This is a genomic window from Hydrogenophilus islandicus, assembly GCF_054657095.1.
Map to the genome: position 1 here is coordinate 1 of NZ_BAAHXE010000009.1, position 54,771 is coordinate 54,771.

General features: G+C 66.4%; 56 protein-coding genes and 1 riboswitch (1 of these 57 only partly in view). Of the genes, 20 read left to right on the forward strand and 36 right to left on the reverse strand.

Annotated elements, in window-relative coordinates; translation table 11 throughout:
- The coding region (locus ACYQ6T_RS04405; protein ID WP_459828153.1) for a M10 family metallopeptidase C-terminal domain-containing protein at window positions 1–915 on the forward strand (915 nt) is incomplete at its 5' end.
- Here the strand turns inward: ACYQ6T_RS04405 and ACYQ6T_RS04410 are convergent.
- Entirely contained in the window at window positions 887–2,008 is a 1,122-nt protein-coding gene (locus ACYQ6T_RS04410) for a glycosyltransferase (protein WP_459828155.1), read from the reverse strand. The two genes, ACYQ6T_RS04405 and ACYQ6T_RS04410, sit on opposite strands and share 29 nt — an antisense overlap.
- Window positions 2,009–2,021: 13 nt before the next feature.
- On the opposite strand from ACYQ6T_RS04410, the gene ACYQ6T_RS04415 reads away from it, so the two are divergent.
- Window positions 2,022–3,110 carry an MraY family glycosyltransferase gene (locus tag ACYQ6T_RS04415; protein WP_459828157.1) on the forward strand — a complete coding sequence of 363 codons (1,089 nt, stop codon included), beginning with the start codon at window positions 2,022–2,024 and terminating at the stop codon, window positions 3,108–3,110.
- Between the two features lie 23 nt (window positions 3,111–3,133).
- Here the strand turns inward: ACYQ6T_RS04415 and ACYQ6T_RS04420 are convergent, their stop codons facing one another.
- From ACYQ6T_RS04420 to ACYQ6T_RS04450, 7 genes are all read right to left on the reverse strand, one after another.
- A complete protein-coding gene (locus tag ACYQ6T_RS04420; RefSeq protein WP_459828160.1) occupies window positions 3,134–3,445 on the reverse strand; it encodes a nucleotidyltransferase domain-containing protein in 312 nt (103 codons plus the stop codon).
- A gap of 2 nt (window positions 3,446–3,447) precedes the next feature.
- Window positions 3,448–3,879 (reverse strand): nucleotidyltransferase substrate binding protein, encoded by a 432-nt coding sequence (locus ACYQ6T_RS04425; RefSeq protein ID WP_459828163.1) that lies wholly within the window; start codon window positions 3,877–3,879, stop codon window positions 3,448–3,450.
- A gap of 26 nt (window positions 3,880–3,905) precedes the next feature.
- Window positions 3,906–5,474 (reverse strand): nitrogen regulation protein NR(I), encoded by a 1,569-nt coding sequence (ntrC, locus tag ACYQ6T_RS04430; protein ID WP_459828166.1) that lies wholly within the window; start codon window positions 5,472–5,474, stop codon window positions 3,906–3,908.
- A complete protein-coding gene (gene glnL, locus ACYQ6T_RS04435) occupies window positions 5,471–6,544 on the reverse strand; it encodes a nitrogen regulation protein NR(II) (protein WP_459828167.1) in 1,074 nt (357 codons plus the stop codon). Before glnL ends, ntrC begins: the two co-directional genes overlap by 4 nt.
- Window positions 6,522–6,956 (reverse strand): hypothetical protein, encoded by a 435-nt coding sequence (locus tag ACYQ6T_RS04440; RefSeq protein WP_459828169.1) that lies wholly within the window; start codon window positions 6,954–6,956, stop codon window positions 6,522–6,524. Before ACYQ6T_RS04440 ends, glnL begins: the two co-directional genes overlap by 23 nt.
- The gene (glnA, locus tag ACYQ6T_RS04445; RefSeq protein ID WP_459828172.1) at window positions 6,953–8,362 is read right to left on the reverse strand and encodes a type I glutamate--ammonia ligase; all 1,410 of its coding nucleotides are present in this window, start codon (window positions 8,360–8,362) and stop codon (window positions 6,953–6,955) included. The genes ACYQ6T_RS04440 and glnA overlap by 4 nt, the downstream gene beginning before the upstream one ends.
- Before the next feature lie 127 nt (window positions 8,363–8,489).
- Window positions 8,490–9,719 (reverse strand): cation diffusion facilitator family transporter, encoded by a 1,230-nt coding sequence (locus tag ACYQ6T_RS04450; protein WP_459828175.1) that lies wholly within the window; start codon window positions 9,717–9,719, stop codon window positions 8,490–8,492.
- 15 nt (window positions 9,720–9,734) lie between these two features.
- Between ACYQ6T_RS04450 and ACYQ6T_RS04455 the strand changes: the two genes are divergently transcribed.
- Genes ACYQ6T_RS04455 through rlmD form a run of 7 tightly spaced genes read left to right on the forward strand, consistent with a single transcriptional unit; the run spans window position 9,735 to window position 16,809 of the window.
- Window positions 9,735–10,187, forward strand: coding sequence for a rhodanese-like domain-containing protein (locus ACYQ6T_RS04455; RefSeq protein WP_459828177.1), 453 nt, complete (start codon window positions 9,735–9,737; stop codon window positions 10,185–10,187).
- A 16-nt stretch (window positions 10,188–10,203) separates the two neighbouring features.
- Window positions 10,204–11,331, forward strand: coding sequence for a quinolinate synthase NadA (gene nadA / locus ACYQ6T_RS04460; protein WP_459828180.1), 1,128 nt, complete (start codon window positions 10,204–10,206; stop codon window positions 11,329–11,331).
- Window positions 11,332–11,346: 15 nt separating this feature from the next.
- Window positions 11,347–12,093: an endonuclease/exonuclease/phosphatase family protein gene (locus ACYQ6T_RS04465; RefSeq protein WP_459828183.1), complete on the forward strand. Its 747-nt coding sequence runs from the start codon at window positions 11,347–11,349 to the stop codon at window positions 12,091–12,093.
- A 6-nt stretch (window positions 12,094–12,099) separates the two neighbouring features.
- A complete protein-coding gene (clsB, locus tag ACYQ6T_RS04470) occupies window positions 12,100–13,287 on the forward strand; it encodes a cardiolipin synthase ClsB (protein WP_459828185.1) in 1,188 nt (395 codons plus the stop codon).
- 46 nt (window positions 13,288–13,333) lie between these two features.
- Complete coding sequence (dapA, locus tag ACYQ6T_RS04475) at window positions 13,334–14,224, forward strand: 4-hydroxy-tetrahydrodipicolinate synthase (protein ID WP_459828341.1); 891 nt, start codon at window positions 13,334–13,336, stop codon at window positions 14,222–14,224.
- 12 nt (window positions 14,225–14,236) lie between these two features.
- The gene (gene bamC / locus ACYQ6T_RS04480) at window positions 14,237–15,496 is read left to right on the forward strand and encodes an NlpB/DapX family lipoprotein (RefSeq protein WP_459828188.1); all 1,260 of its coding nucleotides are present in this window, start codon (window positions 14,237–14,239) and stop codon (window positions 15,494–15,496) included.
- Window positions 15,496–16,809 (forward strand): 23S rRNA (uracil(1939)-C(5))-methyltransferase RlmD, encoded by a 1,314-nt coding sequence (gene rlmD / locus ACYQ6T_RS04485; protein ID WP_459828191.1) that lies wholly within the window; start codon window positions 15,496–15,498, stop codon window positions 16,807–16,809. Before bamC ends, rlmD begins: the two co-directional genes overlap by 1 nt.
- A gap of 15 nt (window positions 16,810–16,824) precedes the next feature.
- Here the strand turns inward: rlmD and ACYQ6T_RS04490 are convergent, their stop codons facing one another.
- Genes ACYQ6T_RS04490 through polA form a run of 4 tightly spaced genes read right to left on the reverse strand, consistent with a single transcriptional unit; the run spans window position 16,825 to window position 23,013 of the window.
- Window positions 16,825–17,904: an ELM1/GtrOC1 family putative glycosyltransferase gene (locus tag ACYQ6T_RS04490; RefSeq protein WP_459828194.1), complete on the reverse strand. Its 1,080-nt coding sequence runs from the start codon at window positions 17,902–17,904 to the stop codon at window positions 16,825–16,827.
- Window positions 17,905–17,922: 18 nt separating this feature from the next.
- Window positions 17,923–18,360: a CCDC90 family protein gene (locus tag ACYQ6T_RS04495; protein WP_459828197.1), complete on the reverse strand. Its 438-nt coding sequence runs from the start codon at window positions 18,358–18,360 to the stop codon at window positions 17,923–17,925.
- Window positions 18,361–18,391: 31 nt separating this feature from the next.
- Window positions 18,392–20,170, reverse strand: coding sequence for an ABC transporter ATP-binding protein (locus ACYQ6T_RS04500; RefSeq protein WP_459828200.1), 1,779 nt, complete (start codon window positions 20,168–20,170; stop codon window positions 18,392–18,394).
- Window positions 20,167–23,013: a DNA polymerase I gene (gene polA / locus ACYQ6T_RS04505; RefSeq protein ID WP_459828202.1), complete on the reverse strand. Its 2,847-nt coding sequence runs from the start codon at window positions 23,011–23,013 to the stop codon at window positions 20,167–20,169. The genes ACYQ6T_RS04500 and polA overlap by 4 nt, the downstream gene beginning before the upstream one ends.
- 76 nt (window positions 23,014–23,089) lie before the next feature.
- Here polA and ACYQ6T_RS04510 point away from each other — a divergent pair, with 76 nt between their 5' ends.
- The 3 genes from ACYQ6T_RS04510 to ACYQ6T_RS04520 are packed head-to-tail and all read left to right on the forward strand — an operon-like array spanning window position 23,090 to window position 25,482.
- A complete protein-coding gene (locus ACYQ6T_RS04510; RefSeq protein WP_459828205.1) occupies window positions 23,090–23,815 on the forward strand; it encodes an LOG family protein in 726 nt (241 codons plus the stop codon).
- A gap of 10 nt (window positions 23,816–23,825) precedes the next feature.
- Entirely contained in the window at window positions 23,826–24,209 is a 384-nt protein-coding gene (locus ACYQ6T_RS04515) for a DUF2782 domain-containing protein (protein ID WP_459828208.1), read from the forward strand.
- 7 nt (window positions 24,210–24,216) lie between these two features.
- A complete protein-coding gene (locus ACYQ6T_RS04520; RefSeq protein ID WP_459828211.1) occupies window positions 24,217–25,482 on the forward strand; it encodes an O-antigen ligase family protein in 1,266 nt (421 codons plus the stop codon).
- Here the strand turns inward: ACYQ6T_RS04520 and ACYQ6T_RS04525 are convergent.
- The 22 genes from ACYQ6T_RS04525 to ACYQ6T_RS04630 all read right to left on the reverse strand — a co-directional run bounded on the left by ACYQ6T_RS04525 (window position 25,439) and on the right by ACYQ6T_RS04630 (window position 47,247).
- Window positions 25,439–26,515, reverse strand: a complete 1,077-nt coding sequence (locus tag ACYQ6T_RS04525) for a glycosyltransferase (RefSeq protein WP_459828214.1) — start codon at window positions 26,513–26,515, stop codon at window positions 25,439–25,441. The genes ACYQ6T_RS04520 and ACYQ6T_RS04525 overlap by 44 nt on opposite strands.
- A complete protein-coding gene (locus ACYQ6T_RS04530) occupies window positions 26,512–27,357 on the reverse strand; it encodes a glycosyltransferase family 2 protein (RefSeq protein WP_459828216.1) in 846 nt (281 codons plus the stop codon). The genes ACYQ6T_RS04525 and ACYQ6T_RS04530 overlap by 4 nt, the downstream gene beginning before the upstream one ends.
- 91 nt (window positions 27,358–27,448) lie before the next feature.
- Window positions 27,449–28,177: an FkbM family methyltransferase gene (locus tag ACYQ6T_RS04535; RefSeq protein ID WP_459828219.1), complete on the reverse strand. Its 729-nt coding sequence runs from the start codon at window positions 28,175–28,177 to the stop codon at window positions 27,449–27,451.
- 133 nt (window positions 28,178–28,310) lie between these two features.
- Window positions 28,311–29,462, reverse strand: coding sequence for a glycosyltransferase (locus tag ACYQ6T_RS04540; protein ID WP_459828222.1), 1,152 nt, complete (start codon window positions 29,460–29,462; stop codon window positions 28,311–28,313).
- Complete coding sequence (locus tag ACYQ6T_RS04545) at window positions 29,447–30,004, reverse strand: histidine phosphatase family protein (RefSeq protein WP_459828225.1); 558 nt, start codon at window positions 30,002–30,004, stop codon at window positions 29,447–29,449. The genes ACYQ6T_RS04540 and ACYQ6T_RS04545 overlap by 16 nt, the downstream gene beginning before the upstream one ends.
- A complete protein-coding gene (locus ACYQ6T_RS04550) occupies window positions 29,989–30,786 on the reverse strand; it encodes an adenosylcobinamide-GDP ribazoletransferase (RefSeq protein WP_459828228.1) in 798 nt (265 codons plus the stop codon). The genes ACYQ6T_RS04545 and ACYQ6T_RS04550 overlap by 16 nt, the downstream gene beginning before the upstream one ends.
- Complete coding sequence (cobT, locus tag ACYQ6T_RS04555; RefSeq protein ID WP_459828231.1) at window positions 30,783–31,838, reverse strand: nicotinate-nucleotide--dimethylbenzimidazole phosphoribosyltransferase; 1,056 nt, start codon at window positions 31,836–31,838, stop codon at window positions 30,783–30,785. The genes ACYQ6T_RS04550 and cobT overlap by 4 nt, the downstream gene beginning before the upstream one ends.
- Before the next feature lie 9 nt (window positions 31,839–31,847).
- Window positions 31,848–32,447: a bifunctional adenosylcobinamide kinase/adenosylcobinamide-phosphate guanylyltransferase gene (gene cobU / locus ACYQ6T_RS04560; protein WP_459828344.1), complete on the reverse strand. Its 600-nt coding sequence runs from the start codon at window positions 32,445–32,447 to the stop codon at window positions 31,848–31,850.
- Between the two features lie 105 nt (window positions 32,448–32,552).
- Entirely contained in the window at window positions 32,553–33,563 is a 1,011-nt protein-coding gene (gene bluB / locus ACYQ6T_RS04565; protein ID WP_459828234.1) for a 5,6-dimethylbenzimidazole synthase, read from the reverse strand.
- Window positions 33,544–34,515, reverse strand: a complete 972-nt coding sequence (gene cobJ, locus ACYQ6T_RS04570) for a precorrin-3B C(17)-methyltransferase (protein WP_459828237.1) — start codon at window positions 34,513–34,515, stop codon at window positions 33,544–33,546. Before cobJ ends, bluB begins: the two co-directional genes overlap by 20 nt.
- Entirely contained in the window at window positions 34,512–35,816 is a 1,305-nt protein-coding gene (locus ACYQ6T_RS04575) for a cobalt-precorrin 5A hydrolase (RefSeq protein ID WP_459828240.1), read from the reverse strand. The genes cobJ and ACYQ6T_RS04575 overlap by 4 nt, the downstream gene beginning before the upstream one ends.
- The gene (cobI, locus tag ACYQ6T_RS04580; protein WP_459828243.1) at window positions 35,813–36,631 is read right to left on the reverse strand and encodes a precorrin-2 C(20)-methyltransferase; all 819 of its coding nucleotides are present in this window, start codon (window positions 36,629–36,631) and stop codon (window positions 35,813–35,815) included. The genes ACYQ6T_RS04575 and cobI overlap by 4 nt, the downstream gene beginning before the upstream one ends.
- Window positions 36,628–37,986, reverse strand: coding sequence for a precorrin-6y C5,15-methyltransferase (decarboxylating) subunit CbiE (gene cbiE, locus ACYQ6T_RS04585; RefSeq protein ID WP_459828245.1), 1,359 nt, complete (start codon window positions 37,984–37,986; stop codon window positions 36,628–36,630). Before cbiE ends, cobI begins: the two co-directional genes overlap by 4 nt.
- On the reverse strand, window positions 37,983–39,227 hold the full coding sequence (locus ACYQ6T_RS04590) for a cobalt-precorrin-5B (C(1))-methyltransferase (RefSeq protein ID WP_459828248.1): 1,245 nt from the start codon (window positions 39,225–39,227) through the stop codon (window positions 37,983–37,985). Before ACYQ6T_RS04590 ends, cbiE begins: the two co-directional genes overlap by 4 nt.
- 22 nt (window positions 39,228–39,249) lie before the next feature.
- On the reverse strand, window positions 39,250–39,912 hold the full coding sequence (locus tag ACYQ6T_RS04595) for a precorrin-8X methylmutase (RefSeq protein ID WP_459828250.1): 663 nt from the start codon (window positions 39,910–39,912) through the stop codon (window positions 39,250–39,252).
- On the reverse strand, window positions 39,909–40,925 hold the full coding sequence (locus ACYQ6T_RS04600) for a sirohydrochlorin chelatase (protein ID WP_459828253.1): 1,017 nt from the start codon (window positions 40,923–40,925) through the stop codon (window positions 39,909–39,911). The genes ACYQ6T_RS04595 and ACYQ6T_RS04600 overlap by 4 nt, the downstream gene beginning before the upstream one ends.
- The gene (gene cobM / locus ACYQ6T_RS04605) at window positions 40,925–41,761 is read right to left on the reverse strand and encodes a precorrin-4 C(11)-methyltransferase (RefSeq protein WP_459828256.1); all 837 of its coding nucleotides are present in this window, start codon (window positions 41,759–41,761) and stop codon (window positions 40,925–40,927) included. Before cobM ends, ACYQ6T_RS04600 begins: the two co-directional genes overlap by 1 nt.
- Before the next feature lie 19 nt (window positions 41,762–41,780).
- Window positions 41,781–42,485: an energy-coupling factor ABC transporter permease gene (locus ACYQ6T_RS04610; protein WP_459828258.1), complete on the reverse strand. Its 705-nt coding sequence runs from the start codon at window positions 42,483–42,485 to the stop codon at window positions 41,781–41,783.
- Window positions 42,486–42,611: 126 nt separating this feature from the next.
- A riboswitch (cobalamin riboswitch) is annotated at window positions 42,612–42,802 on the reverse strand.
- Between the two features lie 15 nt (window positions 42,803–42,817).
- Window positions 42,818–43,243, reverse strand: coding sequence for an ExbD/TolR family protein (locus tag ACYQ6T_RS04615; protein WP_459828261.1), 426 nt, complete (start codon window positions 43,241–43,243; stop codon window positions 42,818–42,820).
- 5 nt (window positions 43,244–43,248) lie between these two features.
- Window positions 43,249–43,950 (reverse strand): MotA/TolQ/ExbB proton channel family protein, encoded by a 702-nt coding sequence (locus tag ACYQ6T_RS04620; RefSeq protein ID WP_459828264.1) that lies wholly within the window; start codon window positions 43,948–43,950, stop codon window positions 43,249–43,251.
- 30 nt (window positions 43,951–43,980) lie between these two features.
- Window positions 43,981–44,862, reverse strand: a complete 882-nt coding sequence (locus ACYQ6T_RS04625; RefSeq protein WP_459828267.1) for an energy transducer TonB — start codon at window positions 44,860–44,862, stop codon at window positions 43,981–43,983.
- Window positions 44,863–44,946: 84 nt separating this feature from the next.
- Window positions 44,947–47,247: a TonB-dependent receptor plug domain-containing protein gene (locus tag ACYQ6T_RS04630; RefSeq protein ID WP_459828270.1), complete on the reverse strand. Its 2,301-nt coding sequence runs from the start codon at window positions 47,245–47,247 to the stop codon at window positions 44,947–44,949.
- Window positions 47,248–47,408: 161 nt separating this feature from the next.
- Between ACYQ6T_RS04630 and ACYQ6T_RS04635 the strand changes: the two genes are divergently transcribed.
- The 8 genes from ACYQ6T_RS04635 to ACYQ6T_RS04670 all read left to right on the forward strand — a co-directional run bounded on the left by ACYQ6T_RS04635 (window position 47,409) and on the right by ACYQ6T_RS04670 (window position 53,177).
- On the forward strand, window positions 47,409–47,774 hold the full coding sequence (locus tag ACYQ6T_RS04635) for a DUF2946 family protein (protein ID WP_459828273.1): 366 nt from the start codon (window positions 47,409–47,411) through the stop codon (window positions 47,772–47,774).
- 42 nt (window positions 47,775–47,816) lie between these two features.
- Window positions 47,817–48,422, forward strand: coding sequence for an SCO family protein (locus ACYQ6T_RS04640; RefSeq protein WP_459828276.1), 606 nt, complete (start codon window positions 47,817–47,819; stop codon window positions 48,420–48,422).
- 100 nt (window positions 48,423–48,522) lie between these two features.
- Entirely contained in the window at window positions 48,523–49,041 is a 519-nt protein-coding gene (locus ACYQ6T_RS04645; RefSeq protein WP_459828279.1) for a copper chaperone PCu(A)C, read from the forward strand.
- On the forward strand, window positions 49,025–49,603 hold the full coding sequence (locus tag ACYQ6T_RS04650; protein WP_459828281.1) for a Crp/Fnr family transcriptional regulator: 579 nt from the start codon (window positions 49,025–49,027) through the stop codon (window positions 49,601–49,603). Before ACYQ6T_RS04645 ends, ACYQ6T_RS04650 begins: the two co-directional genes overlap by 17 nt.
- A 13-nt stretch (window positions 49,604–49,616) precedes the next feature.
- The gene (gene cobO / locus ACYQ6T_RS04655) at window positions 49,617–50,261 is read left to right on the forward strand and encodes a cob(I)yrinic acid a,c-diamide adenosyltransferase (RefSeq protein ID WP_459828284.1); all 645 of its coding nucleotides are present in this window, start codon (window positions 49,617–49,619) and stop codon (window positions 50,259–50,261) included.
- Window positions 50,204–51,559: a cobyrinic acid a,c-diamide synthase CobB gene (locus ACYQ6T_RS04660; RefSeq protein WP_459828287.1), complete on the forward strand. Its 1,356-nt coding sequence runs from the start codon at window positions 50,204–50,206 to the stop codon at window positions 51,557–51,559. Before cobO ends, ACYQ6T_RS04660 begins: the two co-directional genes overlap by 58 nt.
- 11 nt (window positions 51,560–51,570) lie before the next feature.
- Window positions 51,571–52,140, forward strand: a complete 570-nt coding sequence (gene ampD, locus ACYQ6T_RS04665; RefSeq protein ID WP_459828290.1) for a 1,6-anhydro-N-acetylmuramyl-L-alanine amidase AmpD — start codon at window positions 51,571–51,573, stop codon at window positions 52,138–52,140.
- 206 nt (window positions 52,141–52,346) lie between these two features.
- Complete coding sequence (locus ACYQ6T_RS04670) at window positions 52,347–53,177, forward strand: transglycosylase SLT domain-containing protein (RefSeq protein ID WP_459828293.1); 831 nt, start codon at window positions 52,347–52,349, stop codon at window positions 53,175–53,177.
- Here ACYQ6T_RS04670 and ACYQ6T_RS04675 read toward each other — a convergent pair.
- Complete coding sequence (locus ACYQ6T_RS04675) at window positions 53,154–54,212, reverse strand: ABC transporter ATP-binding protein (RefSeq protein ID WP_459828296.1); 1,059 nt, start codon at window positions 54,210–54,212, stop codon at window positions 53,154–53,156. The two genes, ACYQ6T_RS04670 and ACYQ6T_RS04675, sit on opposite strands and share 24 nt — an antisense overlap.
- Window positions 54,206–54,771, reverse strand: partial view of an ABC transporter permease gene (locus ACYQ6T_RS04680; protein ID WP_459828300.1) — the 3' portion only. It continues 1,108 nt past the right edge of the window; 566 of the gene's 1,674 nt are visible here — the last part of the coding sequence; the start codon falls outside the window, past its right edge; the stop codon is at window positions 54,206–54,208. The genes ACYQ6T_RS04675 and ACYQ6T_RS04680 overlap by 7 nt, the downstream gene beginning before the upstream one ends.

A 54,771-nucleotide genomic window follows, 5' to 3' on the forward strand; every position in this document is an offset into this window, starting at 1 on the left:
ACTTCAACCAACACTTCTCCAGATTATTTGGGTGACGGCGGTTATGGCAAAAACACAATTGTCCACGAGATGGGGCACGCTCTTGGCCTCAAGCACCCATTCGAAGGGGGAACAGTTCTACCGGCCGATAAGGACAACAGAGTTAATACGGTTATGTCGTACACAGATTTCAAATATCTTGTTCCGGTTTTCACGGGAAGTAGATCTTCTCATGGAATAGGCGATGTCAGAGTTACCTATTCACAAATTTTTTCCGATGGCTTTATGGTCTACGACATTGCTGCGCTGCAGCGCATCTATGGCGCCAATACCACTTCGCATACCGGTAACGACGTTTACCGATTCGATGAAAAACCGTTTTACCACACGATTTACGATGCCGGCGGGGTCGATACGCTAGATTTAAGCCAAACAACTCATCCTAATGTCATTCGACTCACACCGGGAAGTTATAGTGATATCAACTACCGCAGCGTTGATGCGCAAATCAGAGAACAGCAAGAAAAATATCAAAAAGAGCTGGGGACTAATAATTATGACAGTTGGGTTGATGAAGTGTTTAACAGTTACAAGGATGGAATATATACAGGGCAAAACGCGTTGGGTATTGCCTACGGCACGGTGATCGAGAATGCCATTGGTGGTAGTGGCGATGATATCTTTTATGACAACAGTGTCGATAACACCCTAACAGGCAACGGCGGTAACGACACGTTTTACCTCGGGGCGGGGGGGTTTGATACCGTCGATGGGGGAGCAGGGGTCGACAGAGTGGTGGTTGCTGCGCCACAAGCCCAATTTCAGATCGGGAAGATGGGTGACGGCGCGACGTTGCTGGTTGGCGACCAGTTTGCAGCACGCTTGATCGGGGTGGAGCAAATCGCGTTCAGTGATCAGCTTTATACCGTGGCGTAAGGGCAGCGCGGTAGTGGTCGTAGTAGGCGGTGGCGATTGTTTCAGGGGCGTAGTGGGTGGCGACGCGGTGGTAGGCGGCCTTGCCCATCGCGGCGCGCTGCGGGTAGGGGAGCGCCCAGAGGGTGGTCATCGCTTGGGCGAGCCTTGGGGGGTTGTTGGGGGGGATAACGTAGCCGGTGGTGCCGTGCTCGACGATTTCACTTGTGCCGGTGCCGAGTTCCGTGGTGATCGCCGGGCGGGCAAAGGCAGCGGCTTCGAGGAGCACGAGGCCAAAGGCTTCGCTGCGGTGGTTCGAGGGGAGGATGAGGGCGGTTGCGCCGGCAAGGAGCTCTTGTTTGGTCGCTTCGCTGACCGCGCCGTGCCAGGTGATCGGGGCGGCGAGGCGCTGCGCGAGCTGCTGCCAGCGGGGGCGTTCTGGGCCGTCGCCGGCGACGTGGACGGGAAGTTGAACAAGCGCCGCGGCTTCGATGAGGGTGGCGAGCCCTTTGTAGTAGCGCGGGGCGCCGAGGAAGAGGAAGTAGGTGGGGCGGGGCGGGGCGGCGGTGTAGGTGAGGGGGACGGGCGGGGGGAGCGGGGTGATGTGGGTGCGGGTGGGGTAGCGGGTGAGGATGGGGCTTGTTGCGGCGAGGCGGCCGCTGGTGGCGATGATGCGCGCAGCACGGCTCATGAGCCAGTGGCGCAGGGGGGCGTAGAGTTTGTCGAGCAGGGTCTGTTTGACGATGTCGCTGTGGTAGGTGATGAGAAGCGGCGGAAGCGGGGTGCGGTAGCGGGTGGCGAGCAGAAAGAGGAGGGCGTCGGCGAAGGGGTAGGGGTAGTGGAGGTGGATGAGGTCGCTTTGGCGCACTAGGGGTTCGAGCGCAGCAAGGGCGGTGAGGGCGATCGGGGTGGAGCGAAGTTCGGCGGTTTTGCGGTGGCAGTAGGTGGTGAGGTGGGGCTCGATGTGGCAGCTTTCGTGCGGGGCGAGGGCAAAGAGGGTATGGCGCACCGGGACGCCCAGTTGGTGCTGGGCGCGGGCGAGGGTGTCGATGAAGATTTCGATGCCGCCGAGGGTGTGGTGGCGGGAGGTTTTGAAGAGGTGGAGGATGCGCAGCATGTAGAATAGCGTTATGGAGACGATGTTGGTGGCCGCTTGGGTGAGTTGGTTGGTGGCGCTTGTGATGATTCGCTGGCAGCATGCGCACGCCCATTTTACCCGAGATGAGGATCGTGGGGTGCAGAAGTTTCACGAGTGGGCGGCGATCCGGGTCGGCGGGGTGGGGGTGGCGGCGGGGCTTGCGGCGCTTGCGGGGTGGTTGTGGTGGCGCTCTGCGCCTGAGGTGGCGGGGGTTTTTAGTCGGTTGGTCGGGGCAGCGGTGCCAGTTTTTTTGGCGGGGCTTGGGGAGGATGTGACGCGGCGGGTGGCGCCGCGCTGGCGGTTGTTGGCGGCATTCCTCTCGGCGGGGCTTGCGTGGGGGTGGGTAAACGCCGCGGTGGTGCGGGTGGGGTGGAGCTGGGCCGATGGGTGGCTCCAGGTGGGGTGGGTGTCGCTGCTCTTTACCTCGTTAGCGGTGGCGGCGGTGACCCATGCGTTCAATATCGTCGATGGGTTCAATGGCCTTGCGAGCCTCTGCGCGGTGTTGATTTTGGGGGCGGTGGGGTACGTGGCGCACCAGGTGGGCGATTGGACGGTGCTCACGTTGGCGTTGGGGGGGGCGGGGGCGCTTTTGGGTTTCTGGTTTTGGAATTGGCCGCGGGGGCTCCTCTTTTTGGGGGATGGCGGGGCCTATTTGACCGGTTTTTGGGTGGCTGAGGCGGTGGTGCTGTTGGTCGCGCGCAATGAGGCGGTTTCGCCGTGGTTTGCGGTGATGGTGTTGGCCTATCCGGTGACGGAGCTGCTTTTTTCGATTTGGCGGAAGCGGCGGCGGGGGGTGTCGCCGCTGCAGCCGGATGGGGTCCATCTCCATATGCTCGTTTTTCGCCGGTTGGTGCGGTGGGGAACCGCGGGGCATGGGGAGCGCGTCTGGTGGCGCAACGCGATGACGTCGCCCTATCTGTGGGCGCTTACCGCTTTTTCGTTGGTGCCGGCGATGTTGTGGTGGCGCTCCTCCGCAGTGCTGATGGGGTGTGTGCTTCTTTTTGTGGCCGGGTATGTGGCGATGTACCGTTCGATTGTCCGATTCCGCGGCCAGCGTTGGGTGCGGTGGTGGCGGGGGTAGAGAGGACGGTTCAAGGGGCGCGTTCAGGGGTTGCGGCGGTAGAACTCTTTGCCGACCCGCTCGATGTGGGCGATGAGCTGCGGGTTGGCGAGCTTTTCAAAGTGGCAGAGGTCGAAGGTGTAGGGGAGATCGAGCGCGTCGAGGCGGGCGGCGAGACTTACGATTTCGCGTTCGGTGAGGGCGGGGCCGCAGAGGGCAAGGTCGATGTCCGAGCCGGGTTTGGCGGTGCCTTTGGCGCGTGAGCCGAAGAGGATCGCCCGCTCGATTGAGGGGAACTGCGCGAGCACCGCGGTGATGCGCGCGATCGTCTCTTCTGGTAACCCGTACTTTTCCACCTTTATCCTTTTTGCTCAAGAAACGCCGCCATCCGCTGTTCAAAAGCAGTGAAGAGGGGGAGGTAGCGGTCGATGATAAGCGACGCAAGGGCGTTGGCGGTCTTTTCGTCGTAGGTGTGGACGGAGCGGTTGCGGCTTTGGATCGTCTCGATCCACCCGTCGCCGTCTGCGATGAGCCCGAGGCGGAAGGCGGCGCGGATCGCGTCACGCGAGCCGGTGATGTCTGTGTGGCCCTGGTATTCCAAGTAGTCTTTCATCACTTTCCAGGCAAGTTCTTGGGTGTATTCGAACGCCTGGATGAGTCCTTGCTGTTCGAGCCGACTCAAGGGGCGCGTCCGAGCGAGCGCTACGGCGTCGGCGAGCTGTTGCAGCGCTCGGCGGTAGTTGGCGAAGCGTTGTTGCCAGCGGATGTCGGGGTCGTGAGAAGATGTCATCAGTGGTGCGCAAGGGGCAGTTCGGGTCATTTTACCAACTTGCGGCGAAAGAGGTTGCGGCTGACGCCGAGGAGCTTCGCGGCGCGCTGTTTGTGGCCGTGGGTGTAGGCAAGCGTCGTTTCCAGGAGGCAGGCTTCGAACTCGTCGCGCAGGGTGTCGAAGAGGGTGGGAGAGGCGGCGGCTGGGTGGGGTGCCGAGGGGTCAGCGGGATGCGGGGCGGTGAGGAGTTGTTCCCGTTCGGCGAGGCGGGCGACGAGGTGGGCGGCAAGCGGGGTGCGCCAGTCGTGGGGGTCGGAGGGGGTGGAGGCGGTGTTTGCTATGGGCGAAGCGGCGGGGGTGGGGTTGGGCGAGGGGGTAGAAGGGGCGGCTGTGGAGCGCGTGGCGAGGGTGTCGGTGGGCGGTTGCGGGGTGCGGTATTCGGGGGGGAGGTCGGTAGGGGTGATGGTGGCGGCGGGGGCCATGACGGTGAGCCAGTGGCAGAGGTTTTCGAGTTCGCGGACGTTGCCGGGGAAGGGGTGGGTGAGGAGGAGCGCGAGCGCCTCACTGCTTAAGCGCTTTGGTTCGACGCCGAGTTGCTGGGCGGCGCGGCGCAGGAAGTGGTCGGCGAGTAGAGGAATATCTTCGCGCCGTTCGCGCAGCGGCGGCAACGTCAAGCGGATGACGTTCAAGCGGTGGTAGAGGTCTTCGCGGAAGGTGTGGTCGGCGACTTTGGCGGCGAGGTTCTGGTGGGTGGCGGCGATGATGCGGACGTCGACGCGCTTCAGTTCCCGGCCGCCGAGGCGGTGGAATTCGCCGAGGGCGAGGACGCGCAGGAGCCGCGTTTGGAGCTCCAGGGGCATGTCGCCGATTTCGTCGAGAAAGAGAGTACCGCCGTGCGCCTCTTCAAAGCGTCCGGGGCGGGAGGCGGTGGCGCCGGTGTAGGCGCCTTTTTCGACGCCGAAGAGTTCGGCTTCGAGAAGGTCGCGCGGGATCGCGGCGGTGTTGAGCGCGACGAACTGCCCAGCGGCGCGGGGGCTGTGGCGGTGGAGCGCGCGGGCGATGAGCTCTTTGCCGGTGCCGGTTTCGCCGATGATGAGGACCGTGGCGCTTGAGGTGGAGAGGCGGCCAATCGCGCGAAAGAGGTTTTGCATCGCGGGGGAGTGGCCGATGAGTTCGGGGGTGTGGGGCGCGGTGCCGGGGCCGCTCGCAGGCGGGGGTGATGGCGGGGTGGCGGCACTTGTGGGGTGGGCGGTTTGCCAGGCGCGGGTGATGAGGGCGACCGCTTCGGGGAGGTCGAAGGGTTTGGGGAGGTATTCGAAGGCGCCGACCTGGAAGGCGTGGACGGCGGCGTCGAGGTCGGAGTAGGCGGTCATGATGAGGGCGACGAGCGCGGGGTTGCGCTTTTTGAGTTCGGTGACGAGGGTAAAGCCGTCGATGCCGGGCATGCGTACGTCGGTGACAAGCACCGCGGGGGGGTGTTCGCGGGCGGCGGCGAGTACCGCTTGCGGGTCGCGAAAGAGGCGGTGGGGGAGGTGGGCGCGTTCGAGGGCTTTGCCGAGGACCCAGCGGATGGCGTCGTCGTCGTCGACGATCCAGATTTCGTCGGTGGCGTTCATCGGGTCGAGTTCCGTGGGGGTTCGGGGATGGGGAGCAGCAGGGTGAAGGTAGTGCCGCGGGGGGAGGTGGTGAATTCGAGCGCGCCGCCGTGTTCGGTGGCGATCTCGAGCGCAATGGTGAGGCCGAGGCCGCTGCCGCCGGGACGGTTGCTGACGAGCGGATAGAAGAGGTGGTCGCGAAGCTCGGCGGGAATGCCGGGGCCGGTGTCGGTGATGTCGACGCGGGCGGCGAGCGGCCACCGTTTTTTGCCGAGGGTGATCTGGCGGGCGACGCGGGTTTTGAGGGTGATGGTGCCGCGCCCCTCCATCGCTTGGGCGGCGTTTTTGAGGAGGTTGAGGAAGAGTTGGACGAGCCGTTCGGGGTCGATGAGGAGAGGCGGGAGGCTGACGTCGTAGTCGCGCTTCAGGGTCAGTTGCGGGTATTCGGCGGCAATGAGGCAGCGCGCCTGCTCAAGCGGCAGATGGAGGTCGTTGGGGGCGAGGTGGGGGTGTTGGTGGGCGGCGGTGAGGCGGGTGAGGAGCGCGTGCAGCCGGTCGGCTTCGCGGACGATGACGGCAGCGGTTTCGGCGTGGGGGGTGCCGGCGAGTTCGAGCGCGAGGAGCTGGGCGGCCCCTTTGATGCCGCCGAGGGGGTTTTTGATTTCGTGGGCGATGGTGCGCGCCATCTCTTGGACGGCGTGTTGCAGCCGCTGCCGTTGTTCGGTTTCGGTGGCCGCGCGGTGGCGGTCGACCGCTTTGAGTTCGACGAGGTAGCCGCCTGGGGGGTTGGGGCGAGGGCTGACGGTGAGGTCGGCGCGCCAGGGGTCGCCGTCGGGGTGGGTGAGGGGGGTTTCGCTCGCGGTGTAGAACCAGCCGGAGCGGGCGGCGGCGGCGAGCGCTTGGGTGAGGCCGGGGCTGTTCCCCAGAATCGCGGTGATCTCTTTCCCAGCGAGTTGGGTGCGGCTGCGGTTGAGGAGGTGTTCGGCGGCGGCGTTGGCGTAGGTGACGCTGGCGGTGCGGTCGAGCACGAGGAGCGCGGTCGCAAGTTCGTCGAGGGTGGGGAGGGGGTTAGCGGAGGCGCTGGAGTTCACGGGCGATCGCTTCGAGGTTTTTGCGGTGGCGGTTGAGGCGCTCAGTGAGGGTGGCGCGGGCGTCGGGTGGGGCGGAGGCGAGCTGTGCTTCGAGTTCGGCGATTGCGGCTGCCTCTTGTTGGTGTTCGTGGGTGAGGATTTGGCGGCGCAGGTCGTCGCGAGGAAGCGCGGTTCTTGGAGTGGTGCTGGGTGCGGTGGCCGAGGGTTTGCCCTGTCGCGGGGGTGTCGCGGTGGCGCTTGGGAGGGCGAGCGCTTCACACCGTTTTCCTTGGGTGGTGCGCGGGTCGTTGGTGTAGATGACGCCGTCGCGGCTTTGGCACTTCCAGAGGGCCGCGTCGGCGCCGGAGGTGATGAGGAGCGCGGCAAGCGCCGCGACTCCTCGGGTGTGGCGAGCGTGCCCCCCTGCGGTCACAGGCTGTAGTACATGTCGAATTCGACCGGATGGGTGGTCATGCGCAGACGCTGCACCTCTTCCATCTTGAGGTCGATGTAGGCGTCGATGAAGTCGTTGGAGAAGACGCCACCGCGGGTGAGGAATTCACGGTCTGCGTCGAGCGCTTCGAGCGCCTGGTCGAGGCTGTGGCAGACGGTGGGGATCTTCGCGTCTTCTTCCGGCGGCAGGTCGTAGAGGTTCTTGTCCGCCGGGTCGCCCGGGTGGATCTTGTTCTGCACGCCGTCGAGCCCGGCCATCAGGAGCGCCGCGAACGCCAGGTAGGGGTTCGCCGCCGGGTCGGGGAAGCGGGTTTCAATACGACGCGCTTTCGGGTTGGCGACGTAGGGGATGCGGATCGACGCCGAGCGGTTGCGCGCCGAGTAGGCGAGTTTGACCGGCGCTTCGAAGTGGGGCACCAACCGCTTGTAGGAGTTGGTGGCGGGGTTGGTGATCGCGTTCAGCGCCCGGGCGTGCTTGATGATGCCGCCGATGTAGTAGAGGGCGAATTCGGAAAGCCCGGCGTAGCCGTTGCCGGCGAAGAGGTTCTGCCCGTCTTTCCAGACCGACTGGTGGACGTGCATGCCGCTGCCGTTGTCGCCGACGATCGGTTTGGGCATGAAGGTGGCGGTTTTGCCGTATTGGTGTGCGGTGTTGTGGACGACGTATTTGAGGGTTTGCGTCCAGTCGGCACGGCGGGTGAGGGTGTTGAACTTGGTGCCGATTTCGCACTGCCCCGCGGTGGCCACTTCGTGGTGGAAGACTTCGACCGGAATGCCGATCGCTTCGAGGGTGAGCACCATCGCAGCGCGCAGGTCGTGGAGGCTGTCGACTGGCGGGACCGGGAAGTAGCCACCTTTGACGCGCGGGCGGTGTCCTTTGTTGCCGCCTTCGAATTTTTCCGCGGTTGCCCACGCCGCCTCTTCGGAGAAGATTTTGACGTAGCTGCCGGACATGTCTACGGACCATTCGACCGAGTCGAAGATGAAGAATTCGGGTTCGGGGCCGAAGTAGGCGGTGTCCCCGAGACCGGTCGATTTGAGGTAGGCTTCGGCGCGTTTCGCGATCGAACGGGGGTCGCGGTCGTACCCTTTGCCGTCGGCGGGTTCGATCACGTCGCAGGTGAGGACCAGCGTGGTCTCTTCATAGAACGGGTCGATGTAGGCCGTGGAGGGATCCGGCAAGAGGAGCATGTCGGAGGCTTGGATCCCTTTCCAACCGGCGATCGACGAGCCGTCGAACGGTTGGCCGCGCTCGAAGATCTCTTCTTCGAATGCTGAAATGGGGAGCGTGGTGTGTTGTTCTTTGCCGCGGATGTCGGTAAAGCGGAGGTCGACAAAGCGGACGTCGTTTTCTGAGATGAGCCGCATCACGTCTTCGGTGTTCATCGGTAAAGCTCCTTAGGGTGAGAGAAAAACGGTAAGTTCGTGAGCAAAATTCGTGCCAGGTGTTCGATTGTGCCTCATGCCGGGAACGGGCAGGGCATCGGGTGCGGTGTTTTTTGCTGATGCACGGTTAGGGTGCATTGTCGCACGATTCTGGTGCAAGGGCAACAAACCAGCGCACGGTTTTGATGCAGGGGAGGCGCGCGCGCAGGGTTTGGGTTACGCGATGGCGCGCTGCGGGGTCCTCAAGGAGTGGGCGCAGCGCTTCGGGAACTGCGGCGGGAAGGTGCAGATCGAGTTCGCACTTCCCGTCAAGGTAGTGGATCTGGAGCCACTCGGAGGGGAAGGCGGGGTAAGCGAGCGCGTCGCGCACTGCGGTGAGCATTTCGGCGCGGTCGGCGAGGGGGCGGTGGGCGGGGGCGTTGGGGGCCTGGTCGGGTTCATGGTCGATGTGGATGGTCACGTCGCCGACAGAGAGCTGGTGGCGGGCGGCGAACTCCCCTTTGAGGCGGGTGATCACTTGGTCGGCAATCCGGTGTCCTTCCGAGACGGTGAGGCGCGGAGCGACCTGGACGTGGGCGTCGATGAGCACCTGGTGGCCCATGCGGCGGGTGCGCAGTTCATGGAGATCGACGACGCCCGGGGTGGTGCGGATCGCATCAGAAATCGCGGCGACCGTTTCGGGGTCGAGACCGGTGTCGACGAGTTCCGCAAGGGCTCGGTAGGCGAAGCGGATGCCCATCGAGGCGATGAGGAAGCCGACGATCGCGGCGGCGATCGGTTCGAGGGCTGGAAAGCCGAGGAGGCTTGCGGTCACGCCAATCGCGACGACGAGCGACGAGGCAGCGTCAGAGCGGGCGTGCCACGCGGCGGCGACGAGCACTGGGGCGGTGAGGCGCGTGCCGGTGCGTTTGAGCCAGTGGTAGAGGAGCTCTTTCGCGGCGAGAACCAGGAGGGCGACAATGAGTGCCGGGTAGGCGACCGGTTGGAGGTTCGCGCTGGCGGTGAGGCGCTCGGCGGCTGCCCAGACAAAGCCGCTGCCGACGGCGACGAGGACGACGCCGAGGGCGAGGCTTGCGACCGTCTCCAACCGGCCGTGGCCGTAGGGGTGGTCTTCGTCTGGGGGGGCACCGGCGCGGCGGCTTGCCCAGGCGATGAGCCCGTCGGTGGCGAGGTCGGCAAGGGTATGCATCGCGTCGGCGACGAGGCTAAAGGCGTTCGCGAGGAGCCCGACGATGATCTGCAGCAGCGCGAGGAGAGCGTTCGCGGCCATCGCGAGGAGGCTCGCGCGGGCGACGTCGCGGCTGCGCGGCAGCGCTTCTCCCGCGGGGGCGTTTGGCGGTATGATCGAGTGGGTCATGACAGGAGCGTTGTGATGGGACAGATTCATGACATTTTAGCAGCAGCGGGGGCAAGGGCTCAGGCGCTGGGGCTCCCCTACGCCGGGGCGCTGACGCCCCCTGAGGCGTACGCGGTGTGGCAGGAACTTCCCGGTGCGGTGCTGGTCGATTGCCGCACGCGCGCCGAGTGGGATTGGGTGGGGCGGGTCCCGGGGGCGGTGGAGATCGAGTGGATGACCTACCCGGAGATGGCCCAGAACCCCCACTTTCTGGCAGCGCTGCGTCGCCAGGTCGATCCCGAGGCGGTGGTGCTCTTTCTCTGCCGCTCGGGGGCGCGTTCCCACCATGCGGCAGCGGCTGCGGCGGCGGCCGGGTACACGAGTGCGTACAATATCCTGGAAGGGTTTGAAGGCGACAAGGATGCCGAGGGGCATCGCGGTACCGTGGGGGGGTGGAAGTTCCACGGGTTGCCGTGGGTGTCGCCGTGAGCGGGCAGGGTGAGCGATGAGTGAAGCGATAACCATAGGTGCGGGGCAGAAGGCGATTCCGTTTGCCGAGTTTGCCGGGTTGAGCGACGAGGCGTGCGAGCGGGAGATTGTTGCGGCGCGCCAGAAGCTGGGCGACGAGGCGGTGATTTTGTGCCACCACTACCAGCGGGCCGACGTCTATCGCCATGCGGACCTTACGGGCGACTCGTTGAAGCTCGCGCGCCTGGCGGCCCAAACCAACGCGCGCTACATCGTCTTTTGCGGCGTCCATTTCATGGCCGAGGTGGCCGATATTCTGAGCAAACCGGAGCAGATCGCGATTCTTCCCGACCTTTCTGCCGGCTGCTCGATGGCCGATATGGCCGATTTGGCGAAGGTGACGCGGGCGTGGCGGGAGCTTGCGGAGGTGTTGGGCGAGGAGCCCGAGCGCATTTACACGCCGGTGACCTACATCAATTCGGCGGCCGATTTGAAGGCCTTTTGTGGCGAGCGGGGCGGGATCGTCTGCACGTCGACCAATGCACCGAAAATCGTCGATTGGGCGTTGCGGCAGCGGCCGAAGCTGCTCTTCTTCCCCGACCAGCATTTGGGGCGGTGGACCGGCTACAAGCGGGGGATTGCGCTCGAGCGGATGAAGGTGTGGGATCCCGATCTCCCGTTGGGGGGGCTTTCGCCTGAGGAGATCCAAGAGGCCGAGATTCTGTTGTGGAAGGGGCACTGTTCGGTCCATCAGATGTTCACCCCTCAGCAGATCGACAGGTGGAAGGCGAAGTATCCTGATGGCTTCGTGATTGCGCATCCGGAGTGTTCGCTCGAGGTCTGCCTCAAGGCCGATTACGTGGGGAGCACCGAGTATATCCAGACGACGATCCGCAACGCGCCGCCGGGGACGAAGTGGCTGGTGGGGACCGAGCTCAACCTGGTGAGCCGGTTGGCCGAGGAGATGGCGGCGCAGGGGAAGGTGGTCCATTTCATGGGGGGGGTGGTCTGCATGTGTTCGACGATGCAGCGGATCGACCCGCAGCACTTGGCTTGGACGCTGGCGAATCTTGCTGCCGGGGTGGTGGTGAACCGCATCCATGTGCCCGAGCCGACGGCCCACTGGGCGCGGATGGCGCTCGACCGGATGCTTGCGGTCTCTTGAGGGGGTGGCCGCGGCGTGACGGGCACGATGCTCTCGCTCTTGACCTACAACATTCACAAGGGGTGGGGGCCGTGGCGCGCGCGGTTGACGATTGCAGCGATGCGGGCGGCGCTGGAGGAGGTGCTGCCCGATTTTGTGTTGCTGCAAGAGGTGCAGGGGGCGCTTCCCGACGAGGCGTTGGCGAGCGTGGTGCATGCGCCGCAGCACGCTTTTTTGGCGGAGCGGTGCTGGCCTTTTACCGCGTACGGGGCGAACCGTTTCTATCGGACCGGTCACCACGGCAATGCGGTTCTTTCGCGTTATCCGATTGTGGCGCAGCGTAACCACGATCTCTCCGCTGCGCCGCGGTGGGAGTCGCGCGGGGCGCTGGAGGTGGAGGTCGAGGTGGGGGCGGTGCGGGTTCATCTCTTTTCGGTCCATCTCGGGTTGCGTCGCCGCTGGCGGCAGTGGCAGTTGGCGCGCCTGCGTGAGTTGATCGCTGCCGTGCCGCCAGGGCGTCCGGTGATCGTGGGGGGTGATTTCAACGATTGGGAGGGGGTGGCCTGCCGCGATTTTGCCGCGCCGTTGGGGTTGGTGCGGGTTGAGGGGAAGGGGGGACGCCTTCGCCGCACCTATCCCGCGCGCGGGGTTCGGGTGGGGGCGCTCGATCGCCTCTATCTCCGCGGCATGACCGTGGTCGAGAGCGCTGTGCTTGCCCGGCGCCCGTGGTCACGCCTCTCCGACCATCTGCCGCTCTGGGCGCGAGTGGTCCTCTCCGGTTAGGGTGCGATGAGCGGGCCGATCGTCCCCTTTCTTCCTGGTCACCAGGTGGTGCTCCTCGAGAATGGGGCGGAGTTCTTCCCGGCGCTGATTGCGGCGATCGACCAGGCGCGCTTCGAATTTTGGCTCGAGACCTACATTTTTGACGCCGACGAGGCGGGCACCGCGGTGATCGCGGCGCTCGTGCGCGCCGCGCAGCGGGGCGTTGCGGTGCGGGTGCTGGTCGATGGGTTTGGGAGCTTCGAATTCATCCGCGACCATGCCGAGCGGCTGCGCGCCGCGGGGGTGGCGGTGCAGGTCTACCGGCCGGTGGCGGGAAGAGGGGGGCTCCTTCGCCCGACGCGGATGCGGCGGTTGCACCGCAAGCTCGCGTGCTGCGACGGGGTGGTGGCGTTTGTCGGGGGGATCAACATCGTTTCTGACTTTCGCCGCCAGCCGGAAGCAAACCCCCGCTTTCCCCGCTGGGACTACGCATTGCAGCTCGAGGGGCCGGTGGCGGCAGAGGTGCGCGCGACGATGGCACGGCTGTGGCGGCTGGTGGCGTGGGCAACGCGGCGCGGCCGGGTTGCGGTGCCGCGGGAGGCGCCGTTGTTCTCCGGGCGTGCTGGCCCTTTTCGCGCGGCGTTGGTGTTGCGCGATTCTTTTCGCCATCGCCGGGAGATCGAAGCGAGTTACCTCCGGGCGCTTGCCGGGGCCAAGGAGGAGGTGTGGATCGTCTGCGCCTACTTTTTTCCTGGGCGGCGCTTTCGCCATGCCCTTGAGGCGTGCGCGCGGCGGGGGGTGCGGGTGCGGTTGGTGCTCCAGGGGCTTTCGGACCATCCGATTCTCCACTACGCGACCCGTTCGCTCTATCCGTGGCTCCTCGAGAACGGGATTGAGCTCTTCGAATATACCCGCGCGATGATGCACGCGAAGGTGGCGGTGGTTGATCGCCGCTTTGTTACCGTGGGGTCGAGCAACATCGACCCTTTTAGCCTCTTTTTGGCGCGTGAGGCGAACGCCTGGGTGGATGATCGGGCGCTTGCGACAGAGTTGGTGCAGCGGATCGAACGGCAGGTGGCGGAGGGGGGCGAGCCGCTCACCTGCGAGCGGGTGCGGCGCTTGCCGTGGCACCGGCGGGTGATGAGTTGGGTGGTGCTTTTTGCGGTGCGGGTGGCGATCGGCTGGGCCGGGATCCGCCACGAGATGGAAGGGTGATTGGGGTACAATCAGCACGACGCTAGGATTCTGAGAGGGGATGGTTATGTTTGCACTCACGGGTTCGATCGTGGCGATCGTCACGCCGATGTTGCCCGACGGGGCGATCGATTGGCCGCGGTTTGACGCGCTCATCGACTGGCATGTTGCCGAGGGGACCGACGGGATCGTGGTGGTGGGAACGACGGGGGAGTCGCCCACCGTCTCGTTCGACGAACATGTGCTGTTGATCGAGCGGGCGGTGAAGCACGCCGCGGGGCGGATTCCGATCATCGCTGGGACGGGGGCAAACAGTACCGAAGAGGCGATCTTTTTGGCCCGTGCGGCGAAACAGGCGGGGGCTGACGCGCACCTTTCCGTCGTACCCTACTACAATAAGCCGACGCAGGAGGGGCTCTACCGCCACTTCCGCGCGATTGCCGAGGCGGTCGATCTGCCGCTCATCCTCTACAACGTTCCGGGGCGGACGGTGGCGGACCTCACGAACGACACGGTGGTACGGCTTGCCGAGATTCCCAATATCGTCGGGATCAAGGACGCCACCGGCAACATCGACCGGGCGTATGACCTCTTTGAGCGGGTGCCGTCGGGCTTCCTCTGCTACACCGGGGACGATCTCACCGCGTTGCCCTTTATGCTCCTTGGGGGCAAAGGGGTGATTTCTGTGACGGCGAACGTCGCGCCGCGCGCGATGCACGAGCTCTGTGTCGCGGCGCTCGCGGGTAATGTTGCCGAGGCGGTGGCGATCAACCAGAAGCTCTTGGGGCTGCATCGAGCGCTCTTCTGCGAGGCGAATCCGATCCCGGTGAAGTGGGCGCTCTTCAGGATGGGGCGGATTGCCGATGGGATTCGGTTGCCCTTGACGCCGCTTGCGCGGGAGAACCACGACCGGGTGCTCGCGGCGTTGGCGCGCGCCGGCATTACCGTGAGCGGATAAGGGGGCGAAGTGATGCGGGTTTTTGGCGAAAATGGGGCGGCGGTGCCGGGTGGGGATGACGAGATGGTGCAGGTGGTCAGCATTGCGGCGGGGTTGGCCCCGCGGGCCATGGGGGTGGGTGAAACGCGGCACCGGGCAAGGAGAAGGGTGACGCATTGCTGGGTGTTGGGGATTGCGCTCGTGACGCTTGCCGGCTGCTCGTCATTCTCCCCCAACGAGTGGTTGGAGAAGAAGAGCGAGATCGACTACAAGAGCGAGCGGCGGTTGGATCGGCCGCTCGAGGTGCCGCCCGATCTCATCAACCCGTCACAAGGGGAGCGGTTTGCGCTGCCGACGCGGCGCGGGGCGACGTCGCTCTTGGCTTACCAGAGCGAGCGCGCGGCGCCCAACGCGGGCGAGCAGGCGGTCCTTGCCGAGCAGCCGGGGATGCGGATCGAGCGGGCAGGGGAGACGCGGTGGCTGGTAGTGAAGGCAACCCCCGAGCAACTGTGGCCGAAATTGAAGGCGTTCTGGCAGCAGCTCGGGTTTACGCTTGCGATCGAGCGGCCCGATATCGGGGTGATCGAGACTGACTGGGCTGAGAACCGGGCGAAGATTCCCGACGACCTCATCCGGCGGACGATCGGGAAGGTGCTCGACGCGCTCTATTCGACCGGCGAGCGCGACAAGTTCCGGACGCGCCTCGAACCGGGCAAGAACCCCGGCGAGGTCGAGATCTATATTGCCCACCGCGGCATGGTGGAGGTCTATACCTCCTCACAGCATGAGCGGACGGTGTGGCAGCCGCGCCCGGCCGATCCCGAGCTTGAGGCGGAGATGTTGCGGCGGCTGATGGTCTTCCTGGGTGCCGAGGAGCAGAAGGCGAAAGAGATGGTCGCGAACGCCGCGACCCAAGAGCGGGCAGTGCTCCACAAGGGGAGCGACCGCAACGAGCTCGAGGTGCGCGACGGCTTGGAGCGGGCGTGGCGGCGCGTGGGGCTTGCGCTCGACCGCTTGGGCTTCTCGGTGTTGGAGCGCAACCGATCTGCCGGGGAGTACCGCGTCCGGTACGACGATCCGGCGGGCGTCGCGGAAGAGGAGCGCCGCAGTTTCTGGTCGCGCTTGGCCTTCTGGAAGAGTGACGAGAAGCCGAAGGTGGGGAGCGAATACCGCATCCAGGTCCAGAGCGCGGGGAGCGTGAGCCGTGTGGTGGTCGTGGATGAAGCCGGTAAGCCGGATGCGAGCGCGACGGCGAACCAGATTCTGGAGATGCTCTACGAAGAGTTGCGCTGATGCGGCAGGAGGAGCGTGGCGCGATCGCGTCGCTCGATCTCGAAGGGCGGGGGGTGACCCGCGTCGCGGGGAAGGCGGTCTTCGTCGCCGGGGCGCTACCGGGAGAGGTGGTGCGCTTTATCCGCACCCGCGACCGGGCGAGTTACGCGCAGGCTGAACTGGTTGCGGTCGAGAAGCCGTCGCCGTGGCGGGTGACGCCGCGCTGCCCCCACTTCGGGGTGTGCGGCGGCTGCGCGATGCAGCACTTCGACGCCGCGGCGCAGGTGGCGGCGAAGCAGCTGGTGCTCGAGGAGACGCTGTGGCACACGGCGCGGGTGCGGCCGCACCAGGTGTTGCCGCCGCTCTATGGCCCTTTTTGGGGGTACCGTCACCGCGCGCGGCTCGGGGCGCGGCTGGTGCCGAAGAAAGGGGGGGTGCTGGTGGGCTTTCGCGAGCGGCGGTCGAGCTATGTCGCGAAACTGGAAGAGTGTCCGGTGCTCCATCCCCGCGTCTCCGCGCTCATCCCGGAGCTTGCGAGCGTCGTCGGGCGCCTCTCGTGCTCTGATCGGGTGCCGCAGATCGAGGTAGCGGTAGGGGACGACGACACGGTGGTGCTGGTCTTTCGCCACCTGGTGCCGCTCACCGCCGGGGACGAGGCGGCGTTGGCGGCATTCGCCGACCGCGCTGGGGTCGCGGTGTGGGTGCAGCCGGGCGGACCGGAGACGATGGCGCCGCTTCGCCCCTGCGACGATCGGCTGCTCGCCTATCGCCACCCCGAGTTTGGGGTGACGTTGGCGTTTCGCCCGAGCGACTTTACCCAGGTGAATCCCGCAATGAACCGGGTGCTGGTGCGCCGGGCGCTCACCTGGCTCGCGCCGCAGCCGGGGGAGCGGATCGCCGATTGGTTTAGCGGCTTGGGGAACTTTACGCTACCGATTGCGCGCTGTGGCGCCGAGGTGGTGGGGGTCGAAGGGTCGGCGGCGATGACCGAGCGGGCGAAGGCGTTGGCGGCAGCGCACGGGTTGGCGGAGCGGACGCAATTTTACGCGGCGAACCTCTTTGAGATGAGCGAGTCGGTGCTTGCGGCGTTCGGGCGCTTCGCGAAGTGGCTGCTCGACCCTCCGCGCGATGGGGCGGTGGCGCTGGTGAAAGCGATCACGCCGGCGATTGCCCCGGAGCGGATCGTCTATGTCTCATGCCATCCAGCGACGCTTGCGCGCGACGCGGCGATTCTCGTTCATGAGAAGGGGTATCGTCTTCGCGCCGCCGGGGTGGCGAATATGTTTCCCCATACCGGCCACGTCGAGTCGCTTGCGGTGTTTGAACGGGGGTAAGCGGTTTTTCACCGGCTACGCGCCGCGGTCCCAGAGGGCGTGGAAGCGTTGGAGCCGCGGGCGGTAGTCGCCCACCGCGAGCCGCACGCTCGTTCCCGGCGCTGCGACCGTTTCTGAAAGCATCGAGAGCGAATCGCTCGTCACCGCTCGCGCGTCAGTGAGCGCCAAAATCGCGAGGTAGGGGTTCTCACCCGTTCCGGTAAACGGCGGCGGGCTTTCGGGCAGCCTTTCGGCGATGGCCGCGGCGAGCCACGCGCGGGTCGCTGCTGGCGTGCGGCGGGAAGTGCTGGCGAAGAGCGTCGCACCTGCCTTTTGGGCCTCAAAGAGCCACGCGGTGATCGCGGCGCGGGCGAGCGTTTCGTCCCACGCCACAGAGCGGCTCGGGCCGCCGACAATCAATCCCCACCACGGTTTCGGGTAGTGCGCCCAGCGGGGCTGCCACGCCTGCGCCGCTTGCGCGAGCCGTTCCGGGGTGATCCGGTGGAGAACGAGCGGGGTATTGACGACCTGCTTGCCGCGGATTGGGTCGTGCGCTGGCGCGACGATGAGGTCGAAGTGGGCGGTGAGTGTCCGGGGGTCTTGGACGTAGATCACTTGGGGGCGGGGCTTGAGGAGGTGCTTGAGCCAGAGGACGGGCGCGATCACCCGCCGTCCGCAGGCGATGATGAGCTGAGGCGGCGCGGGCAGAGGGTCGTGCCAAGGGAGAAGAGGGAGGTTGAGGGCGGCAGGGGCGGCCGCTGCGGCGTGGAGGAGCGGCTGATGTAGTCGTTCTCTGAGGGTGTCGGGCAGGAAGCGGCGTGGGGTGAGGCGGTCAGCGAGTCGCCAGAGGTTGAGTGTGAGCGCCGCGGGCAATGTTCGCCACGGCTCAGCGAGGGTCCACGCCCACTCGTGATCGGGCGCGGTGGGGGCGAGCGCTTCCGCCAAAGCGAGCGCTTGCGCGCGCATTCCCGCTTCGCCGCTTGTCACGACCCAGATGGGGGCGAGGTTGCGGAATGGGGCGAGCGCGGCGGTCACGAGCGGGTCGCTCGCGGCGCGGTAGCCTTGCCAGCGGGGGTGGGCGGGGGTGATCAGGGAGGCAGTTCGCGCGGTGGGCACGAAGGAGATTGTACAGGCTCAGTGAGCGGGCCAGAGGCGCCAGAGGAGCATCATCACCGCGCCGAATTGGCTGATCCAGAAGAGGAAGCTCCACTTGATGATGCCGGAGCGGGTCGCTTCGATCTCTTTCGAGAGTTCCGCGCGGAGTTGCAAGATCTCTTTAGTGAGTTTGAGCTCGGTCTCTTTGAGTTCGGCACGGACTGCTTCGGTTTGGAGGCGAACCGCTTCGATTTCTTTAGTAAGCTTGAACTCGGTCTCTTTGAGCTCGGCACGGACCGCCTCGATCTCTTTGGTGAGTTTGAGCTCGGTCTCCGAGAGGTCACGGGTGGTGACGAGGTATTGGAGATGGGGGTAGCGGTTTTCGAGCGCCTCGAACGCTTCGGCGATGACGCGGGCGCGGACGTTTTCGTCGGGCGCAAGGCGCAGTTTGTCGTAGAGATCGATCACCGAGTTCATAAGTGTTTGGAAAGTGGCATCGTTGCGTCAATTATAGCGGTGCAATTCGACTTGCGGCAAGGAGCTCGGCGTAGCGGCCGGGTTGAGTGGCGAGACTCGTGGGGCTCCCTTGTTCGATGATGCGCCCCGCTTCCAGCACGACGACGGTGTCGGCGCGTTCGATCGTGGTGAGCCGATGGGCGATCACCAGCAGCGTAGTGGTCGGGCGAAGCCGCTCGAGCGCCGCTTGGACCGCCGCTTCGGTTTCGCTGTCGAGTGCCGAGGTCGCTTCGTCGAGGATGAGGAGCGGGGCCCGTTTGATAAGCGCGCGCGCAAGCGCCACCCGCTGCCGTTGGCCGCCCGAGAGTTGCGCGCCGTTTTCGCCGATCGGGGTGTCGATCCCCAAGGGAAGGTGCGCGACGAACTCCCACGCGTGCGCGGCAACGAGCGCCGCTTCGATCTCGGCGCGCGTCACCTGCCGAGTTCCGGCACCCAACGCGACGTTTTCGGCGATCGTGCCCGAAAGGAGCACCGGGTGTTGCGGGACAAAGGCGATCTGGTCGCGGAGCGCCGCGCGCTGCCACGCGGGGAGCGGCACGCCGTTGAGGCGAATTTCGCCCGAATCGGGGTCGGCGAAACGTAAGAGGAGCTGGACGAGGGTCGATTTACCGCTTCCTGAGCGGCCGATGAGCGCGGTGAAGGTGCAGGGTTCGAGCGTCAAGGTGACGTCGGTGAGCGCGGGCCGCACCCCTTGGGGGTGGCGGTAGGTGACGCGGTCGAGTTCAACGCGTGCGCGGCGCGGAGGAGCAGTGGGAACGAAGTGGCCGGTCTCGGGTTCCGGAGGGGTGTCGAGGAGGTGGAACGCGCTCTCCGCCCCGGCAAGCCCTTGGGCGAAGCGGTTGCCGACTTCCGAGAGTTGACGGAGCGGCTTCGGGAGGAGCCCCGCGGCGGAGACGTAGGCGACGAGTTCGCCGACAGTGGCGTCGCCGCGCAGTTGCAGGACGAGCCAGAGGACGACCCCCATCGCCGCGAAGGTAAGGAGCTGCGTCACCACCGTCTGGCGTGCCGCAACTCGGGCGAGGCGCTGTTGGCGGTTGCGCTCGGCGTCATTCGCCTGCGCGAACTGCGCTTCGACGACTGCCTCCGCGCCGCAGGCGCGCAGGTCGGCGATCGCGCGGACAGTCTCGGTGACGCGCCCGGTGATCGCCCCGATCGCCTCTTGGAGTTGCCGCGCCGCAGCGCGCAGCCGCTTTTGGGTGTGGCGAACGACGAGGGCTAGGAGCGGCAAGACGATGAGGAGCGCCACCGTGAGCCGCCAGTTCGACCAGAGGAGGTAGAGGAGGAGCGCGACCACGGTGAGCCCTTCACGGATCACGACGCGTACGGCATCGGTGACCGCGGTGGTGGTCATCGTGACGTCGTGGGTGAGGCGCGAGACGGTCCTGCCGCTGTCGTTGGCGTGAAAATAGTGCTGCGGGAGGTGGAGGAGATGGTGGTAGAGGTCGCGGCGCAGGTCATGAACGACGCCGGTGGCAACCTTGGCCATGCCGTACTGTCCAAGCAAGGTGCCGAGCCCCTGCCAGAGGGCGACCGCGACAAGGAGCGCCGGGATCCACGGCAGGAGCTCGACAGTTCCCACCCACGGGAGGGTGACGTGGGCGAGCGCCGGGTCGGTGAGGCCGTCGACGAAGTATTTGAGGGCCACTGCCAACATCGGTTGCCCCGAGGCGAAGAGGGCAAACCCGACGAGCGCAACCAACCATGCCACGGTGTAGGGGCGGACGTAGCGCCAGAGGCGGCGGTAGAGCGTCAGGTCACGGGAGGGGATCAATGGGCTTCGTCCCAGTTTTGTCCCACGCCGACATCGACGACGAGCGGGACCGCAAGGGGTTCAATCGCAAACGCCGCAGCGTGGCGGGTGGCTACCCCCTCCATGTCGCTCTTGACCCGTTCCGCGACCGCAGCGCACTCCGCTTCGGGGGCTTCGACGAGGAGTTCGTCGTGCACCTGCAACACAATCCGGGCGCGCGGGTGGTGCTCGGCAAGGGAGGCGGCGAGGTCGATCATCGCGAGTTTGATGAGGTCGGCGGCAGTGCCCTGCATCGGGGCGTTGATCGCGGCGCGTTCGTCGGCCGCGCGAACGTTGGCGTTTTGCGAGTGGATCTGGCGCAGCCAGAGGCGCCGGCCAAAGAGGGTTTCGACATAGCCCTGTTCGCGGGCGTTTTGCCGCGCTCGCTCCATGTAGCGCGCCACCCCCGGGTAGCGGGCGAAGTAGCGGGCGATCGTCTCTTCGGCCTCTTTGCGGGAGAGCCCGAGCGACCGGGCGAGTCCCGGCGCGCCCATACCGTAGATGAGGCCGAAGTTGATCGTCTTCGCGAGGCGCCGTTCGTCGGGGGTGACGGCGTCGAGCGGTTTATTGAGGAGCTCGGCGGCGGTGTGGCGGTGGATGTCTTCGCCCCGGGCGAAGGCGTCAATCAGCGCCTGGTCCCCCGAGAGGTGGGCCATGATCCGCAGTTCGATCTGCGAGTAGTCGGCAGAGATGAGCCGGTACCCCTCTTCTGCGACGAAGGCGCGGCGGATCGCCCGCCCTTCCTCTGTGCGCACCGGGATGTTCTGGAGGTTCGGGTCGGAGGAGGAGAGGCGACCGGTGACGACTGCGCCTTGGGAGAAGGTGGTGTGGACGCGGCCGGTTGCCGGGTCGACCATCTGCGGGAGCTTGTCGAGGTAGGTGTTCTTGAGTTTGGCGAGCCGCCGGTGCTCGAGGAGCGTCGCGATCAGCTGGTATTCGGTGGTCGCTGGGTCGAGCCGGTCGGCAAGGAGCGCCAACGCCTCTTCGCTCGTGCTCGCTTGTCCGGTGGCGGTCTTTTTCGGCGGTTTGAGGCCGAGCTCGTGGAAGAGAAGTTCAGCAACCTGTTTGGGGGAGGCGAGGTTGAAGGGGCGACCGGCGAGTTTGGTCGCGCGTGCTTCGAGGTCTGCGAGGAGTGCAGCAAAGCGCTCGGATTGGGCGCGAAGTTGCGCGGTGTCGATTTTGATGCCGACCCGTTCGATCGCGGTAAGGACGGGGACGAGTGGCCGTTCGATCTGTTCATAGACGCGCTCAAGGGGAGGTAGTTGGGCGAGCCGCGCCCGCAGGTGGTGGTAGAGCCGCCAGGTGAGGTCGGCGTCTTCAGCGGCGTAGCGGGTGGCGACGGGAATGGCGACGTCGGCAAAGGAGATGGCGTTTTTGCCGCTGCCGCAGACGGCGCTGTAGGTGAGGGGGGTGAGGTGGAGCTCCCGCTCGCTCAGGCGGTCGAGGTCGTGTTCGCGATCGCTCTCGAGGACGTAGTCGATGAGCATCGTGTCGTCGGGTGTGCCGGCAACGCTCATCCCGTGGTGGTGGAGGACGTGCAGGTCGAACTTCGCGTTCTGGGCGACTTTCGGCGCGGCGGGGTCGGCAAACCAGGGGGCAAGCGCTGCGCGCACCTCCTCGAGCGAGAGCTGCTGCGGGCCGTCGAGGAGGCGGTGGCCGACGGGAAGGTAGACGGCGTCCCCTTCGGCAAAGGCAAACGAGAGGCCGACGAGGGCGGCGTTGCGCGCGTCGAGGCTGGTCGTTTCGGTGTCGAACGCGACGATCTGACCGGTGGCCGCGGCGGTGGCGAGGCGTTCGGCGAGCGCGTCGAGGTCGGCCCGGGTGAGTATCGTGCGGTAGCGGGCCCGGCGCGCTTCGGCGGCGTCGGGCGGTTCGAGTGCCGAGGGGGGCGGTGCGGGGACTTCCTTGGCGTCGAGTAGCTCGGGAGCCGGGGAGGGCACCGGGGCTTGCGGGGTTTCACGGGAGAGGGCGTCGGGGTGTTCGGCAGCAAACTGTTTGCTGAGGGTGCGAAATTCGAGCCGGTCGAACCAGCGGCGCAACGCGGGCCAGTCGACGGGGCGGGCGGTAAGTGCGTCGACTGTGAAGGGAAGCGGCACGTCGCTGCGTACCGTGGTGAGTTCGCGCGCTTTGGGGAGCCACGCGAGCGCCTGGCGAAGCTTTTCGCCCACTTGGCCGGAGATCTCGTCCGCGTGGGCGATGAGGTGGTCGAGCGACCCGAAGCGCTGCAGCCACTTCGCCGCCGTTTTGGGGCCGCAGCCGGGAACACCGGGGATGTTGTCGACGGTGTCACCCACCAGCGCAAGATAGTCGGGGATCTGCGCAGGGGTGACGCCGAATTTTGCGATGACGCCGGCTTCATCGAGCGTCTCGTCGCGCATCGTGTCGACCCAGAGGACCCCGTCGCGCACGAGTTGCGTGAGGTCCTTGTCGCCGGTGGCGATCACCACCTCCCACCCGCGTTCGCGCGCCTCTCTGGTGAGGGTGGCGATGACGTCGTCGGCTTCGACCCCTTCTTGAACGATCAGCGGCCAGCCCATGAGCGGGACGAGCGCATGCAGCGTGGCGATCTGCTCTTGCAGCGCTTCGGGCATCGGCGGGCGGTGGGCTTTGTAGTCGGCGAAGAGTTCGTCGCGAAAAGTGGGACCGGGGGCGTCGAAGATGCAGGCGCGGTATTCGGCGGGGTAGCGGCTCTCGAGCTTATGGAGCATCGTGACGACGCCGCGGATCGCCCCGGTGGGTTCGCCCGCGGCGGTGCGCAGGTCGGGGAGCGCATGAAAGGCGCGGTAGAGGAAGCTGGAGCCGTCGACGAGGACGAGTCGGGTCATGGCGCGCTGCTCAGAAGACGATTTTACCGGCCGTTAGGGTAGCATAGCGGCTGCAGAAGTGGAGACGAAGGCGACGATGGCGCTGCGAGACAAGATACCGGTTGGGTTTGACGACCCCAAAGATATCATGGAAAATGGCCGTGAGGCGTGGCGGCTGCTGGGGATCCTCTCCGAGTTCGTCGAAGGGGCGGAGCGGCTGGCGCCGATTCGGCCGGCGGTGTCGATGTTCGGGAGCGCACGCTTGGCGCCCGAGCACCCCTACTATCAACTCGCTGAGCGGATCGCCCGCAAGCTTTCGGACGCCGGCTTTGCGGTGATCTCGGGCGGTGGCCCCGGAATCATGGAGGCGGCGAACAAAGGGGCCTATTTTGGGCGAAGCCCTTCGGTCGGGCTCAACATTCAGCTGCCCCACGAACAGCATGCCAACCCCTATCAGGATGTTTCCCAGACCTTCCGCCACTTTTTTGCCCGCAAATACATGTTTGTCCGCTTTGCTTCGGCCTACGTGGTGATGCCCGGGGGTTTTGGGACGCTCGATGAGCTGATGGAGGCGATGACCTTGATCCAAACCGGAAAGAGCCGGCGTATCCCGGTGATTTTGGTCCATCGCCCCTTCTGGCAGGGGTTGCTCGATTGGCTACGCGATCGCTTGGTGACGGAGGGGATGATCGACCCCGAAGATTTGACGATTGCCCAGGTGATCGACGACCCCGACGAGGTGGTGGCGGCGATCTTCAAACATTATGAGACGCGAGGCTTCGAACCGTTGCCGCACGAGCGGCAGTTGTTGTTGCAGTTGTAAGGAGATAGCGATGAGCAAGCATCAGTGGGTGATGGGATGGATTTTGACGTGCGCTGTGGCCGTGCAGGGTGGCGGCGCCTGGGCGCAGGGGGGAGAAGCGAAAAAGGGTGCGGGGAACAGCGAGCCGGTCTTTGCCGACGCACCGCCGCCGCCCGCAATTCCCGGGCCGATCACCGAACGGGATCTGGTCGAGCCGGAGGTGGTGATCCGCCAAGAGGGGGATCAGACGATCACCGAATATCGGGTCGGTGGCAGGGTCTATATGATGAAGGTGGTGCCGGCGCGCGGTGAGCCCTACTATCTGATCGACAAGAGTGGCGAGGGAACCTTCGAGCGGTTGCCGGGGGGTGCGCCGCTCTCTCCGCCGATGTGGGTGATCAAGTCGTGGAAGTGAGGGGGCAGTGAACGGGTCCGACCGGCGGTGGGCGGCGATTGTCCTGCTTCTCGGTTCAGCGCTCCTCTGGGCGCAACCCTTGCCGGGGGGGCCGCGGTTACCCTTTTTCCTCCTCGTCGCGGTGGCGCTTTTCCTGGTCGCTCGCCAACGGAGCACTCTCTGGGCCACACCCCTTGCCCGCGAGTTGGGGGGCGCTTTGACGGTGTTGGCGCTCATCACGGCGCTCTCCCTGTGGGGTGCGCCACGTCCCGAGGCGGGACTTCCCTACGTCGTAGGGTTTCTGGGGTTTGCTCTCGCGACTGCGGCGGTCGGCTGGGCGGCAAGGAGCCTTCCCCAAGCGAGCGACTGGTGGCAGCGGGGCGCAGCGCTCACCTTTGGCTTTCTCCTTGTCGACGCCGTGGTCCAGTGGGCGGTGGGGCGCGACCTCTTCGGGGTTCCCTACGCCGCTACCGAATTCGAAGGGCGATTGGTGGGGCCTTTTGCTAGTTCCCTGAAGCTCCCTTGGTTTCTGTCAGTGCTTTTTCCTCTTGCTGTTTGGCGGTGGCGGGCACGGCCAGTGATTGTGCTGCCGCTTCTCCTTCTGACATTGTGGGTGGTGCTCCTTTCGGGGGCAAGAAGCGGTTTGCAGCTCCTGGTGCTCGCCGCGATTCCGGTGGTGTGGCGCTGGCCGCGGGCGCTGCTCGTTGGGGTCTTTGCTAGCGCAGTCGTGGCGGTGGCGGTGGTGATCCCTTTTTCGCCGGCGTGGCAGTTGCGAATGGGGAACGCCTACGAGGGGGTGAGGACGCTCACCGCCCAACCGAGAGACGAAGAGCGTGCTGAAGCGTTGGCGAAAATGACCTCCAACCGCTGGGAGTTGTGGCGCAACGCTACTCGGATGGGGGTTGCGCACCCCTTTTTCGGTGTCGGGGCGAAGCAGTTTTCCCACGTCTACGCCGAGTTTGCTGACCCAGGTGATTTATTTCTCCATAACGAGCCGTTTCATGCCCACAGTCTCTACATGGGGCTCTGGGCGGAATTGGGGGGTGCCGGGATCGCTTGGGTGGTGGGGCTTACGGCGGTGATGGTGTGGCGCTGGCGTCGCGCAGGTCAAGATGCGCAGGAGCGAGCGGCACCGTGGGCTGCAGCACTGGCCGCGTACGCGTTTCCGCTGCAGTCGCAACCGGTGCTCCTCAACGTCTGGTGGTTTCCGGTGGTCTGGTTTTTGTTGGTGGGGTTCTGGTTGGCGCTCGTCAAAAGCCCAAGCGGGCAAGAAGCGCCGCAAGTTGCGCCCTGATTACCGCCTCGGCGAAGTGGGTGCGAAAAGTCGCGGCAGCCGCTTCGCCCAGCCTTTGCCATTGCTGAGGGGTTTCGCTTGCGAGCTTTGCGAGCGTTGCCGCAAGCGCCGCGGGGTCGGCGGGCGGAACCCAGAGGAGGCCCGTCTCGGGCGCGGCCTTGTCGCGCACCTCCGGGGGGTAGCTCGGGGCAGCGCGCGTCACCACTGGGCGGCCGCTCGCCATCCCTTGAAAGACTTTGTTGGAGATGGCCCGGGCGGCTTGGGGGGTGTCGCCAAAGTAGCCGAGGACAAAGTGGGCGGCGCTCACCCGCTCGGGGAGCTGTTCGTAGGGGATGGGTGGCGCAAAGGTGAAGGTGATATTCGGGGCTAATCCCGTCGCGCTCTGGGCGCACGCCGCGTATAACGGGCCGCTTCCGATCAGGGTGAGCCGAAGTGGGGGGCCATGGTAGATTTGCGCCGCTGCGACGATCGTCTGCGGGCTGTGGAGCGGCAGGAAACTTCCCCAAAAGAGCGCCTCGGGGCCCGCATCAGATGGGGGCGGGAGGGGTGTGGGGCGAAAGTGCGCCTCCTCAGCCCCCAGCCAGATCAGGTGGAGTTTCTCGTCGGGCACCGCGAGCGCGTCGTGGAAAAAGGCGGCGTGGGCGGGGGTGTCGGCAACCACCGCGTCAGCAAGTGCGAAAAGTTCCCCTTCGCTGCGACGCAGTCTCTCGGCAGCGCGGCTTTCGGGTGCCCATTTGTGCCGCTCGAAGACCTGCTTGGCGTACGCGGAAATCAGGGGGTCGGCGATGAGGGCAATGCCATGGGCGTGGGCCCAACGCGCCGCCGCGGCGAGGTCGCGTTGGCGAAACCCAGGAACCCAGACGAGGTCGGGTGGCGCCAAGCGGCGCAGGCGCGCTTCCCAGTCGCCGAAGCGGCTTACCCGCGGGCGGAAGGTTGTGATTCGCCACCCGAGTTCGACAAAGAGGCGCATGAGAAACCGGTTGCGAACATAACGGGGGTCAAACCGCCCCCACCAGAGGACGGTTCGGGTCATCGGTCGGATGCGGCAGTGGTCGATGAATCGTCGGGAGACTGCGACCCGGCCGATTCGGTCGGAGGGGGTTGAAGGCCAAGGCGCACCCGCTCGTGGTATTCCCACGCTTTCGCAAGGCGCAGAAAACGCTGGATCGCGTACATGTGGCTGATGACGATGCCGGTGGTGCCGTTTGCAAACTCGCGGCGCAGAAGGTACGCCTTCCAAAAGGCAAAGAAGGGCAAGAGAAAGAGCATCAGGCCGTTCGGCCGCCGTCCGCGTCGGACCAGATCCTCGGCGCGCCACGTCGAGTTTTCGTTGGTTTTGGCGATATGGTGGGTGAGGGAGCGAAACGAGCGGTGAAGCACAAACCCCTTGAGGTGGCCGACGGTGCCGCTATGGACGACGACCGAGTCGTGCACCGGATGGTCCTTGAAGCCGGCACGGCGGCGGTCGTAGAGGCGGATGGGGTGGTGGAAAGCGGTCCACGGGTGGCCGCGGAGTTGCGTCGGGTAGATCGGGAGGATCGGCAGGGTGTAGGCGGCGTGCGGCGGTTCGCCCGCGCGAAAGAGGGCTTGAATTTCAGCAGCGAGCTCGGGGCTCACCGCTTCGTCGGCGTCTATGTTCAGAATCCAGTCGTTGCGGCACGAGCGCTCACCGAAGACCTTCTGCGGGCCGTAGCCGGTCCACGCGCGGAGTAGCACCCGCGCGCCAAGCGATTCGGCAACGGCAACGGTTGCGTCGGTGCTGCCGCTATCGACGACGATCACCTCGTCGACCCAGTCGCGGACGCTGGTGATCGCCGCTGGCAGACGGTCGGCTTCATTCTTCGTGATGATGAAGACAGAGAGGGGGAGTGGCATTGGGCCTCTTTCAGGGCGGGATTGCCGTGATTGTACGCACAATCGGGCGCAGCTGGAAATTTCAGAAATGGGAAAGTTAGGGGTGCCTTGCTCAAAGATTGGTGTAATACGCATCGGCGCCCAGCCGTCCTGCGGCGCGGTAACCGACGGTCGCCATGAAGCCAGCCACCTGTTCTTCCGTCTCGGGCGTGGTCTCCACCTGCAGCGCCACCAGGTTATGGGCTAGGAAGTCAATCATGCCTGACAGAGCCATGAACTCGGCCCCTTCCACGTCCATCTTCACCAAGGCGCGAACGCCTCTCAGCACAAACAGTTCATCGAAGCGCCTGGCTTGTACCCTGATGCTCGCCCGGTAGGCCTTCTGACGACGGCGGGATTGGGCTTCGAGAATGGTGGACACCCCGGTGGAATGGGGGTCTACAAACAGCTCCAGCTCCCCCGTTTGATCGCTCAAGGCCAGCTGATGCAGCGTCACCCGATCGTCCAAGCCGTTCAGGTAAAGGTTAGCGGCGAGCTGGTGGGCATTGCGCGGCAGGGGTTCGAAGGCATGAATGACAGACAGCTCTGACTCGTCGGCCAAGAGCACGGAATAGAGCCCGAAGTTGGCACCGATGTCGAAGAAGTGGGTCAGGCGGTATTCCCGGATCAGCTGGCGACACCGATCTAGTTGCGCCACCTCGTAGGGGCGGCGAATGAGTAGTTGCTGATCGATCCAGTTGCGGTTTTCCAGCAGCCATTTCCGCCCAAGGCGGGTGTAAACCCCAAAGCGGCCTCTCAGACGATATAAGCGCTTGAGCAGACTCCAATGCAGTTTCCGCATGCTGATGGTTGTGAGTGCTGGCAAGGAAAACGATATCGATTATACGTAAAACCCCGTGATTTCACCTTCCCAAGGCAAACGCATTGGGGATCGCCGCAGACTAGATGAAGAAAAATGCGATTGTCCTAGGGGGCTACGAGGCCCGAGGCGCGGCGGCGAGCTGCTCGTAAAGGGCGAGGGTCGCGCGCTGCATCGCGGCCAGGGTGAAGGGTTCGGGAAGGGGTGCGGTAACGGGGGGGAGGGCTCCGGCGAGCGCGGCGTCGAGTTGGCGCGCAAGGGCCGTGCGGTCGCCCACCGCCACGGAACCGTGCGGGTAGATCTCGGCAAGCTGTTCGGCAACGCCGCCGTGGTGGTAGCCGACCACAGGCGTGCCGAGGGCGAGTGCTTCGAGTGTGGTGCGGCCAAAGGCTTCGGGGTCGGTGGAGAGCGAGAGGACGACGGTCGAGGCGGCAAGGATATTCTTGAGGTCGGGGCGGTCACCGGTGAGCGTCACGCTCGCGGTGAGGTTGCGCTCGGCGATGAGGCGGCGCAGTTCCGCGACATAATCGGCGCGGCGGGAATCAAAGCCGCCCACCAAGAGCGCATGAGCGTCGGGGTGGCGCGCGACGATCTCCGGCCAGATTGCGAGGAGCTCCAACTGCCCCTTCCAGCGGGTGAGGCGCGCGGGAAGCGTCACCCACCGTTTGCCGCGTGTTTCAGGAAATTGCGCGAACCACTCCTGGAACCACTCCGCGGTGGGGCGGTAGCCACGGGGGTAGTGGGCGGGGTCGATTCCGCGTGGGATGACGGTCAGGCGCGCGGGGTCGGTCTTTGGGTAGTGGCGCACCACGTAGCGGCGGATCGCGTCGGAGACGCAGATCACCGCTTCGCCGCGGGTCATGATCGCGCTGTAGCGGTTCACCGAATAGAAGCCGTGGACGGTGGTGACGAGCCGCGGCCGCTCCAAGGGGGGGAGTCCCCGCCACGCGAGCATGCCGACCCACGCGGGAAAGCGCGAGCGGAGGTGGAGAATATCTACCTGTTCGCGGCGCAGCAGCTCCCGCACCTTCGGGACGTAGCGCCAGAAGGTCGCAAGGGACTTGCGCCCTACCGGCCAGGGGAACCACTCGGCGCCGATCGCCGTGAGCCGCTCGCTGTAGCGGCCGCCGTCGGCGATCACGATCGCGCGGTGGCCAGCGGCAACGAGCGCCTCGGCGATCTCGACGGTGCCGCGTTCCACACCCCCGGCATGGAGCGCCGGGAGCATCTGGACGACAGTAAGGCGCCTCCCTAGCGGTTGAACCATTTGAGGGTGGCGCCCCACGGTGCGACGTCGATGCGCGTCGACTGCCCGCAGGCGAAGTCGAGCGCGAGCCACCGTTCGCGCGGTAGCCCCAAGAGATGCCCGGCGATCGCCTTCAACGGCCCTGCGTGGGCGACCACCACGATCGCGTCGGCGTCGAGCCGCCGTTCGCGCGTCTCCTGCCACCATTCGAGCGCGCGAATCGCCATCTCGGCGGCCGATTCCCCTCCTGGAGGCTGAAAGCCGAAGGGGTTCGCCGCCCATTGCGCAAAGAGGGTCGGATCGATCGTCTCGAAGGGGACCCCTTCCCATTCGCCAAAGTTGATCTCAAGCAGGCGATCGTCGTACGAGGGGCGGCCAAGGGCGCGCGCAAGGAGCGCAGCCCGTTCGCTCGGGCTGCTGTAGAGATGAAACTGCAGTGGCAGGTGCGGTTGGAGTCGTGCCGCGACGGCCGCGGGGTCTTCCGCAAGCGGCCATTCGCTCTGGCCGTAGCAGACCCCATCCGGCGCGGCAGTTTTCGGGTGGCGGATCAGGTAAAGTTCCATGCAGTCAAAATTCCCAGTATTCCAGTGGTCCAGGCGGTTGTGGCGGTTGCGCCCAGCACGTCGCCGGTGTAGCCCCCCAGGCGCCGCTCACTGCGCCAGCTCCAGTAGAGCGCCCCCAGGGCGCTGCCGACAACGAGCCCTGTCGCGACACTGAGCGGCAGGAGGCTAAGCGGCCAGAGGGCAGCGACCGCCTTCAGCCACTCGCTACGCGAAAGGTGCGGCGCGGCAAACGGGTAGGCTTTGCTGCCATCGGCAACCCGCAGGTAGCGAAGGCGCATCATCGGCAGCAGCACCCACCAGCGGGCCGTGGCGTGGGCCGCGATGAGCGAGAGGCAGACGGCTTGGGTTCCCCAGCGCGCGCCCAATTCGGCAAGCGCCGCCCACTGCAGCGTGAGGGCAAGCCACAGCGCCACCGCGCCGAAGGTGCCGATGCGCGAGTCCTTCATGATCGCAAGAACGCGAATTGTATCGTAGCCGCCGCCAAAGCCATCGACGGTGTCAGCGAGCCCATCCTCATGAAACGCGCCGGTGACAAGTAGCGCCGTCGCGATCGCGAGGAGCGCGGCGAGGTGCGGAGAGGCCAAGAGGGCGATCCCCGCGAGATACCCGGCTGCGCTCAACGCGCCGACGACAACGCCCACCCACGGGAAGTAGGGGAGGGTGCGCGGCACCCGGTGGGCGCGGTAGGTGCCGGCACCAGGGCAGGGAAGACGGGAAAAGTAGCAGAGCGCTTGGGAAAAACGCCGCCATTCGCGCCGTAGATAAAAGGAGAAATGCTTCACGGGACTTTGGAAGAATCAGCAGTGCGGTCGGCGACGCCAGCCGATTCGAAACTCGCCATCTCAGTGAGAAACGCCGCAGCGGCGCGCACCAGCGGGTACGCAAGCGCCGCGCCGGTCCCCTCTCCCAAGCGCAGTTCCAGGTCGATGAGGGGGGTGACACCGAGGTGCGCGAGCACCACGCGGTGCCCCTGTTCGTTCGAACAGTGGGAAAAGATGAGGTAGGGGCGTAACGCCGGCACAAGCGCCAGTGCCGTGACCGCAGCGGCGGTGGCGATAAACCCATCGACGAGCACTGCAACGCGGCGCGCGCTTGCCGCAAGCATTGCGCCGGCCATCTGGGCGATCTCGAGCCCCCCGTACTCGGCCAAAACGGCCCATGGATCGGACGGGATGCCGCCGCGCGCAAGCGCCTGCTCGAGGATCGCTCGCTTGCGGCCAAGCCCTGCGTCGTCGAGCCCCGTGCCGCGGCCGACAAGCGTTGTCAGCGGTAACCCCGTGTAGGCGTGAAGGAGCAACGCCGCGGTCGCGGTGTTGCCGATTCCCATCTCGCCGACGATCAAGAGGTCCAAGGGTTCGGGGAGCCGGGCGACGATCTCAGCACCGGTGGCGACCGCACGGTGGGCAAGCTCCTGCCCCAGCGCCGGTGACGTGACATAGTCGTTGCTGCCGAACGCCAATTTTGCGTCGATGAGGTCGGGATGGGGAGGGAAGAGGTGGTCGACGCCTGCATCGACCACTTTGAGGGGGATTCCGAAGGTGCGGCAGAAGACGTTGATCGCCGCCCCGCCATTCAAGAAATTGTGCACCATCTGCCACGTCACCTCGCGCGGGTAGGCAGAGACGGGGTGGTGACGGGTAACGCCATGATCGGCCGCGAAGACAAGCGCGTAGGGGTGGTGGGCGGTTGGTTCGAGGCGGTTTTGGATCAACCCGAGCTGCAGCGCCACCGTCTCCAGCCGCCCGAGCGCTCCGACGGGCTTCGTTTTGCGGTCGATCGCGTGCTGGAGTTTCGGGGCGAGGGTCTCGTCGATGGGTGCTGGAGTGGGGAGCATCGTCGGTTCCTAAGGGTGTGGGGTTTTGAGGGGCATTGGGAGTCCTGCTGCGACCCAGGTGACGTGGGTCGCGCGCGCCGCCACCTCCTGGTTGAGACGCCCTGCTTCGTCGCGAAAACGGCGGGAGAGGGGGTCGGCGGGGACGATCCCGAGTCCTACTTCGTTGGCAACAAGGAGAATCGCGGGGGCCTTGTCGCAGGCAGGGGCGTCGGTTGCTGCCGAGTGCGCAAGGAGCGTGAGGAACGCCTCTTGCTCGCGCTGCCACCCGTCGCGCCGCTTTTCTTGAGAGGCGGCGGCAGTCGGCGGGGTGAGCCCCTCCGCGATCCAACCGCTTTCGCACCACAAGAGCCAGTTGCTCACCCAGAGGGTGAGGCAGTCGATGACCACCGTGCGCCCGGCTGAGCGCGCCGCCGCAAGCGCTGCGGCCAGGTGAAAGGGAACCTCCTCGGTTGCCCAGCCGCTTGGGCGACGGGCGCGGTGGTGGGCGATCCGTTCGCGCATCTCGGCGTCAGCGGGGGCAGCGGTCGCGAGGTAGGTGACCGGGTAGGGAGACTGCCGCGCGAGCGCTTCGGCGAAGCGGCTCTTTCCCGAGCGCGCGCCGCCGAGGATGAGATGGACCGCCCCTCTCTTGGGATGCTCCCCGTTGGGTAGCGAAGTAGAATTACAAGAGGTTACGGTACTCACCTCCGCGCACGCTCCTAAAGTGTTTTCGGCTCAACTCTTGCGGTAGGGTTCGGCGAGACGCTCCATCGCTTCGGCGAGTGCGACATCTTTCCCGGTGAGCCCACCGGCGTCGTGGGTGGTCAGGACCACCTCGACACGGTTCCAGACGTTTCGCCATTCGGGGTGGTGGTTGAGGCGTTCGGCGACCAACGCCACCTGAGTCATCCAACCAAACGCCTGGACGAAGTCGGCAAAGAGGAAGGTACGGGTGAGGCGCTCGCCGTCCACGCGCCAGCCGCTGGGGAGCAGCCGGGTAGCAATGCGCTCCTCCTCTGCTTCAGTGAGTTGCGCCATGGGTCTCTCCTTGTCGGTGTGGGGTGTCGATGATACCGTACGGCGGAGGGGAGCGAAGTGCTCCCAGTGGAGGTGGTCGTCGAGGGGGTCGCGTTGCGCCCAGCCGACCCGTTGCAGTTCCGGTTCGTCAAGGAATTCGCGCACCCAACCGAGGCAGAGATAGGCGATCGGGACGACATGGCGGGGAAGCGAGAAGATTTCGCGGAGCGCACGACGCCTGATGATACTGACCCAACCGACACCGATCCCTTCAGCACGTGCCGCAAGCCAGAGATTCTGGATGGCGCAAACACAAGAGAAGAGATCCATGCTGCGCTGATGGGTTCGCCCTAGCACGACCGGCCCACCCCGCTGACGGTTGCAGGCAACGAGCAGATTGATCGGCGCTTCGCGAATGCCCTCAAGTTTGAGCTGACGGTAGTGTTTCCCCCGTTCTCCAGAAAAAAGCGCCGCCGCTTCTCGGTTGGCTTCGCAAAAGGCGTGATAGACCCGCGCCTTGGTGGTTGGATCGCGCACGATAATGAACTCCCACGGCTGGGAGAATCCAACCGATGGCGCGTGGTGGGCCGCGTTGAGCAACCGGATGAGGAGCGGTTCGGGGATCGGGTCTGGCAGGAACTGGCCACGGACATCGCGACGGGTGGTGATCGCGCGATAGACCCCGGAAATCTCCTCTGGGGTAAAGAAGTTACTCCGCGTCTGCGTCATCGGTGGCAGGTTCCGGACGCCATTCGAGTGTCCGCAAGCGGCGCACGTAGGCGACGGGGAGCGCCAGCTGCTCGGCGAGCGCCTCGTCCGATTCGCGACTGGCTTGCACTGCGGCGATGGTGCCGGCAAGTCCCGCGGAGAGCGAATGGGCGGGCCGTTCGCCCGGGAGAAGAGTTCGGGGTACCAGATCGTATTTGTTACCGTAGCCGCGGGGGGTGACCATTTTGCCTTGGGCGACGAAGGTGGTCGAGTTGCCAATCAGCACGGTGGAGAGCATCCCGATTTCGCACTCGGCCATCTCGGCAAGGGTCGTCCATTCGATTCGCTGCCGCTTGCGATAGGCCGATTTGACGATCGCGACTGGAGTGGTCGGGGCGCGGTGCTCGAGAAGCAGCCACTGCGCTTCGACGATCTGCTGCGTGCGCCGCCCCGATTTGGGGTTGTAGAGGGCGATCACGAAGTCGCCGGCGGCTGCGGCGGCAATCCGGCGGGCGATCACAGGCCAGGGGGTGAGGAGGTCGGAGAGGGAGATCGCGCAGAAGTCGTGGGTGAGCGGCGCCCCGACGAGTGCCGCCGCAGCCGAAAGGGCGGTGACCCCGGGAACCACCTCGACGCGAATCGCCTGCGGATCGTCAGGGCGCCAGCCGCTGGCGAGCAGCGCTTCAAAGGTGGGGCCTGCCATCCCGTAGATTCCGACGTCCCCGGAAGAGATGAGCGCAACAGAATGCCCCTCTTGCGCGTAACGGATCGCCTCTTGCGCCCGGTCGATCTCTTCGGTCATCCCCTTTTTGATTACCGTTTTCCCCGCCGTTAACTCGGCGACGAGCCGCAGGTAGGTGACGTAACCGATCACGATGTCGGCCGCGGCGATCGCAGCGCGTGCGGCTGCGGTCATGTGCGCTTCATGGCCGGGGCCGATGCCGACGAGAAAGAGGGTTCCAGGTGCGGTCATGGGTCAATCTCTCCGTTCGGGGCTTGGTAGAGGTAGGCAAGCGAAATCGTCGCGTTTTTGCCGTCTGGCCCGCGCAGGCGTTGTTTCTCGACGGCGAGCATCGGGTAGCCGTCGTACTCGGCGATTCGCTCCGCCGTCCATCCTGCCGCGAGAAGCGCCGCAGCCTCGGCGACTGACGGGGTGCCGGTGTAGCGCCGGACGGTCTCGGAGGGGGAGGGGACAGGTAGCGCCCGGAGCGCTTCCGGGGGATAGAACGAGAGGCGCGGGCGGGTGGGGAGTGCGGTCATGGCCTCGCGTAACCCCGGTTCGTCGCGCTTGATGGTGATCGACGCGCAATGGACGATCGTCGGGCGTTCAGGGAGGGCAGCGAGCGCCGCGTCGAGCGCCGCGAGGATCGTCGCGGCGGGGGTGTCGCGGTCGCAGCCGATGCCCACCGCGACCCGGCTGCGGTCGATCCGCTCGGGCGGCGCGTAGTGGACGAGCCGCTGGGGGAAAGCTGCGACAACCTCCGCGGGGGGCGCGGTCCGGCTCACCCAGAGGAGCGCAAGAATGTTGTGCGCCTCCGCAAGCGGAAAAGGTTCGTCGCGCCGCGCTCGACGCACGGTGAGGTTCGCCGGAAGCGGCACCCCCTGTCGGCCGCCCGCGTGGCGCGACCACCAGTCGGCGCTGAGGTCGGCGGTTTGCCAGAGGAGCACCGGTTCGCTATTGACCACCGCTGCGGAAGCCTTGACGATCGTGTCGTGGTCGGCGCGAAAGCGCCAGCCGAGCTCTTGCCCGAGGAGGTCGACGGCGAGGCTCTTCTGGCTGTCAGAGGCGGTGGTGAGAACGCATGTCGCGCCCAACGCGTCGGCGATCGCTTGCGCGAGGGTGTTCGCTCCTCCCAGGTGGCCGGAGAGGACCGGGATCACGAACCGGCCGCTGTCGTCGATGACGACCACAGCAGGGTCGCGGCTCTTGTCGGCGAGGAGAGGCGCGATGAGCCGCACCATCGCCCCGAGCGAGACCACAGCGACGATGGCGTCGTGCCGCTGCCACAGGGCGGCAAGCGCCTCACCCGTTTTGCCCGCGTAGGGGGTGACCGGTACCTCTGGGGGGAGCGCGTCGGCGTACTTCTCCGGGAGGTAGAGGGGGGAGTGTGGGGCGACCTCCGCGCGCGCCCGCGCCGCGCTCTGTGCGCCGTGGCGGGTGAGCGCGACAAAGGCGGGCGCGAGAAAGGCGTTGCGCGCCGTCTGCCACTGGGCGGGGGGAAGGGATTGCGACGGCGTACCTGCAGGGTTCAGCGGGGCGTTCGGGGTATTCATGGCGATGGCGCTCTCTTGCGACAGCCGCGGATCCGCTCCGCGATGGGCGTCGCGTGGGGGTTTCTGAGGATCAGCAGCGTGAGGTAGCTGAGCGGTGCGTCGGCGGTCGCCGCGAGCGCTTCGCCAGCGATCAGCCGCTCGTCGGGGAGCCCGACCCGCTCGGCAAGGAGCGCGTGGGCAAGGAGCGCGCGCTCCTGAAGCCACGCGACCAGCGCTGACCAGAGGGGTTTGACCTTGAGGAGGATCACCGTTTCGAAGTGGGGCAGGACCGCTTCGACGAGTGGCAGCCCGTAGTTTGCGGGGAGGATCGCGATCCGCTCCTCTTGCGCGGCGAGTGCAACCCCGGCGCGTGCCGCTGCGGCGGCGAAGCTATTGACTCCCGGGAGCGTAACGACGCGCACGCGCGGTTCGCGCTCCTGGACCGCTGCGGCAAGGTACTGGAAGGTGGCGTAGGTCGACGCATCCCCTTCGACGAGCACGGCGACGTCGCGTCCGGCGTGGAGTGTCGGCAGGAGCGCCTCGGCCGCGCGACTCCAGGCGCGGGTGAGGATCAAGGGGTCGTGGCTCATCGGGAAGTGGAGTTCGAGCGCGTCGTCGGGGGTCGCAAGTCCCGCAGCGTAGGCGATCGCGAGCGCTACCGACTCCCCGCCGATTTTGCGCACCGGGTAAGCCCAACGCGCCGGACCGGTGAGGATGCGCCACGCACCACGGGTGATCCACTCCGGGTCACCGGGGCCCAGCGAAACCCCATAGAGCGTCCCGAAGGGTGGAGCAGCTGCAGCCAGAGGGGGAGATGTATTGGACGGGGTGCTCATGCGGGACCCTCCTTCGTCGCGGTGACGAGCCAGACCGGGTTTTCGGCGGCGAAGCGGTGCATCGAAAGGATCGGTTTGCTGCGCGCCGCCCAGAGTTGCGTCGCCCGCCACGGCGCGTTGAGGGCGCTCAGGGTGGCGGTGGCGGTCGCAAGGTTTTCGATCGTGACGAAGTTGGCGACGAGCCGCCCGCCCGGTTTGAGCCGCTGCCAGCAGGTGGCAAGGAGCTCGGCGAGCTCGCCCCCCGAGCCGCCGATGAAGATGGCGTCGGGGTCGGGGGCCTCCTCAAGCCCCTCGGGGGCTTTGGTCTGCCGGATCGTCCAGTTCCACGCCCGCAGCCGCCGCGCGTTCTTGAGCGCGATCGCGACGTCGGCTTCGTTCTTCTCAAAGGCCCACACTGCGCCGTTCGGGGCGACGCGCCCCGCCTCGAGCCCAACACTCCCCGATCCCGCGCCGATGTCCCAGACGGTGGCGTCAGGGGTGAGCGCGAGTTCCGCAAGCGCCACCACCCGCACCTCGCGCTTCGTGATCAGCCCCTTTTCGGGTTGGCGCTGGAGGTAGGCGTCGTCGGGTAGGCCAAAGAGGGGGAGCGGGTGGGCGAGGGGGGGCGATTCCAATGTCTGGGGCGCTTCCAATGTCTGGGGGGTGTCTGTCGTCGGGAGGGCGTCTTTCCCTCCAGCGTCGGCTTGCCGGGTAAGGAGCGCAATGTGGGGGTGGGGAAAGGAGGCAGCGGCGGCGGACGAGAGCGTGAGGTCGCGAAAGAGAGCCTCGTCGGCCATGCCGAGCCGTGCGGCGACGTGGATCCGGTAGTCGGCGTCGCTTAGCCCAAGCGCGAGGAGCGCTGCGGCGATCTCACTCCCTCCCGCCTGAGGCGCGGTGAGGGCGACGATGAGCGGTCTGCCCTGCGCGGCCGCCGCGAGGATCGGGCGGAGCGGATGGTGCGGGGCGTTCGCCCACGACCACGGTTCCGTGACCCTGCCGTGCGCCGAGACGAGCGTCGCGTCGTGCCACGGGAGCGCGAAGCGCGCGCACGCAAGTTGCACCGTGCTCCGCTCCGGTACGATCGTCACCTGTTCTGGCCCGAGCGCCGTGACGAGCCCCGCGGCGATGCCGTGAAAGAGGGGGTCGCCCGTAGCGGCAACGACCACCGTTTCACCGGCGGCGAGCGCCGCAGCGCACCGCGCGGGGAGTTCGGCGAGGATTCTCTCAAAGGGGTGAAACGCGGCGCGCGGCGCGTGGGTGGCGGCGTGCTCGGCAAAGCTTTTCGCGGCGAAAATCAGAGTGGCGCGGCGAAGCGCGTCGATCGCGGCTGGGAGGAGCAGCTCGCCGGGGAGCCAGCCGAGGATCGTGAGGCTCATCGAGTGAGAATCTCCTGTTGCGGCCAAAAGCGGGCAAGGGGGGTAGCGTCGGCAACGCGGGCGACGGGGTTGCCGGCGAAGTCGACGGTCTGGATCGTGAGCGCCCGTTTCGCCCCGGACCAATATTTGCTCTTCAGCGTCTGCCATGCGCGGGCCGCGAGCGCAGTGTGAAAGGCGACGTCGAGCCCCAACTCGGCCAACCGTTCGGCGGCAAAGCGGGCCGTCTCCGCGGCCGCGATCTCGGCAACGAGCGCCTCTGGCGCGCCGACTGCGCGGGCGCACTCCGCCAGGAGCGTGCGGTCGACCTCCCCTTTGCCGGCGTGGGTCACCGGCATCCCTTGCGCCATTTTGGTGAGTTTGCCGACCATCGCGCCGACGATTACGTGGCGGATCCCCTCCTTACGTGCCGCGTCGAACGCGGTTCGGACAAAGTCGCCCATCTGGACAAACGCCGCCTCGGGCAATTCAGGCCAGAGCGCCATCATCGCTTTCTCGGTCCGCCCCCCGGTGGTGAGGACGACCGTTTCGCACCCCTGGGCGCGGGCGGCACCGATCGCCTGCACGACACTCGCGCGAAACGCCGCGGTCGAGTAGGGGCGAACGATCCCAGTGGTCCCGAGGATCGAGATTCCGCCGATTATTCCAAGACGCGGATTCAACGTCTTTTTCGCGAGCGCTTCGCCCCCAGGGACCGAGATCGTTACCTCGAGGCCAAAGCGGTCGCACCCCGGAAGCACCTCGGCATAGCAGACGGCGTTAGGCGTGGGGATAAGGAGTGATCCCGGGGAGAGGGGAGCGGCCGGCGCGAGCACTTCGCAGAGGTTCTCGAAGAGATTCTGCCGCGGGACCGGGTTGATCGCCGGTTCCCCGACGGGAAGGCCGATTCCTGGACGGGTGATCGTCCCGACCCCTTCGCCGGCGGCGAGAAAGAGCCCAGGGTGGGCTACCCACGCGACGGTTGCGGTGATCCGGGCCTTGTCGGTGACGTCGGGGTCGTCGCCGGCGTCTTTGATCACGACAGCTGTGGCGCTGCTGGGCCCAAGCGCGCGTTCGGTTACAGCGAAGACCACCCGTTGGCCGTTAGGGAGCTTCGTCTCCACCTCTGCGGGGATCTCGCCGGTGATCAGCCCGATCGTTGCGGCGCGGGCGGCCGCAGCGGCGCATGCGCCGGTGGTAAATCCGGTCCGTCCCCGGTGGGCGCGGCGCTCCCGCGGGGCGACGGCGTGGTTCTCCGCGCTCATCCTCTTGCCTGTTCCCGTGGGATCACTCGGCAAGCGCCATCAGCGCGTGGAGTGCCGCGACCACCAGCGTCGACCCCCCTTTGCGGCCGCGCACCACGATCCACGGGGCCTTCCCGGCGGCAATCAGCGCCTCTTTCGATTCGGCGGCAGAGACGAAGCCGACTGGCATGCCCAACACTACTGCTGGCTGCGCTTTGCCCTCAGCGATCAGGCGCACCACCTCAAGGAGCGCCGTCGGGGCGTTGCCGATTGCAACGATCGACCCGTTCATGAGCCCCTCTTCTGCCGCGCGGCGCATCGCCATCACCGCGCGGGTGGTGTTCGCCGCTTTCGCAGCGGCGATCACCTCGGGATCGGAGATGAATTCGTAGACGGTGATCCCGAAATGGGCGAGGCGCGGCCGCGAGAGGCCGACGCGGATCATCTCGACGTCGACGACGATCGGCGCACCCCGCCGAATCGCTGCTACGGCCGCGGCAACAGCGTCGGGGTGGAACTGCACGAGCCCGTTCATCTCGAAGTCGGCGCTCGCGTGGATCATCCGGCGCACGACGGGCCACTCGTCGGGGGAGTAGGGGTGGTTGCCGACCTCTCGGTCGATGATCGCGAACGATTCGTGCTCGATCGCTGCGCCGGCAGCGGTGAGTTGCTCGGTGACGCGAGGGGGCGTTGGGGTTTCGGTCACTGCTGCGTCTCCCAGTGGGTCACAGGGGTGCCGTTTAGAGCAGGGTTATGTGGGGAGGAATGCGCACGGTGGTCGTGATCGTGATGGTTGTGAGGGGGCTGCCCGTGGGGGTCGGGGTGACCGTGACCGTGGTGGTCGTGGTGATGGTCGTGTCCGCCATGCTCATGGTGGTGCCCCAAGCCAGCGTCGAGCGCCCAGGCACGGTACTTGCATCCGACGCACGCGAGCGTCGGCAACTGCTCTTGTGGGGCGGAGACGAGCGCGTCGAACCAGCCGGTGATCTCGGGGCGAAAGCCAAGGATGCCTCCCAGCGCCCACGCGACCGTTGGGTATTGCCGCTCAAGCCGCGCGACCTGGGCGCGGATCCGTTCGATCAAGACGCCGGTGAAGAGATAGACGGGCAGAACGACGATCTGCGTCGCCCCGAGCGTCACGAGCCGCTGCGCGACCCGCTCGAGCCGCGGGTAGGTGACGCCCGTGAAGGCGAGGTCGACGAGCTCGTGGTCGGTCGTCTCATAGAGCAACCGCGCCACTTTCGCCAGTTCTGCGTTCGCCCCCGGGTCGCTCGAGCCGCGGCCGAGGAGAATCACCCCCGTCGTCGTCGGGTCGGGCATCGCCAGCCGCCGCATCGCAGCGCGCAACTCGCCGGTGAGGGCGCGCATGAGCTCATCGCCGGTGCCGATCTGGGGGACCAGGGTGAAGGTGACGTCGGGGTGGTGGGCTGCCGCCGCGTCGATCGCCGCGGGGATCTCCATTTTGACGTGACCCGCGGCGTTGATGATCAGGGGAACGACGACGACTTCGGGTCGCTGCTGAGCGACGCTCCGGGCGGCTGCCGCTGCGCGGTCGAGCCCCTCGGCAAGAAGGAGGTCGGCGAATTCGATGAAGCAGGTGAGGATCGTCCGGTCGGGGTGGCGTGCGCGCGCCTCCGCGGCAAAGCGCTCCACCTCGGCGTTGCCTTCGGGGTGGCGTGAGCCGTGTCCGACGATGAGCATCACGGGGTGATGGGGCATTAGCTCTCTCCCGTTGGGGGTGAGGGACGGGTTGCGCGGCGAAAGCGGTGGGTGAAGGTGGGGTCGTAGAGTTTGCTGCGTGGTGCATCCAGCCACTCACGCGCCCCAAGCGCCGGGGAGAGGATGATCATCGCCTGCGAGACGATCTTCGCGGCGCGGCAGGCGCTTGAAAGCTCCGCAAGGGTCGTGCGCACGATCCGCTCCTCGGGCCACGACGCCTTCTGAACGACGAGCACGGGGCTCTCAGGTTGCCAGCCTGCGGCGAGGAACGCCCGCTCCACCTCGCGCGTCAGGGTGATCGAGAGGAAGAGGCAGACGGTGGCGTGGTGGGCCGCGAGCGCTTCGAGCGTCTCCCCATCGGGCATCGGTGTCCGCCCCTCGGCGCGGGTGAGGATCACCGTCTGGGTCACCTCGGGGAGGGTGAGCGATTCGCCCGCTGCGGCAGCTGCGGCAAAGGCCGAGGAGACTCCGGGGACGACCCGCCATGGGACCGCAGCGCGATCAAGGAGCCGCGCCATCTCGGTGAGCGCACCGTAGAGCGTGGGATCCCCGGTCTGCAACCGCACCACCGTCGCGTGGCGGTGCGCTCGGGTGGTGAGCCATTCAGCGATCTCCTCAAGCGTCATCCCTTTGGAGTCGGCGATCTCGGCGTGCGGGGGGGCATACCGCGCCACCGCCTCATCGACGAGCGAGCCGGCGTAGAGGACCGCCCCTGCTTCCGCAAGGAGCCGCTGCCCCTTGACGGTGATCAGTTCGGGGTCTCCGGGCCCAGCGCCGACAAACCAGACGGTGCCGCACGGGGCGGTTGCGGTCGGGTGGGGGGCGGTGGTCGTCATCGCGCCAAATCGACCGCCATTACGCAGCGCGGGTGAGGCGAGCGGTAAACAGGGTATCGTCGCCGATCCACGCGCGTGCCTGCTTCGCCGCGGCAAGCAGCGCCAAGTCGAGCGCCGGTTCGATGACGAGTACCGCGAGGTAGGCCGCGCCAAAGGTGGCGATCTCAGCCCCCGCCTCGGCACCCAACCCGAGGAACGCCCAGAAGGCGACCCAGAGGACGACACCCCCCTGGAAGGTGAGCGAGAGGCGGAAGACGTCGCGGTAGCGGAGTTCCGTGTAGGGGGTATCGGGCGCGATCGTCCGCTTCGCAACTGCGGCAACGGCAAAGAGCGGCGCCAAAAGGGTGGTCACGTTGGCAAAGTATTGGGGAAGGTCGCTTGGGGCGAAAAAGAGCCCTTGAACGAGGAGCGCCAACGCGAGCCCGATTGCGGCGGGGGCTAAGCCAAAGAGGAGAAAGAGGGTGCTGCCGAGGATCAGATGGACTTCGGAGACCCCGACTGGCGGGTGGGGTAGGATCTCAAACGCCGCAAAGGCGACCGCAAAGGCGCTCGCCGAGCGGATGAAGAGGCGGAGAAGGCGGCCACTCAGGTTCAGCGGCACCGCTGCGCTTGCGGCGCGAAGGGCATCAGCGGCCGCTTTCACCGCAGCGCCCAATGCGATGATGCCGGTGCCGTAAGAGAGCGCCATTTTGGCTCCAGTCAGCAGTCCAGGTTCGATATGCATCGCCAATTCCTCCGAGTTGGTGGTGATGAACGGTGCGTTGGGGGAATTGCGGCGAGCGGAACGGGACCAAGACGAAGGAGCGACACCTACGGCTCAGCCCCCGCTTGCCGACACCCCGCGGCACAGAGGGGTTATCGCGTGTGCGTCGGTCTCCTGGCTTGCCGTCATCCTGCGCACGGCGTCTTCCCAAAGCAGCGCTTCAGTGACCTGGTGCCGTGTCAGTCGGGCTTACAGTAGCGGGGGCTGCGCCGGATTTGCACCGGACTTCCCATGCGGCAGTGTGCCGCGAACGCCACACGCAAGGGCGATTATCGAGAATCTCAACCTGCGTGTCAATACGGCGCGGGCTCGAGGAGAAAACGGGCGTGGGTGATCCCCGCCTGCGTCAAGGTGACCATTAGCTGCGCCGCGCTTTCAAAGGGGACCGCGCGGTGGACGGCGAGAAGCACCGGAGGGGCGTCGCTTCCGGCCGCGGCAAGGGGTTCCAGGCGCCGCAACAGCTCGGTGCGGTCGATCGGGTCACTGTTCCAGAGCAACTGCCCGTCGGGAAGGAGCGTCAGGGTCACCGCGTCGCGCGCGGCCGTCTGCGGCGAGGAGGTGGCGCGGGGGAGGTCTGTCCGCACCGCGTGGAGGAGCGTCGGCGCGGTGACGAGCAGAATCACCAGCAGCACCAGGAGGACGTCGACAAGCGGCACGACGTTGATCGTCGGCGGGGGAGTGTGGCGGCTCTTGACAGCGAGAAACGGCGGGCGGGCCATAGGGGTTACCGTGCGGTTGTCGTCTGCGGGTCGGCGGAAGGGGCGTCGAGGGTAAGCAGCAGGTAGCACTCGTGGGCGAACGCCTCATATTCGGGGACGACGAGGCGGTTGCTGCGCGCGAAGAGGTTGTGGGCGATCGCAGCAGGGATCGCGACGGCAAGGCCGATCGCGGTCATGATGAGCGCCTCCCCAACGGGTCCGGCGACGGCAGCGAGCGTCGCTTCGCCCGATTGCGCGATCGCCGCCAACGCGTGGTAGATGCTCCAGACGGTCCCAAAGAGCCCGATGTAGGGGGCAGTATTCGCCGCAGTCGCGAGGAGCGTCAACCCCCACTCGCGCTCCGCGACCTCTCGTTCGAGCTGGTTCTGGAGGGCGCGGTAGAGGCGCTCGGCGCGGTGGGCAGGGTCACCCACGCCGGGGCGGTCGAGTGAAACCACCGCGCACGCCGCAAGGCGCCCAAAGGGGTGGCGCTGCGCTTCAGGTGTGCGCGCAAGAGGCGCGAGTTCCGCGCCGTCGCTCACCTCGGCAAAGGCGGCGCGAAACGCGCGAATGAGCGGCCGTTGGCGTAGCGCGAGCCACATCCGTGCGCCGACGACGGCGAGCATTCCGGCAAAAAGCGCAGCGAGGAGCAGAAGAACGCTCCACCCCACAGGATCGAGGCGCGCGAAAAAAGAGGAATGCGGGGAGAGGTTGAACAGGGGTGTCATCGCGGAAAACCTTTACGGGGCTATTGTCCTCTATTGGAGCTGGAATCGGAACGGCTGGCGGACGACTACCTGCCGAGTGCGCCACTCGGGAGGCAGCGAACAGCGCCAACTTTTCACCACCTCGAGCGCTGCGCGCACAAGGAGCGGATGGCGCGCAGTCGTTTGCGCTTTGTCCTGCTCGGCTGCAGCGATCGTTCCGTCGCCGTTCACCGTCACCAGGACAACCACCGTCCCCTCCTCCCCGAGCCGCCGCGCAACCGGCGGGTAGTCGGGCGGCGGGCGGTGGCTGCAGAAGACGGAGAGGGGTTGGTCGGGAGAGGGGGCAGTAGTGAGCGGGGAGGGGACCGGCGCTGCGGGGAGCGGGGAGGCTGCGGCAAGAAGTGAAGGCGCAGCTTGAGGTGGCTCCGGCGCGGGGTCCACTTTGGGGGCTTTGCTTGCGGGGGAGGCCGGTCGATCGCTCGGTGCGTCATGCGCCGCCACCGCTCGAGCAGCGGGAGCTTCGCGAGGCGGTTCGGTGCGCGGCCGGGAAGGGGCGGGGCGGCGAGGCGGTTTGGGCGGCGGGGCGCTTTGTTGTGGTTCTGAAGCGACTGACCGCTCTGCGGTGTGAAGAGCCGGTTCGGGCGGGGTTGAGGGTGCAGGAGCGACGGGAGGCGACATTTCAGCGACCGCTCGCAGCGGTTCTTCACGCTCAGGCACCGGTTCGGCGATTTCTCGCGCCGGTTCATCGCGCTCAGGCGCCGCTTCAACGGGGGGGACAGGCCGCGCCTCTTCCCCTCGAGCTACGCTCGGGGCTGCTGCTTCGGCTGCGGGCGGCAGTGCTACCCACGAGAGAGTTATCGTGCGCGGCGCGGCGAGTTGGGCAACAGGAATGGGCTGGGCCACTGCCGTCGCCAGCGCGACGACAGCGCCCATCCCGCAGAGGAGTGCACCTATTGCGCCTACGCTTTGTTGTCGGCGAGTCCATCGATCCATCACGGCAAGGTTAGCACGGCTCGTCTAGAAACGAACGCGTAACCCGGCCCAGACGGTCCGGCCCGGCCCCGGGACGGCCGTTCCCCACTGCGGGTAGTTGGGGAGCTGCGGGTTGGTCATCGTCGTCCCTTGGCCGACGTACGCCCCGGCAAGCGGGAGTTCATAGGAGCGATCAAAGAGGTTGTCGACGCCAAAGAGGAACGTCGCCTCTTTGCGCCACTGCCAGCTGCCAGCCCAGTGGACGAGCGCGTAGCCCGAGGTGGGGATCTCGTTGCGCATCCGATTCACCCGCGATTTTTGCTCGACCCCTTCGACGATCAGCTGTTGCGACCACGAGCCCTGCTCCTGGGTGAGCCGCAGTTTCACGTTGCGCGGCATCAAGCCGTAGAGGTTGTCGCCCGTCTTTTCGTTGCTGCCGCGGCTGCACGCCAGCGTCGCCCCAAGCCGCCAGCGACCCCAGCTGTTCTCCGCAACCGGGCCGTTGACGGTCAGTTCATGCCCGTAGAGCTTCGCCTTCTGGTTGACATACTTCAGCACGGTGAACCGGTTGGTGAGCGGGGTGGCCCGCGGCGCGTTGGCCGCCGCGTCCCACTGCACGGCGTCGATGTAGTCGTCGATCACCGTATAGTAGGGGCGCCACTCCACCTGCCAGCCGCCCGCTGCCGCTTGCTGCCAGCGCAGCCGCGCGGCGGCGGTGTAGGCTTTCTCGGGTTTCAACGCGGGGTTGCCGATGTAGCCGTTGCCGTCGCCGACGAAGTTGTTCATCAGCGCCGCCATCTGCCAGGTGCTCCACGGGTAGCGCTCGTAGAGGCTCGGCGAACGGACCTGGCGCGCAAGGTCGAGCCCTGCTTGCCACTGTGCGTCGAGCTTCCAGGTGTTGCGCCACACCAGGTTCCAGTTGTTGTCGCGCTGGCTGCGGTCGCCCGCGTTGAACGCGGTGCTGTCGCGCAGCTGGTAGTTGAACATCGGTGCAACGCCGTTGGTGTTGGCGTACCCTTGAACCGGGTCGGCGCTCGTCGCCACCCGCTCGAAACGCACGCCGAGCTCGGTTTGCCAGCGGTGGGTGAGCGCCTGCTCCCATTCGGCGAACGCCGCGGTGCGCGTCCGCTCGCCGTTCTTGATGTTCCAGAAGGTGTTGGGCCACATCCCTCCCCCGGAAGGCGGCCACCAGTCGTCGAGGGTGTAGCGGTTCCACTCGCCCCCCACCCGTACCGTCGCAGTAGTGCTCACCGGCACGGTGGTTTTGACCTTGACTCCGTAGGTGTCACTCGACGCATACATCGGCATCCCAGCAGCGCACGTGGGCCCAAGCGGCGAACATGGGCTACCATTGACCGCAGTGGGTCCGCCAGAAGCACTCCCGTACCAGTAGCGCTTGTCGGCGCCGAAATCCATGTAGTGGTCGACCGACTCGGCGTAGGCGACCGCCTCGAGTTCCCCCCACGCGAAGCGGCCGGTGTAGGTGAGGGTGCCGCGCTTCTCTTCGTTGTCCAAGAGATCCATCCGCTGGTTGGGGTAGAGCTGATAGGGCTGCTTCTGGTAGGCGAGCGCCAAATGGAGCTCGTGCTCGCCGCGCCGCCAGCCGAAATCGACGGCGTGGTTGCGCACGAGGTAGGCGGTGGAGCCCACTTCGTCAGTGGGGAGCGTATGGCCCGGGCGGCCGGTGAAGGTGTAGTTCTTGAACGCGCCGCCAGCGCGGTAGTTGTCGCTCTGCGCGATGCTTCCCAGGTATTGGGCAGCAAACGCATCCGTGCCGTAGAACGCGCCCCATTCGCCGCTCTTGCCGTTGCCGTTATTGCGGTAGAAGGTTGCGAACTCGCCCCCTTTGATCGTTTCGCCTGTGGGAGCAAACGGCGCTTTGCGCGTTTCGACGACGACTGCACCGCCCACCGCGTCCCCGCCGACCGAGACCGGGGTGACGCTGGGGTAGATCGCCACCGACTCCACCGCCGCGCTTGGGGCATAGGAGAGCGGCGTATTCATGTGGTTGGGGCAGGTCGCGGTGAGGTCGGCGCCGTCGATCGATACGCGCAACCGCTCGTCCGCGAGGCCCCGGATCACCGGCAGCGTCGAGATCGTGCCACCGGCCAACGCCGAGACACCGGGCGTTTCGGTGAGGATCGAGACGAGATCTTGATGGGCGCGCCGCAGTCGCGCGATCTCCTCGCTTGAGAGGAACGAGCCGGCGGGGCGGTCGGCGGTGACGGTGATCTCGGGAAGGGTCTGGCCGAGCGCAGCAAAAGAGGAGGTTGCGAGCGCCACCGCAAGCGCCACGCGCGACGGCGGCACGGGGTAACGGCAGGTGCTTTGGGACCACTGGGGCATGATGGGACTCCACGGAAAAACTTCCGGGGATTCTCACGAACTGACCTGGAAGCGTCAATTGACAGGAGTCAACTCGCTTTTGATCCATATCAAGGAAAATGGCCGCAACAAGGGCTATCCTAGCGGTGACGCTTGATCAATTCGTGAGATATACTGTTTTCATGCGCACGCGAACGACGGCTGCCGCCGTAGCCTTGTGGTGGCTGCTCACCGCCCTCTTTCCCCTGATCTCCTGGCAGGTTGAAGCTGCCGGGCGAGACGCTGACGTTTGTTTCGCCCCAGTCAGCTTCCCCCTGACCAGTTCTCCGAACGCCTCACGTCACGGGGCTGAACACTGGGGCTCTGCCGATTCGCTTGCGGCGTGCGGCTATTGCCTCTTTGCCGCCACCCATCCTGGGCTGGTGCCAACGGTGACGGTGGACGAGGCCGTGCGCACGATTTCCGTTGCGCCTGTTGCTCTTCCGGCGCAATCCAACACGCCACTTCATCTCTCGCTCCTCCCACCGGTCCGTGCCCCTCCCTGTTGATCGCTTTGCCATTGCTGTGGGTCGATCATCCAGGAGGGATAAATGTTGCAGGGAAGCGGTTTTTTTGCCCGCATTGCTGCGCTGTTCGCAGTGATCGCGGCGGCGGTGCTCACAGGTTGCGAAAAGAGCCCCCCTTTTCACGCGCAGGAGATCACGGGTGCTGACTATGGACGCGACTTCGCCCTACCTGACACTGAAGGGCGGGTGCGGACGCTCGCCGATTTCCGCGGCGAGGTGGTCGGGCTCTACTTCGGGTTCATCCAGTGCCCCGATGTCTGCCCCACGGCCCTCTCCCGTGCGGTCGAGGTGAAGCGGCTCCTCGGGGAGAAGGGGGAGCGTTTTCGCGTCCTCTTTGTCACCGTCGACCCGGAGCGCGACACGCCCGAGGTCGTGCGCGCTTACCTTGCGGCGTTTGACCCCTCCTTCGTCGGCTTGATTCCGCCTGACGCGGCAACGCTCGAACGCACCGCGAAGGCGTTTCGCGTGTACTACCGTAAAGTGCCGACGGGAAGCAGCTACACGATGGACCACACAGCAACCACCTTCGTCTATGACCCGCAGGGGCGGCTCCGCCTTGCAGTCCCCCACGCGATGGCCGCAGAACCCTTTGCGGCCGATGTCGCCCGGTTACTGGCCGAGACGGAGTAAAGAGTAGGGTTGAAACGCCCCTGAAGGGGTATCGCTGGAAATGAGCGACTTGGCGCCCGGTAGCGCCGGTCCTGTGAACCTAACGCGAAAGGAAACGACCATGAACAAGATCGCTACGAAAACACTTCTTTGGAAAACCTCTGGCTTCGCTGTTGCCGCCCTTTTTGCCGTTGCGGCGGGAAGCGCGCACGCCCAGGCAGTGACGATCGCCGACCCTTGGGTCCGCGCCACGGTCCCGGGGCAGCAGGCGACTGGTGCTTTCATGCGCATCACGGCGCATGAGGCGGTGACGCTCGTCGGCGGCACGACGCCGGCGGCCAAGGTGGTCGAGATCCACGAGATGAAGATGGTGGGCGACCGGATGGAGATGCGCGCGCTCGCGAAGGGGTTGCCGATCCAGGCGGGTGAGACCGCCGAACTCAAACCGGGCGGCTACCATGTGATGCTGATCGATCTGCCGCAACCGATCCACGCCGGGCAGAAGGTGACGATGACGCTATTCTTCACCACCGCCGACGGGAAGCGGATTGAGGTGCCGGTGGAGGCCGAGGCGCGGGCGTTGGGCAACATGGGGGGGTCGATGCAGTCTGGGGGGCACGGCCATGGATCTCACCATTGAGTGGCTGCTGGGCGGCGTTCCGCTATCCGACGAACGGGACACGATCAGCGCGGAGAGTCGGCTGCACGGACGCGACGCGGCGCAAATCGTCGCCGACCGAGGACGGGTGCTCCTCCACGCGCACGCTTCGGGCTCCACCTGGCGGGTCGAGAGGGGGCTCGTCGCCCTCTTTCGCCCCGAAGAGGAGGGGGTGAGCGATGCGGAGCGCTTCGTGATGCTCGCCTACGGGGGAGATCTGATCGGCGTCGAGGCGCAGCTCTTGGGTGCGTATGCGTTTGACGCGGTGGCCCTCACCTCTGTGCTCCTGGTGCGTTGGGATCGCCCGCCGAGCGACACCTCCCTTTACTGGCGGCAGGTGGAGCGGACGCAGGAGGTCGCGCTGCTCCGTTCGGGGTCGGCCGAGAAGCGGTTGGAGCAGTTCCTCGCCCTTTTGACGCAGGCGGCGCCGCGCGCACCATGGCCGCGGCTGCGCGACATCGCCGCGGTGGTTGGGGTGCAGGTGGAGACCGTTTCGCGGTTGCTCTCGCGGCGGCGTGGTACCATCACGGACGATTCTCCTTAGCAGAAAATCGCCCGTGACGCCCGAAGCACCCCTCGAAACGCTACCACCGGAGCCCGACAACAGCGCAATTGAGGAGCGCCACCGCGCCCGCATGGCGCGGAAAAAGGCGGTCGTCGACGCGCGGATCGCCGCGGCGCGTGAGGCGCGCGGGGTGCTCCTCGTCCACACCGGCCCCGGTAAGGGAAAATCGACCGCCGCCTTTGGCCTCTTGGCCCGCGCGTTGGGCCATGGGCTGCGGGCGGTGGTGGTTCAGTTTGTCAAAGGGCGAAGCGACACCGGCGAAGAGTCCTTCTTCCGCACCCATCCCAACCTCCGCTGGTATGTGAGCGGCGAGGGGTTCACCTGGGAGACGCAGAGCCGTGCGCGCGATACCGCCGCGGCTGAGGCAGGGTGGCGCCACGCGGCAGCGGCGTTGGCCGACCCGGCCGTCGACCTGGTCGTCCTCGATGAGCTCAACATCGTCCTCAAGTACCGCTATCTCCCCCTCGACCGGGTCTGCGCCGCGATCGCGGCCCGCCCGCGCCACCAGCACGTCGTCGTGACCGGACGGGGGGCGCCGCCCGAGCTGATCGCGCTCGCCGACACGGTGACCGAGATGCAGTGCGTCAAGCACGCTTTTCAGGCGGGCGTTGCGGCGACGCCGGGGGTCGAGTTTTGATCGCGTCGCTCATCGCCGCCCCCTCCTCAGGGCAGGGGAAGACGATCGTCACTGCGGCGCTCGCGCGCGCCCACCGCAAGCTCGGGCGGCGGGTGCGCCTCTTCAAGTGTGGTCCCGACTTTCTCGACCCGATGGTGCTCGAGGTGGCGTGTGGCGCGCCGGTGGAGAATCTCGATCTCGCGATGTGTGGCCGCGAAGACGCCGAGTGGCGGCTCGCGCGTGCGGCGAATGACGCCGACGTGGTGCTCGTCGAGGGGGTGATGGGGCTCTTCGACGGGACGCCGTCGGCTGCAGCGCTTGCGAAGCTCTTGGGGCTGCCGGTGCTCCTTTTGATCGACGCGGGAAAGATGGCGCAGACCTTTGCCGCAATCGCCCACGGGCTTGCGACCTTCGACCCGGAACTTAACGTCTGGGGGGTGGTCGCGAACCGGGTCGCGGGCGAACGGCACGTCGCGATGCTCACCGAGCAGCTCCCCGCGGGGCTCGCCTTTGTCGGTGCGCTCCCGAAACGCGCGGAAGCGGTGTTGCCTGAACGCCACCTCGGGCTCTACCAGGCGGCGGAGATCGCCGACCTGAGCGCCCGGCTCGATGCGCTTGCCGACGCGATCCTCCCGTGGGTCGCGGCCGCGCCGTGGCCGACCGTCGCGTTTCCCCCCGCTTCCCCGCCAACCTTCCCACCGCTCCTCTCCGGGAGACGGATTGCGGTCGCGCACGACCGCGCCTTCTCCTTTCTCTACCCCGCGAATCGCGAGGCTTTGACTGCGATGGGGGCGACGCTGCTTCCCTTTTCGCCGGTTGCTGACGAAGCGGTTCCGCCAGAAGCCACCGCAGTCTGGCTCCCCGGCGGCTACCCGGAGCACTACGCCGCGGAGCTGGCGCAGGCGGCGCGCTTTCGCGCGTCGCTCCAAGCGGCCTACGCCGCAGGGGTGCCGATCCTTGCCGAATGCGGCGGGATGGTCGCGTTGGCCGAAGAGCTGGAACTCCCCGACGGGAGCATCTATCCGATGGCGGGGCTCCTCTCTGGGCGCGTCGTGCTCGGGAAGCGCCTCGCCGCGCTCGGCGGGATGCGGCTCGTGACCCCCGAAGGGGTGGTCACGGGCCACACCTTCCACTATTCGCGCTGGGCGGCGGCTCCTGCTCCCCCCTGGCGCGTGACGGAGCGCAACCCGCCTCATGAGGCGCGTGGCGCGCCCGGCGAGGAGGTCTACCGGGTGGGGTCGCTCATCGCGAGCTACGTCCACTGGTACTTCCCCTCGGCACCGCACCTCATCGCCCGCTGGTTGCGCGGCGAGGGGTAGGCGACTGCAGCATGGGCCAGCAGTCGCCCCCCAACGACCCGATCGATCGCCGCCTCATCTCGCCCCACGCTGACGAGCGGCCGGAAGGGGTGGCGATCACCCTGGTGGTGATCCATGCGATCAGCCTGCCACCGGGGCGCTTCGCGGGCGACGCGATCGAGCGCTTCTTCCTCGGTACGCTCGACGCGGCGCGCCACCCCTTTTTCCGCACGATCGCTGACATGCGGGTCTCGGCCCACTACCTCATTCGGCGCGACGGCGAGACGGTCGAATTTGTCCCCCCAGAGCGGCGCGCGTGGCACGCGGGCGTCTCGAGTTGGCGGGGGCGGGCGCGGTGCAACGACTTTGCGATCGGCATCGAGCTCGAAGGGGATGACTTTACCCCGTTTGCTGTCCGCCAGTACGAGCGGCTCGTTATGCTCCTGCTGTGGCTGAGGCGCCGCTTTCCAACCCTCACCGACGTCGCCGGCCACTGCCACATTGCGCCGACGCGCAAAACCGACCCCGGACCCTACTTCTTTTGGGGAGAACTCGGGAATCGGCTTGAGCAGACAGGCGAACGGTGGCACGGGCCGTTTTAACCGGCCCATTTGTGGCAATCGCGCCACACGAAAACGGCACGTCGTGCAACATTCGACGCAAATTTCTTGAATTCTCAATGGATTGTCGGTAAGCTTACGTCATCACCCCAACAGAAACCACTACCGCTGGGTTTTCATCACGCGGTAGGATCGCAGCCCGCGCTCTTCCCCGCCTGCGGGCGCACCGAATAAAAGGAGTGACAACCATGAGATTGGTGCAATGGTTTGCCCAAGGGGCCATCATCACCTTTTTTGCGGGACTCGTTTATGTGGCGCACGAAGATCCCCGTCCCTTGCTCACCTGGTCGATCGATTCAGCCAACGCTGCGGTGGCGCCGCTCTCGTCCACCTCTTTTCGTGATTACCGCGGCGAGAACCCCTCCTCTCCGGAGGTCTCCCCGTTTGCTGCGGGAGAGCCTCTCGGCTCCGCCGCTCCGCCGCCGGCACGTCAAGCCTCGGCTGTCGCTACGGCACGATCTGCGTCGGGTAGCGCGGGTAAACCCCAGCGGCCTACGCTCGAGCTCTACTCACTCACCGAAAGTACGCCAGCGCTGCGCAAATTGCGCCGCTACATCGCCAAGCGCTACGAGACGCCCGAGTATCAGCTGACCCGCTGGTTCAAGGCGATCGAGGTCGAGGCGCTACAGCACGGTTTCGATCCGCTGTTGATCGTCGCGATGATCGCGGTCGAGTCGGGGTTCGACCCTGCAGCGCAGAGCGAACACGGTGCGTTGGGGCTGATGCAGGTGGTCCCGAAGTGGCACCTCGACAAGATCGACGCGCGCGTCGCTGGGGAACCCCAGCCCGACCACCTCTTCGTCCCCGAAGTGAATATCGCCGTGGGGGTCGAGGTCTTGGCTGAGGGGCTGCGGCGGTATGGGTCGCTCGAAAAGGCGTTGCTCTACTACCACGGTAGCGTCAATGACCCAACGGCGCGCTACAGCAAGAGGGTTCTGGCACTCTACCGCCAGCTGCAGCAGGTCGCCGGTCTTGAAGGGGAGCGAGTAGCGCTCCTAACGCCCCGCTCCGGCCGCTGACGCGCGGGGAAAGACGACGACGTGGCGGGTGTCGAGCCGCACCCCGATCGCCGTCTCAAGCGGCAACGGTTCGTGGCTCGGGTGATCCATGAGCGCGGTCGTGCCGCTTGCGAGCTGCAGCGTGTAGCGGATGATCGAACCGCGAAAGACGGCGTGAATCGGCCGCGCGATGATCGCGCTCTTTTCGTCGTGCACGATGTCGTCGGGCCGAAGCAGCACGTCGACGGCGTCACCTGGCGTGAGCCCTTGAGCGGCCACCGCGGGGAGTGACCCGAGCTCGGTCTGGACCCTTTGCGGCGACTCGACGACGCCGGGAAGAAACGCCCCTTCGCCGATGAAGTCGGCAACGAACCGGCTCTTCGGCTCATGGTAGAGCCCGTAAGCGCTATCCCACTGCGCCAGCCGTCCCCCCTCCATCACTCCCAGTCGGTCGGCGATTGCAAACGCCTCGAACTGGTCGTGGGTGACCATGAGCGCGGTGACCGCTTCGTGTTTGAGGATGCGGCGCACGTCGCTCGCAAGCCGCTCGCGGAGTTGCACGTCGAGGTTGGAGAAGGGTTCGTCCAAGAGCAGCAGCCGCGGCCGTGGGGCAAGCGCGCGGGCGAGCGCCACCCGCTGCTGCTGACCGCCCGAGAGCTCGTGCGGGTAGCGGTGAGCAAAGGCGGTGAGATCGATCAATTCGAGGAGCGCCTGGACGCGCGCGGCGCGCTCCGCTTTCCCCCAGCGCCGCAAGCCAAAGGCGATGTTCTGCGCCACCGTGAGATGGGGGAAAAGGGCGTGGTCCTGAAAGACCATCCCGACTTGGCGCTGGAAGGGGTGAAGCGAAAAGCGCCCCTCGGCGACGCAGACACCGCCGACCGTGATGCGCCCCTCGTCAGGCGACTCGAAACCGGCGATCAGTCGCAGCACGGTCGTTTTGCCGCTGCCGCTGGGGCCCAGGAGACAACCGATCATCCCTGGTTCAAGCGCGAGCGAAAAGCCGTCCAACACCTTCTGCTCGCCAAACCGTTTTGTGATTCCCTCAAGAGTTAGCATCGAACCCCGCTCCCAGAAAGAGAGAAGCGTTGGCGGCGCGGCGCTTCAGCCAAGAGGAGCGCGGGCAAGACGCCAACGAGTGTCACCGCAAGCGCCGGCAGCGCCGCCTCCTCCCACCGCCCATCGTTGGTCAATTCGAAGATCCGGGTCGCGAGCGTATCCCAGCCAAAGGGGCGGGTCATCAGGGTGATCGGCAGATCCTTGACCACGTCGATGAAGACGAGCGCAGCGCTCGCCCAGAGCGCCGGCTGAAGGAGCGGCAGGTGGACGCGCCACAACAGGGCGTGCGGTGCAGCGCCGAGCATTTGCGCCGCCTCGTCCATGCTGGGGGTGATGCGCCCGAGCGCCGCCTGGATCGGGCCAAACGCGACGACGAGGAAGCGCACGGCGTAGGCAGCGAGCATCACCGCGATCGTGCCGCCAAGGAGCGGCGTCGCCGTGTCCCCAAGCGCAGAGACCAGCGCGACCCACGCGCGGTCGAGCGCACCCGTTGCCGCGGCAATCCCGACCGCAAGCACCGCACCGGGGAGGGCGTAGCCGATGGTGGCGATGCGCACCG

Excerpts from the sequence above, each read along its gene's own strand:
- cobJ (WP_459828237.1), bottom strand. The coding sequence starts at position 34,515 with ATGACCGCACCTGGAACCCTCTTTCTCGTCGGCATCGGCCCCGGCCAT.
- ACYQ6T_RS04530 (WP_459828216.1), bottom strand. The coding sequence starts at position 27,357 with ATGCCACTCCCCCTCTCTGTCTTCATCATCACGAAGAATGAAGCCGAC.
- ACYQ6T_RS04540 (WP_459828222.1), bottom strand. The coding sequence starts at position 29,462 with ATGGTTCAACCGCTAGGGAGGCGCCTTACTGTCGTCCAGATGCTCCCG.
- cobT (WP_459828231.1), bottom strand. The coding sequence starts at position 31,838 with ATGCTCCCCACTCCAGCACCCATCGACGAGACCCTCGCCCCGAAACTC.
- ACYQ6T_RS04650 (WP_459828281.1), top strand. The coding sequence starts at position 49,025 with ATGGATCTCACCATTGAGTGGCTGCTGGGCGGCGTTCCGCTATCCGAC.
- clsB (WP_459828185.1), top strand. The coding sequence starts at position 12,100 with ATGAGCGGGCCGATCGTCCCCTTTCTTCCTGGTCACCAGGTGGTGCTC.
- ACYQ6T_RS04415 (WP_459828157.1), top strand. The coding sequence starts at position 2,022 with ATGGAGACGATGTTGGTGGCCGCTTGGGTGAGTTGGTTGGTGGCGCTT.
- ACYQ6T_RS04590 (WP_459828248.1), bottom strand. The coding sequence starts at position 39,227 with ATGAGCGCGGAGAACCACGCCGTCGCCCCGCGGGAGCGCCGCGCCCAC.
- cbiE (WP_459828245.1), bottom strand. The coding sequence starts at position 37,986 with ATGAGCCTCACGATCCTCGGCTGGCTCCCCGGCGAGCTGCTCCTCCCA.
- ACYQ6T_RS04610 (WP_459828258.1), bottom strand. The coding sequence starts at position 42,485 with ATGCATATCGAACCTGGACTGCTGACTGGAGCCAAAATGGCGCTCTCT.
- ACYQ6T_RS04535 (WP_459828219.1), bottom strand. The coding sequence starts at position 28,177 with ATGCGGAAACTGCATTGGAGTCTGCTCAAGCGCTTATATCGTCTGAGA.
- ACYQ6T_RS04455 (WP_459828177.1), top strand. The coding sequence starts at position 9,735 with ATGGGACAGATTCATGACATTTTAGCAGCAGCGGGGGCAAGGGCTCAG.
- ACYQ6T_RS04600 (WP_459828253.1), bottom strand. The coding sequence starts at position 40,925 with ATGCCCCATCACCCCGTGATGCTCATCGTCGGACACGGCTCACGCCAC.
- bamC (WP_459828188.1), top strand. The coding sequence starts at position 14,237 with ATGCGGGTTTTTGGCGAAAATGGGGCGGCGGTGCCGGGTGGGGATGAC.
- bluB (WP_459828234.1), bottom strand. The coding sequence starts at position 33,563 with ATGACGCAGACGCGGAGTAACTTCTTTACCCCAGAGGAGATTTCCGGG.
- ACYQ6T_RS04410 (WP_459828155.1), bottom strand. The coding sequence starts at position 2,008 with ATGCTGCGCATCCTCCACCTCTTCAAAACCTCCCGCCACCACACCCTC.
- rlmD (WP_459828191.1), top strand. The coding sequence starts at position 15,496 with ATGCGGCAGGAGGAGCGTGGCGCGATCGCGTCGCTCGATCTCGAAGGG.
- ACYQ6T_RS04575 (WP_459828240.1), bottom strand. The coding sequence starts at position 35,816 with ATGAATACCCCGAACGCCCCGCTGAACCCTGCAGGTACGCCGTCGCAA.
- ACYQ6T_RS04425 (WP_459828163.1), bottom strand. The coding sequence starts at position 3,879 with ATGACATCTTCTCACGACCCCGACATCCGCTGGCAACAACGCTTCGCC.
- ACYQ6T_RS04615 (WP_459828261.1), bottom strand. The coding sequence starts at position 43,243 with ATGGCCCGCCCGCCGTTTCTCGCTGTCAAGAGCCGCCACACTCCCCCG.
- glnA (WP_459828172.1), bottom strand. The coding sequence starts at position 8,362 with ATGAACACCGAAGACGTGATGCGGCTCATCTCAGAAAACGACGTCCGC.
- ACYQ6T_RS04510 (WP_459828205.1), top strand. The coding sequence starts at position 23,090 with ATGGCGCTGCGAGACAAGATACCGGTTGGGTTTGACGACCCCAAAGAT.
- cobM (WP_459828256.1), bottom strand. The coding sequence starts at position 41,761 with ATGACGACCACCGCCCCCCACCCGACCGCAACCGCCCCGTGCGGCACC.
- ACYQ6T_RS04640 (WP_459828276.1), top strand. The coding sequence starts at position 47,817 with ATGTTGCAGGGAAGCGGTTTTTTTGCCCGCATTGCTGCGCTGTTCGCA.
- ACYQ6T_RS04670 (WP_459828293.1), top strand. The coding sequence starts at position 52,347 with ATGAGATTGGTGCAATGGTTTGCCCAAGGGGCCATCATCACCTTTTTT.
- ACYQ6T_RS04495 (WP_459828197.1), bottom strand. The coding sequence starts at position 18,360 with ATGAACTCGGTGATCGATCTCTACGACAAACTGCGCCTTGCGCCCGAC.
- ampD (WP_459828290.1), top strand. The coding sequence starts at position 51,571 with ATGGGCCAGCAGTCGCCCCCCAACGACCCGATCGATCGCCGCCTCATC.
- ACYQ6T_RS04525 (WP_459828214.1), bottom strand. The coding sequence starts at position 26,515 with ATGACCCGAACCGTCCTCTGGTGGGGGCGGTTTGACCCCCGTTATGTT.
- ntrC (WP_459828166.1), bottom strand. The coding sequence starts at position 5,474 with ATGAACGCCACCGACGAAATCTGGATCGTCGACGACGACGACGCCATC.
- ACYQ6T_RS04630 (WP_459828270.1), bottom strand. The coding sequence starts at position 47,247 with ATGCCCCAGTGGTCCCAAAGCACCTGCCGTTACCCCGTGCCGCCGTCG.
- cobI (WP_459828243.1), bottom strand. The coding sequence starts at position 36,631 with ATGAGCACCCCGTCCAATACATCTCCCCCTCTGGCTGCAGCTGCTCCA.
- ACYQ6T_RS04515 (WP_459828208.1), top strand. The coding sequence starts at position 23,826 with ATGAGCAAGCATCAGTGGGTGATGGGATGGATTTTGACGTGCGCTGTG.
- ACYQ6T_RS04625 (WP_459828267.1), bottom strand. The coding sequence starts at position 44,862 with ATGGGCGCTGTCGTCGCGCTGGCGACGGCAGTGGCCCAGCCCATTCCT.
- ACYQ6T_RS04675 (WP_459828296.1), bottom strand. The coding sequence starts at position 54,212 with ATGCTAACTCTTGAGGGAATCACAAAACGGTTTGGCGAGCAGAAGGTG.
- polA (WP_459828202.1), bottom strand. The coding sequence starts at position 23,013 with ATGACCCGACTCGTCCTCGTCGACGGCTCCAGCTTCCTCTACCGCGCC.
- dapA (WP_459828341.1), top strand. The coding sequence starts at position 13,334 with ATGTTTGCACTCACGGGTTCGATCGTGGCGATCGTCACGCCGATGTTG.
- ACYQ6T_RS04645 (WP_459828279.1), top strand. The coding sequence starts at position 48,523 with ATGAACAAGATCGCTACGAAAACACTTCTTTGGAAAACCTCTGGCTTC.
- ACYQ6T_RS04450 (WP_459828175.1), bottom strand. The coding sequence starts at position 9,719 with ATGACCCACTCGATCATACCGCCAAACGCCCCCGCGGGAGAAGCGCTG.
- ACYQ6T_RS04620 (WP_459828264.1), bottom strand. The coding sequence starts at position 43,950 with ATGACACCCCTGTTCAACCTCTCCCCGCATTCCTCTTTTTTCGCGCGC.
- ACYQ6T_RS04545 (WP_459828225.1), bottom strand. The coding sequence starts at position 30,004 with ATGGAACTTTACCTGATCCGCCACCCGAAAACTGCCGCGCCGGATGGG.
- nadA (WP_459828180.1), top strand. The coding sequence starts at position 10,204 with ATGAGTGAAGCGATAACCATAGGTGCGGGGCAGAAGGCGATTCCGTTT.
- ACYQ6T_RS04635 (WP_459828273.1), top strand. The coding sequence starts at position 47,409 with ATGCGCACGCGAACGACGGCTGCCGCCGTAGCCTTGTGGTGGCTGCTC.